Annotated in this window: 53 protein-coding genes and 2 pseudogenes (2 of these 55 only partly in view); 28 read left to right on the top strand and 27 right to left on the bottom strand. The window is 72.2% G+C overall.

Annotation, left to right across the window (positions count from 1 at the left end; translation table 11 throughout):
* Positions 1–704 carry the 3' portion of a DMT family transporter gene (locus ACIBMZ_RS14480; RefSeq protein WP_396693734.1) on the top strand. 370 nt of this gene lie to the left of the window's left edge, so 704 of the gene's 1074 nt are visible here — the last part of the coding sequence; its start codon lies beyond the left edge, outside the window; its stop codon occupies positions 702–704.
* On the opposite strand, the gene ACIBMZ_RS14475 is transcribed toward ACIBMZ_RS14480, so the two are convergent.
* The 4 genes and pseudogenes from ACIBMZ_RS14475 to ACIBMZ_RS14460 all read right to left on the bottom strand — a co-directional run bounded on the left by ACIBMZ_RS14475 (position 613) and on the right by ACIBMZ_RS14460 (position 6372).
* Positions 613–1053, bottom strand: coding sequence for a zinc-binding dehydrogenase (locus tag ACIBMZ_RS14475; protein ID WP_396693732.1), 441 nt, complete (start codon positions 1051–1053; stop codon positions 613–615). The genes ACIBMZ_RS14480 and ACIBMZ_RS14475 overlap by 92 nt on opposite strands.
* A gap of 34 nt (positions 1054–1087) precedes the next feature.
* Positions 1088–1243 (bottom strand): annotated as a pseudogene (locus ACIBMZ_RS14470) (alcohol dehydrogenase); the annotation flags it as partial.
* A gap of 78 nt (positions 1244–1321) precedes the next feature.
* The gene (locus ACIBMZ_RS14465) at positions 1322–2956 is read right to left on the bottom strand and encodes a bifunctional 3-(3-hydroxy-phenyl)propionate/3-hydroxycinnamic acid hydroxylase (RefSeq protein ID WP_396693730.1); all 1635 of its coding nucleotides are present in this window, start codon (positions 2954–2956) and stop codon (positions 1322–1324) included.
* A gap of 275 nt (positions 2957–3231) precedes the next feature.
* Complete coding sequence (locus ACIBMZ_RS14460; protein WP_396693728.1) at positions 3232–6372, bottom strand: BTAD domain-containing putative transcriptional regulator; 3141 nt, start codon at positions 6370–6372, stop codon at positions 3232–3234.
* Positions 6373–6470: 98 nt separating this feature from the next.
* On the opposite strand from ACIBMZ_RS14460, the gene ACIBMZ_RS14455 reads away from it, so the two are divergent.
* A complete protein-coding gene (locus ACIBMZ_RS14455) occupies positions 6471–6947 on the top strand; it encodes an SRPBCC family protein (RefSeq protein WP_396693726.1) in 477 nt (158 codons plus the stop codon).
* A 47-nt stretch (positions 6948–6994) separates the two neighbouring features.
* Here the strand turns inward: ACIBMZ_RS14455 and ACIBMZ_RS14450 are convergent, their stop codons facing one another.
* The 7 genes and pseudogenes from ACIBMZ_RS14450 to ACIBMZ_RS14420 form a co-directional block, all read right to left on the bottom strand.
* Complete coding sequence (locus ACIBMZ_RS14450) at positions 6995–7864, bottom strand: STM4011 family radical SAM protein (RefSeq protein WP_396693724.1); 870 nt, start codon at positions 7862–7864, stop codon at positions 6995–6997.
* Positions 7861–9186, bottom strand: coding sequence for an STM4012 family radical SAM protein (locus ACIBMZ_RS14445; RefSeq protein ID WP_396693722.1), 1326 nt, complete (start codon positions 9184–9186; stop codon positions 7861–7863). Before ACIBMZ_RS14445 ends, ACIBMZ_RS14450 begins: the two co-directional genes overlap by 4 nt.
* Complete coding sequence (locus ACIBMZ_RS14440) at positions 9183–9986, bottom strand: STM4013/SEN3800 family hydrolase (protein ID WP_396693720.1); 804 nt, start codon at positions 9984–9986, stop codon at positions 9183–9185. The genes ACIBMZ_RS14445 and ACIBMZ_RS14440 overlap by 4 nt, the downstream gene beginning before the upstream one ends.
* Complete coding sequence (locus ACIBMZ_RS14435; RefSeq protein ID WP_396693718.1) at positions 9974–11068, bottom strand: STM4014 family protein; 1095 nt, start codon at positions 11066–11068, stop codon at positions 9974–9976. Before ACIBMZ_RS14435 ends, ACIBMZ_RS14440 begins: the two co-directional genes overlap by 13 nt.
* A gap of 1 nt (position 11069) precedes the next feature.
* Entirely contained in the window at positions 11070–12017 is a 948-nt protein-coding gene (locus ACIBMZ_RS14430; protein ID WP_396693716.1) for an STM4015 family protein, read from the bottom strand.
* A 6-nt stretch (positions 12018–12023) separates the two neighbouring features.
* Positions 12024–12962, bottom strand: a complete 939-nt coding sequence (locus tag ACIBMZ_RS14425) for an STM4015 family protein (RefSeq protein WP_396693714.1) — start codon at positions 12960–12962, stop codon at positions 12024–12026.
* A gap of 439 nt (positions 12963–13401) precedes the next feature.
* Positions 13402–14793 (bottom strand): annotated as a pseudogene (locus ACIBMZ_RS14420) (LVIVD repeat-containing protein); the annotation flags it as partial.
* A gap of 235 nt (positions 14794–15028) precedes the next feature.
* On the opposite strand from ACIBMZ_RS14420, the gene ACIBMZ_RS14415 reads away from it, so the two are divergent.
* Both ACIBMZ_RS14415 and ACIBMZ_RS14410 read left to right on the top strand, forming a co-directional pair.
* Positions 15029–15748, top strand: a complete 720-nt coding sequence (locus ACIBMZ_RS14415) for a DUF305 domain-containing protein (protein WP_396693712.1) — start codon at positions 15029–15031, stop codon at positions 15746–15748.
* A gap of 72 nt (positions 15749–15820) precedes the next feature.
* Positions 15821–16357: a DinB family protein gene (locus tag ACIBMZ_RS14410; protein WP_396693710.1), complete on the top strand. Its 537-nt coding sequence runs from the start codon at positions 15821–15823 to the stop codon at positions 16355–16357.
* On the opposite strand, the gene ACIBMZ_RS14405 is transcribed toward ACIBMZ_RS14410, so the two are convergent.
* From ACIBMZ_RS14405 to ACIBMZ_RS14395, 3 genes are all read right to left on the bottom strand, one after another.
* Positions 16317–17099 (bottom strand): DUF2306 domain-containing protein, encoded by a 783-nt coding sequence (locus ACIBMZ_RS14405; RefSeq protein ID WP_396693708.1) that lies wholly within the window; start codon positions 17097–17099, stop codon positions 16317–16319. The genes ACIBMZ_RS14410 and ACIBMZ_RS14405 overlap by 41 nt on opposite strands.
* 115 nt (positions 17100–17214) lie before the next feature.
* On the bottom strand, positions 17215–17817 hold the full coding sequence (locus tag ACIBMZ_RS14400; RefSeq protein WP_396694171.1) for a response regulator: 603 nt from the start codon (positions 17815–17817) through the stop codon (positions 17215–17217).
* 104 nt (positions 17818–17921) lie between these two features.
* Positions 17922–19058, bottom strand: a complete 1137-nt coding sequence (locus tag ACIBMZ_RS14395; protein ID WP_396693706.1) for a sensor histidine kinase — start codon at positions 19056–19058, stop codon at positions 17922–17924.
* A 241-nt stretch (positions 19059–19299) separates the two neighbouring features.
* Here ACIBMZ_RS14395 and ACIBMZ_RS14390 point away from each other — a divergent pair, with 241 nt between their 5' ends.
* The 3 genes from ACIBMZ_RS14390 (at position 19300) to ACIBMZ_RS14380 (ending at position 22052) form a co-directional block, all read left to right on the top strand.
* On the top strand, positions 19300–20397 hold the full coding sequence (locus ACIBMZ_RS14390; protein WP_396693704.1) for a calcium:proton antiporter: 1098 nt from the start codon (positions 19300–19302) through the stop codon (positions 20395–20397).
* A 129-nt stretch (positions 20398–20526) separates the two neighbouring features.
* Positions 20527–21294 carry a neutral zinc metallopeptidase gene (locus tag ACIBMZ_RS14385; RefSeq protein ID WP_396694169.1) on the top strand — a complete coding sequence of 256 codons (768 nt, stop codon included), beginning with the start codon at positions 20527–20529 and terminating at the stop codon, positions 21292–21294.
* 110 nt (positions 21295–21404) lie between these two features.
* Positions 21405–22052, top strand: a complete 648-nt coding sequence (locus ACIBMZ_RS14380; protein WP_396694167.1) for an HAD family hydrolase — start codon at positions 21405–21407, stop codon at positions 22050–22052.
* Positions 22053–22176: 124 nt separating this feature from the next.
* On the opposite strand, the gene ACIBMZ_RS14375 is transcribed toward ACIBMZ_RS14380, so the two are convergent.
* The 5 genes from ACIBMZ_RS14375 to ACIBMZ_RS14355 all read right to left on the bottom strand — a co-directional run bounded on the left by ACIBMZ_RS14375 (position 22177) and on the right by ACIBMZ_RS14355 (position 28682).
* Positions 22177–24732 carry an ABC transporter permease gene (locus ACIBMZ_RS14375; protein ID WP_396693702.1) on the bottom strand — a complete coding sequence of 852 codons (2556 nt, stop codon included), beginning with the start codon at positions 24730–24732 and terminating at the stop codon, positions 22177–22179.
* The gene (locus tag ACIBMZ_RS14370; RefSeq protein ID WP_396693700.1) at positions 24732–25499 is read right to left on the bottom strand and encodes an ABC transporter ATP-binding protein; all 768 of its coding nucleotides are present in this window, start codon (positions 25497–25499) and stop codon (positions 24732–24734) included. The genes ACIBMZ_RS14375 and ACIBMZ_RS14370 overlap by 1 nt, the downstream gene beginning before the upstream one ends.
* A 282-nt stretch (positions 25500–25781) precedes the next feature.
* Complete coding sequence (locus tag ACIBMZ_RS14365; protein WP_396694165.1) at positions 25782–26468, bottom strand: response regulator; 687 nt, start codon at positions 26466–26468, stop codon at positions 25782–25784.
* A 20-nt stretch (positions 26469–26488) separates the two neighbouring features.
* The gene (locus ACIBMZ_RS14360; RefSeq protein ID WP_396693698.1) at positions 26489–27688 is read right to left on the bottom strand and encodes a sensor histidine kinase; all 1200 of its coding nucleotides are present in this window, start codon (positions 27686–27688) and stop codon (positions 26489–26491) included.
* Between the two features lie 79 nt (positions 27689–27767).
* On the bottom strand, positions 27768–28682 hold the full coding sequence (locus ACIBMZ_RS14355; protein ID WP_396693696.1) for a RecB family exonuclease: 915 nt from the start codon (positions 28680–28682) through the stop codon (positions 27768–27770).
* Positions 28683–28806: 124 nt separating this feature from the next.
* Here ACIBMZ_RS14355 and ACIBMZ_RS14350 point away from each other — a divergent pair, with 124 nt between their 5' ends.
* The 3 genes from ACIBMZ_RS14350 (at position 28807) to ACIBMZ_RS14340 (ending at position 31594) form a co-directional block, all read left to right on the top strand.
* A complete protein-coding gene (locus ACIBMZ_RS14350) occupies positions 28807–29916 on the top strand; it encodes a site-2 protease family protein (protein ID WP_396694163.1) in 1110 nt (369 codons plus the stop codon).
* 56 nt (positions 29917–29972) lie between these two features.
* Entirely contained in the window at positions 29973–30923 is a 951-nt protein-coding gene (locus ACIBMZ_RS14345) for a tRNA (adenine-N1)-methyltransferase (RefSeq protein WP_396694161.1), read from the top strand.
* A 98-nt stretch (positions 30924–31021) separates the two neighbouring features.
* The gene (locus ACIBMZ_RS14340) at positions 31022–31594 is read left to right on the top strand and encodes a hypothetical protein (protein ID WP_117227855.1); all 573 of its coding nucleotides are present in this window, start codon (positions 31022–31024) and stop codon (positions 31592–31594) included.
* 11 nt (positions 31595–31605) lie between these two features.
* On the opposite strand, the gene ACIBMZ_RS14335 is transcribed toward ACIBMZ_RS14340, so the two are convergent.
* Positions 31606–31899, bottom strand: a complete 294-nt coding sequence (locus ACIBMZ_RS14335; protein ID WP_396694159.1) for a ferredoxin — start codon at positions 31897–31899, stop codon at positions 31606–31608.
* Between the two features lie 178 nt (positions 31900–32077).
* Here ACIBMZ_RS14335 and arc point away from each other — a divergent pair, with 178 nt between their 5' ends.
* The 7 genes from arc to prcA all read left to right on the top strand — a co-directional run bounded on the left by arc (position 32078) and on the right by prcA (position 39870).
* Positions 32078–33859 (top strand): proteasome ATPase, encoded by a 1782-nt coding sequence (arc, locus tag ACIBMZ_RS14330; protein ID WP_396693694.1) that lies wholly within the window; start codon positions 32078–32080, stop codon positions 33857–33859.
* A 158-nt stretch (positions 33860–34017) separates the two neighbouring features.
* Complete coding sequence (locus tag ACIBMZ_RS14325; RefSeq protein ID WP_396693692.1) at positions 34018–35985, top strand: hypothetical protein; 1968 nt, start codon at positions 34018–34020, stop codon at positions 35983–35985.
* A 110-nt stretch (positions 35986–36095) separates the two neighbouring features.
* On the top strand, positions 36096–37613 hold the full coding sequence (gene dop / locus ACIBMZ_RS14320; protein ID WP_396693690.1) for a depupylase/deamidase Dop: 1518 nt from the start codon (positions 36096–36098) through the stop codon (positions 37611–37613).
* A gap of 107 nt (positions 37614–37720) precedes the next feature.
* The gene (locus ACIBMZ_RS14315) at positions 37721–37936 is read left to right on the top strand and encodes a ubiquitin-like protein Pup (protein ID WP_396693688.1); all 216 of its coding nucleotides are present in this window, start codon (positions 37721–37723) and stop codon (positions 37934–37936) included.
* Positions 37937–38005: 69 nt separating this feature from the next.
* Positions 38006–38215 (top strand): endonuclease domain-containing protein, encoded by a 210-nt coding sequence (locus tag ACIBMZ_RS14310; protein ID WP_350694810.1) that lies wholly within the window; start codon positions 38006–38008, stop codon positions 38213–38215.
* Positions 38134–38973, top strand: a complete 840-nt coding sequence (gene prcB, locus ACIBMZ_RS14305) for a proteasome subunit beta (protein ID WP_396693686.1) — start codon at positions 38134–38136, stop codon at positions 38971–38973. Before ACIBMZ_RS14310 ends, prcB begins: the two co-directional genes overlap by 82 nt.
* Positions 38974–39036: 63 nt before the next feature.
* Positions 39037–39870: a proteasome subunit alpha gene (prcA, locus tag ACIBMZ_RS14300; protein ID WP_396693684.1), complete on the top strand. Its 834-nt coding sequence runs from the start codon at positions 39037–39039 to the stop codon at positions 39868–39870.
* 102 nt (positions 39871–39972) lie between these two features.
* On the opposite strand, the gene ACIBMZ_RS14295 is transcribed toward prcA, so the two are convergent.
* Genes ACIBMZ_RS14295 through rfbB form a run of 5 tightly spaced genes read right to left on the bottom strand, consistent with a single transcriptional unit; the run spans position 39973 to position 45235 of the window.
* A complete protein-coding gene (locus ACIBMZ_RS14295; RefSeq protein ID WP_396693682.1) occupies positions 39973–42300 on the bottom strand; it encodes a glycosyltransferase in 2328 nt (775 codons plus the stop codon).
* Positions 42297–42998, bottom strand: coding sequence for a glycosyltransferase family 2 protein (locus ACIBMZ_RS14290; protein ID WP_396693680.1), 702 nt, complete (start codon positions 42996–42998; stop codon positions 42297–42299). Before ACIBMZ_RS14290 ends, ACIBMZ_RS14295 begins: the two co-directional genes overlap by 4 nt.
* Positions 42991–43362, bottom strand: coding sequence for a DUF2304 domain-containing protein (locus ACIBMZ_RS14285; RefSeq protein ID WP_396693679.1), 372 nt, complete (start codon positions 43360–43362; stop codon positions 42991–42993). The genes ACIBMZ_RS14290 and ACIBMZ_RS14285 overlap by 8 nt, the downstream gene beginning before the upstream one ends.
* Positions 43359–44237 carry a dTDP-4-dehydrorhamnose reductase gene (gene rfbD, locus ACIBMZ_RS14280; protein WP_396693677.1) on the bottom strand — a complete coding sequence of 293 codons (879 nt, stop codon included), beginning with the start codon at positions 44235–44237 and terminating at the stop codon, positions 43359–43361. Before rfbD ends, ACIBMZ_RS14285 begins: the two co-directional genes overlap by 4 nt.
* Positions 44234–45235: a dTDP-glucose 4,6-dehydratase gene (rfbB, locus tag ACIBMZ_RS14275; RefSeq protein ID WP_396693675.1), complete on the bottom strand. Its 1002-nt coding sequence runs from the start codon at positions 45233–45235 to the stop codon at positions 44234–44236. Before rfbB ends, rfbD begins: the two co-directional genes overlap by 4 nt.
* A gap of 84 nt (positions 45236–45319) precedes the next feature.
* On the opposite strand from rfbB, the gene rfbA reads away from it, so the two are divergent.
* The 4 genes from rfbA to ACIBMZ_RS14255 all read left to right on the top strand — a co-directional run bounded on the left by rfbA (position 45320) and on the right by ACIBMZ_RS14255 (position 48517).
* Positions 45320–46231, top strand: a complete 912-nt coding sequence (gene rfbA / locus ACIBMZ_RS14270) for a glucose-1-phosphate thymidylyltransferase RfbA (protein WP_396693673.1) — start codon at positions 45320–45322, stop codon at positions 46229–46231.
* Entirely contained in the window at positions 46228–46845 is a 618-nt protein-coding gene (locus ACIBMZ_RS14265; protein WP_396693671.1) for a dTDP-4-dehydrorhamnose 3,5-epimerase family protein, read from the top strand. Before rfbA ends, ACIBMZ_RS14265 begins: the two co-directional genes overlap by 4 nt.
* A 69-nt stretch (positions 46846–46914) precedes the next feature.
* On the top strand, positions 46915–48273 hold the full coding sequence (gene pafA, locus ACIBMZ_RS14260; RefSeq protein ID WP_396693669.1) for a Pup--protein ligase: 1359 nt from the start codon (positions 46915–46917) through the stop codon (positions 48271–48273).
* A gap of 58 nt (positions 48274–48331) precedes the next feature.
* The gene (locus ACIBMZ_RS14255; protein WP_396693668.1) at positions 48332–48517 is read left to right on the top strand and encodes a hypothetical protein; all 186 of its coding nucleotides are present in this window, start codon (positions 48332–48334) and stop codon (positions 48515–48517) included.
* A 143-nt stretch (positions 48518–48660) separates the two neighbouring features.
* On the opposite strand, the gene ACIBMZ_RS14250 is transcribed toward ACIBMZ_RS14255, so the two are convergent.
* Positions 48661–49773 (bottom strand): DUF3866 family protein, encoded by a 1113-nt coding sequence (locus tag ACIBMZ_RS14250; protein ID WP_396693666.1) that lies wholly within the window; start codon positions 49771–49773, stop codon positions 48661–48663.
* A gap of 170 nt (positions 49774–49943) precedes the next feature.
* Between ACIBMZ_RS14250 and ACIBMZ_RS14245 the strand changes: the two genes are divergently transcribed.
* From ACIBMZ_RS14245 to ACIBMZ_RS14220, 6 genes are all read left to right on the top strand, one after another.
* Positions 49944–50933 carry a helix-turn-helix transcriptional regulator gene (locus ACIBMZ_RS14245; protein ID WP_396693664.1) on the top strand — a complete coding sequence of 330 codons (990 nt, stop codon included), beginning with the start codon at positions 49944–49946 and terminating at the stop codon, positions 50931–50933.
* 108 nt (positions 50934–51041) lie between these two features.
* On the top strand, positions 51042–52046 hold the full coding sequence (locus ACIBMZ_RS14240; protein ID WP_396693662.1) for a helix-turn-helix transcriptional regulator: 1005 nt from the start codon (positions 51042–51044) through the stop codon (positions 52044–52046).
* A gap of 10 nt (positions 52047–52056) precedes the next feature.
* Positions 52057–52305, top strand: a complete 249-nt coding sequence (locus ACIBMZ_RS14235) for a hypothetical protein (RefSeq protein ID WP_396693660.1) — start codon at positions 52057–52059, stop codon at positions 52303–52305.
* 179 nt (positions 52306–52484) lie between these two features.
* Positions 52485–52805: a Sec-independent protein translocase subunit TatA gene (gene tatA / locus ACIBMZ_RS14230; RefSeq protein ID WP_131052329.1), complete on the top strand. Its 321-nt coding sequence runs from the start codon at positions 52485–52487 to the stop codon at positions 52803–52805.
* A gap of 18 nt (positions 52806–52823) precedes the next feature.
* Positions 52824–53774 carry a twin-arginine translocase subunit TatC gene (tatC, locus tag ACIBMZ_RS14225; RefSeq protein ID WP_396693658.1) on the top strand — a complete coding sequence of 317 codons (951 nt, stop codon included), beginning with the start codon at positions 52824–52826 and terminating at the stop codon, positions 53772–53774.
* Between the two features lie 99 nt (positions 53775–53873).
* Positions 53874–54818 carry a diacylglycerol kinase gene (locus tag ACIBMZ_RS14220; protein ID WP_396693656.1) on the top strand — a complete coding sequence of 315 codons (945 nt, stop codon included), beginning with the start codon at positions 53874–53876 and terminating at the stop codon, positions 54816–54818.
* Positions 54819–55168: 350 nt separating this feature from the next.
* Here ACIBMZ_RS14220 and ACIBMZ_RS14215 read toward each other — a convergent pair whose 3' ends face one another.
* Positions 55169–55939 carry an HAD family hydrolase gene (locus ACIBMZ_RS14215; RefSeq protein ID WP_396693654.1) on the bottom strand — a complete coding sequence of 257 codons (771 nt, stop codon included), beginning with the start codon at positions 55937–55939 and terminating at the stop codon, positions 55169–55171.
* 77 nt (positions 55940–56016) lie between these two features.
* Between ACIBMZ_RS14215 and ACIBMZ_RS14210 the strand changes: the two genes are divergently transcribed.
* On the top strand, positions 56017–57282 hold the 5' portion of the coding sequence (locus ACIBMZ_RS14210; protein WP_396693652.1) for a DEAD/DEAH box helicase. 1515 nt of this gene lie beyond the right edge of the window; the window shows 1266 of its 2781 coding nt (coding positions 1–1266); its start codon is at positions 56017–56019; its stop codon lies off the right edge, out of view.

Raw genomic sequence — 57282 nt, 5'->3', positions numbered from 1 at the left:
CCCGGCTGACGATGGGGGAGCGACTGGGGCGTACCGGCCTGCTCACCGTGGCCTCGGCGTTGGTCGGGCTGCTCCTGCTCGTCGGTGGCGGCAGCGCGGGCGAGGGGTCCGCGCCGCTGCTCGGCCTGGCCTGCGCGCTGCTCTCCGCCGCCGGGTACGCCCTCGTCACCCTGCTGCACCGCAAGCGCGGCCGGGACGGCGACGGCGGAGCCGCGAGCACCACCGCACTCGGCGGTTTCGCGGTGGGGATGATCTTCCTGCTGCCGCTGGCCCTGCTGGAAGGGATCCTGCCCACGGCGGACGACCTCGGCCGGGTGCTGGGCCTGCTCGCCTACCTCGGGGCGGTGCCCACCGCGCTGGCCTACGCGCTGTTCTTCGCCGGCCTGGTCTCGGTCCGGGCGACCACCGCATCGGTGATCGCCCTGGTCGAACCGGTCACCGCAGCCGTCATCGCGGTGCTGTTCCTCGACGAACGGCTCACGGCAGCGGCCACCGTCGGCTCGGCGGTGCTGCTCGGCGCCGTGGTCGTGCTGACCCTCGGCGAGCGGCGGGCCGTCGTCGTCGCCACCGCACCGGTGACCGCCCGCGCCGGTGCTTCGGAACCGGCTGGGATCAGGGCCGGATCAGGCACATCCCGCCACCGGTCGGACCGTCCATGGTGGCCAGCGCGCGCGGCGCGTCGGCGAGGCCGATGGTGCGGGTGACCAGTGCCGCCGGGCGCAGCACCCCGGCGGTGACGAGTCGGAGCAACTCCGGATAGGCGTGCGCCGGCATGCCGTGACTTCCGCGCAGCTCCAACTCGTACGCGATCACGAGGTCCATCGGCACCGCCGGGTGTCCCTGGGCGGCGGGCAGGAGCCCGACCTGCACGTGTCGTCCCCGGCGATGCAGGCTCCGGATCGAGGCGGTGCAGGTGGCGTGGCTGCCGAGCGCGTCCAAGGACAGGTGCGCGCCGCCGCCGGTCGCCTCCCGGACCGCCTCGGCCACGGCCTCCGGGCCGTCCAGGGCGCGTCCGTCCAGCCAGGCCGCCGCCGCCGACGGTGGTGACGACACCGGCGAACTCGTGCCCGGGCACGTGCGGCACGACGACGTCCGGATCGTGTCCCTGCCAGCCGTGCCAGTCGCTGCGGCACAATCCGGTCGCCGCCACCCGGACGACCGCGCCACCGGCCGGTGGCGTCGGGTCCGGAACATCGCGGACCTGCGGCGGGACACCGAACTCGTCGAAGATCACGGCACGCATTGCCGCATCCTGGCACGCCACCGGTGGGTCGCGGAACACCATCCACGTCGCTCAGGCCCGAGACCGTCGCGCGGACCGCTAGCCGGCGGGTTGGCGGGCGGCGGTCGTACCCAGCTCGGCCGCGAGCGTGCGGGCCGCCTCGTCGAGCCCGTCGTTCCCGGCGACGGCGAAGACGAACCGGTCCGGTCGCAGCACGACCGCGTCCGCCCGGTGCCGTCGTAGCCAGGCGTGGACGGTCCCGTCCAGGTCGACGACGTGGACCCGGTCGACGTCGCTCGTCGGCAGGCGCGCCGGGTCGGTGCCGGCCGGATGCGCCACGACGGACCGCGCCGAACCCGGCAACCCGGGCGTTCCCGCCGGGAGGGTACGCCCGATCAGCGCGAAGCCGTCGCCGAGCACCTCGTCGAGCAGGCGCGGCGTCGGGTCACCGGCGACCGCCACCCGGGGCTGCGGGAACATCGTCCCGACGGCACCCGCACGTCGGCCACCGGCGAACAGGCCCCGCTCGTACGCGGGCAGCGGCTTGAACTCGAAGTGCCGCACGAACCGGCGGACCCGGGGCACGGTCTGCACCGCCCGCAGCACGCTGTCGCGTACCCACGCGGCCCGTCGACTGCGGGCCAGGAACACCCGCCCCAACCGGACACTCGTCTGCGCCATCGCCGCCGTGTGCGGCCGACGTTCCGTCTCGTACGTGTCGAGCAGCGCCGAGTCGGCCTCGCCGGCCAGCACCAGCGCCAGTTTCCAGGTCAGGTTCGCCGCGTCCCGCAGGCCGCTGCACAGCCCCTGCCCGAGGAACGGGGGCATCTGGTGGGCGGCGTCGCCCAGCAGGAACACCCGTTCGTCCCGCCATCGGGCGGCGATGAGGTGGTGGAACGTGTAGACCACCGCGCGGGTGACGGTGAAGCGGTCCGGGTCCACGTACGGCGCCACCAACTCGGCGATCTTCGCCGGTTGCCGCATGTCGGCCTCGGTCTCGCCCGGCTGGAGCATGAACTCCGCCCGGTAGCTGCCCCGCGACCCCGGAGACACGAACGCCGGCCGCCGCCAGTCGCAGACGAAGGTGGTGTGCGGCGACCGGATCCCGTCCGGGGCCACGTCCCCGGAGACCGCCAACCACGGCTCGGCGTAACTCGCGCCCGCCAGCGGGATCCGCACCGCCGTACGGGTGGTGCTGCGGGCACCGTCGCAACCGAGCACGAACCGGGCCCGGACCGGGTACGACCGGTCGGCGACCACGTCCCGCACCACCACCTCCGCACCGGCCCCGTCCTGCCGCAGGTCGACCAGCTCCGTGCCCAGTCGCAACGTCACGTGGTCGAACCGGTCCAGACCGGCACGCAGCGCCTGCTCCAGCAACGGCTGGTCGAAGAAGTTCAACGGCGCGTGCCCGAACCCGAAGTCGACCTCGTCGAAGGCGATGGTGGCGAACCGCCGTCCGGCGGCGTTGACGTAGTCGGCGCGTACCGGCTGGTGCAGGTCACCGACGATCCGGTCCAGCAGACCGGCCTGCTGGTAGATGCGCAGCGCCTCGTCGTCGCAGGAGAACGCGCGCGGCTGGCCGTGCGGTTCCGTACTCCGCTCCACGACGAGCGTGCGCACGCCCCGCATCCCGAGCAGGTTCGCGGCCAACGCGCCGACCGGACCACACCCGACGATGACCACGTCGACCTCCTGGACCTCGCCGGGCGACGACGACTGGGCCGGGTTCATCTCGTTCCTCCACCACCTGGCCGCCCGGGGTGGCCGGGCGGGGACTGTTGACCGGCTCAGCACAGCGGGCGGGTGTGGAGGTTTCGTAGATTTCCGGTTGGGGTTCTGGTTTTTCGCGTGGGTGGGGTTTCCGGCAGGCCCGACCCGCTCCGGGCGGTCAGGCTTGATCCCTGCGCGGGTCGGGACTGCCGGAAACCCGACCTGGTCGGCCTGACCGGGTCGGCTCGGCCTGGTGGGATCTGGCTTGGTCGGGCTGGGTGGGTGGGTGGGGTGGGTCAGGGGTGGGGGAAGCGGGAGCGGAGCAGGGTGTTGGCCTGGGCGGAGGCCAGGCGGGCGCCGGTGGCGAGGGCCGCGGGGTCGCGGCGGGCGATGCCGCGGATGCGGTGCAGCTCGGGCGCGAGAACCGACTCGCCCAGCCGCTCCACCACCGACAGACCCTCGTCGGCCAACTCGGCGGCCGTCGACGCGTCGCCCGCCGCCAGGTACGCCTCGGCCATCGCGCTGTACGTGACCGTGCGGGTGGCACGCAACCCGGGGCGGTAGATGCCCTCCACCGCCGCCCGCATCGCCGGGAGCCGGTCGTGCTCGCCACCGCGCGCCGCCGCCCACTCCAGGAAGAAGCCGCCCGTGGTCACGAAGTGCGGCATGCCGTTGGCCGCCCCGATCTCGCGGCACCGCTGGGCTGCCGCGCGTACCGCCGCCACGTCGCGTTCCTGCATCCCCATCCAGGCCGCGAAGAGTGCCGCATTCGCCCGTCCGTACGGGTCGGCGAGCCGCTCGGCCAGCCGTTCCGCCTCGGCGATGTCCCGCCGGGCGTCCTCGCCGGCACCCCGCAGCGACCGGACCAGGGCCCGGAAGTTGTACGCGGCCAACACCGGCAGCCGACCGACCTGGCGGCCCAGCAGATCCGGGTCGACCGTGCGCAGCCGATCGACGGCGGCGGTGAGTCGCCGATCCGCCTCCACGAGTGCGCCGGTGAAGTAGCCGACCACACCCCGCAGGTACTCGCCGGCCGCCGCGATCAGCCCGGTGCCGTCGTCGGCCCGGACCAACCGTTCGGCCAGTTCGGCGCAGCCGGCGTAGTCGGCCTGGTTGGCGGCCAACTCGCCGAGCGCCCACAACGCGGGCCGTACGTCGGTCTCCGCACCGACCAGCGCCAGCAGCTCCCGGGCACGGGCACAGACCTCGTCGACGGCGTCGGCGCCGACGCCGACCGTCATCTGCAACAGGGCGGCCCGGTGCAACTGGACGCCGAGTTCGGTGGCCGCCGCCGACGGTGTGGTGCCGGCGAGCGGCGACAGCCGCCGGGCCGCCCGGTCCAGGTGGCCGAGCGCGTCCTCGTACGCGAACCGCCGCGTCGCGTCGTCGGCCGCCGCCAGTGACCAGCGCAGATGGTCCTCGCCGTGCCCGAGTCCGATCGCCTGCCCGAAGTGGTGGGCCAACTCGGCCGGGGCGACACCCCCGACCCGCTGGTACGCCAGTGCCAGCCGGGCGTGCAGCGCGGCGCGGCGCGGCGGCGGCAGGTGCGCGTACGTCACCTCCGCGAACAGCGGATGACGGAACCGCACCGTGCCCGGTCCGGCCTCGGCGACCAACGCCGCCGCGTACGCCGCCGTCAACCCCTCGGCGATCCGCGTCGCGGGGACCTGAAGGACCGTCGCCATCGTCTGCGCGTCCAGGTCGTGTCCGGCCACGCCGAGCAGTTCCAGACAGTCGCGGGCCGAGTCGGGCAGGTCACCGAGGCGTAGCCGGACGGTGTCCCGGACACTCGGCGGCAGGTCCGCGTCCGCCGGGTCGGTGCCGGCCCGCAGCAACTCGGTGATGAAGAACGGGTTGCCTCCGGTCCGGGTGGCCAGACGCGCCGCCACCTGCCGGTGCGGGGGCGTGCCGGTGCGGCGGCGGACCAGGTCGGCCACGTCGGTGTCGGTCAGCCCAGTCAGCCGCAGGTGGCGGAAGCCCGCACCACGAGCGAGGTCGGCCACCGTCGCCACCAGCACCGGATGGTGCTCGTAGGGGCGCGTCGTGGCCAGCACGAGGACCCGGGCGTCGGCCAGGGGCGTGGCGAGGAACCGCAACAGCAGCAGCGAGTCCGGGTCGGCGGCGTGCAGGTCGTCCAGCACCACCAGCAGACCGGCCGCCTCGGCGACCGTACGCACCAGGTCCGCCACCGCCTCGTACGCGCGGAACCGGGCCGTCGGGTCGGGCGCCGCGTCGCCGGCCGACCCGTCCGCCGGTCCGGCCGCGAAGCCGTCCAGCGGGCTCGCCGACCCGGTCTCGCCCGCCGCCGGCATCGCCGCGAGCGTCCGCACCACCTGGTTCCACAGCCAGAACGGCGGCGTCTGTCCGACGTCGGGGCAGCGACCCCACACCACCGGTACGCCCCGCGCCCCGGCGTGCGCGTCGAGCGCGGCGGCCAGGCTGGTCTTGCCGATCCCCGGTTCGCCCTCCACGACGGCGACCCGGCCACCGCCGCCGGTGGCCGCCATCAGCGCCGCCATCAGCCCGGCCAGCTCGGCGTCCCGGCCGACCAGGGAATCCGTCGGCAGCGCCGGAGCCGATGCGCCGGTCACCCCGTGCCTCGGTCCGGGCCGGGGGGCCGGAGTGCCCGTGGCCGGGCCGGTCAGCATGGTCGACGAGTGGTCCTGCGCGATCCCGGTGCCGGACGCGGCCGATGGCACGGACTGGGCCAGGATCCGGCGGTGCACCTCGCGGAGCTGCTCGCCGGGGTCGATCCCGTACTCGTCGGTCAGGATCCGGCGGCCCTCGTCGAAGGCGGCGAGCGCCTCGGTCTGTCGCCCGGACCGGTAGAGCGCGAGCATCAACTGGGCGCGGGCGGTCTCGCGTACCGGGTTCGCGGCCACGAAGTGGCGCAGTTCGGCGAGTACGGCGGCGTGCCGTCCGGCTGCCACGGCGGCCGTGAACCGTCCCTCCTCGGCACCGAGGCGTGCCTCGGTCAGTCGGGCGGCCTCGGGACGCACCGCACTCAGCTCGGCGGCCCCGGTCAGCGGCTCACCCCGCCACAGGGCCAGCGCCTCGGCGTAGCCCCGCTCGGCCGAGTCGGCGTCGCCGGCCGTGAGCGTGTGCGCCGCGTGCGCTGCCAGACGCTGGAACCGGACCGCGTCGACGTCCTCCGGCGCGACGCGCAACTCGTACCCCCGGGGGTGGCTGCGCAGGACGCGGGCCGGCTCGCGGCGGCTGCGCTGCGGCTCGACCGCGCGACGCAGCCCGGCCACGTAGGTGCGCAGCGTGATCTCGGCGCTGGCCGGCGGGCGGCCGTCCCAGAGCGCGTCGACCAGCCAGTCGGCGGCGACGAAGCGGTTCGGGCGCAGCAGGAAGAGCGCGAGCAGCGCCCGCTGCTTCGGCCCACCGAGCGGCACGGCGTGCCCGTCCCGGACGGCCTCCAGCGGTCCCAACATGCGGAACTGCACCTGACCACCACATTGTCCGGTCCCCACCTGGTCGGGGTCGAGTATGCCAGTCGACCGCACCCGGTGAGGGCGTGGCAGGATGAGGCGTGCCCGATGATCGGAAATCGTCGATCGTGTTCGAGACGAGCAGTGTCGTCGCGGCGTCGCCGGACGAGGTCTACCGCCACCTGACCGATCCGCACAGCTACATCGGCCTGTCGCCGCTGATCGTGGCGGTCTGCGACGTACGCACCGGCCGGGACGCCGACGGCCGCGCGGTCACCGACTACGTCGCCGTCGAACGGTTCCGGCTGGCCGGCCCGCTGCGCTGGGACAACCACATCCGGGTGCGGATGGTGGCGACCCGTCCCGGCAGCCAGATCGTCAGCGACGTCCGGAGCCCGGGGTGGGTGTGGCTGCGCGCGGTGGTCGACCTGACGACCGAGACCGGCGGTACGCGGATCCGGGAGTCGGTCACCGCCGGTGCCCCGCTGCTGCTGCGGCGCTTCGTGGCGGGACAGGCGCGTCAGGTCGCGGCGTACCGGGCGGCCGAACTGACCCGCCGGATGGCGACCCGACCCTGACCGCAGCGGCGCACCGGAGGGTCCACCCTCGGCGGTGACGTTCCTGGTCAGACCGGCCCGGCCGGTCTTCCCGGCCATCCGGCCGGAATGCGTTCCAGCAGCCCGCCCGCGAAGACGTCCCGCAGGCCGAGCGGCTTGAGATGCACGTAGCCGATGTGACAGTCGCAGATCGCGTTGCTGCACACCCGGGGCGTCAACGCGGCCCGCCACGACCCGTCGTACAGGTTGCCGATCGGGGTGTCGATGAAGTGGCAGCGGCGTACGGTGCCGTCACCGCGCACGGAGATGGCGGTCTCCCCGGCGTGGCAGGGCCGGTCCAGGGACAGGTGCGGGCGCACGCTGTAGCCGAAGTGCGGGTCCACCTCCGTCCAGATCGTCTCCTCGGCGGCGTCGTAGCGCCGACCCTCGGCCGCGTTGACCCACAGGTAGACCTCGTCGGGCAGCAGGGCCCGCAGCGCCCGGGCCTCGGCCAGGTGCTCGGGCAGCCCGACCACCCCGACGGAGTACCGGACACCCAACTCGGACAGGCGGGCGCAGCGTCGCAGGAACCGTTCCCGGGTGACCTGCCCCGGATGGTAGGTCGTCCAGAGCGCGGCGGCGCTCGGGTCGGCCTCGGCCAGCCAGTCCACCCGGGCCGCCAGGTTGGTCTGGATGACCACCCGTTCCACGTGCGGCAGGTGGGACAGCGACACCATCGCCTCCCGGTACCAGCGTCGGGTCAACCCCTCGCCCCAGGGCGTGAACAGCACCGACAACCGGACGTCGGTGGTCGCGGCCACCCAGTCGGTGAACCGCGTCAACGCCTCCCGGTCGGCGCGGAGCAGCTCCGGCGGGTCGCGGCGTTTGGCGAACGGGCAGTACGGACAGTCGTAGTTGCAGCTCGCCAGCGGGCCGCGGTAGAGGATCGCCAGGTTCATCGCGGCACGTACCCGGCCATCGCGTGCTGCACCTCGGCGGAGGTCAACCAGGGGCCGACGGCGTCCGACCGGGCCAGCCCCGAGGGCGTGAGCCGCAGCCCGCCGTCGGTGGCCCAACCCCGCGCGACCAGCCGGTCGAGCTGCGGGAAGTCCTCGCCCGGCGGGCGACCGAACCGGGCCAGGTAGGCGTCCGGGGCGACCCCGTCGACACGCAGCAGCGACTTCAGCAGCCACCGACGGCGCTGCTCGGTGCCGTCGAGGTGGTACCCGAACTCGGCGTACCGGAAGTCGTCGGCCGGTCGGGCCAGGTAGTCGTCGAGCACCGCGCGTACCTGCGAGACGCTGACCGCGTAGTCGAACGAGTAGTGCAGCGCGGTGGTGTACGAGCGGGCACCGCAACCCAGACCGACCATCCCGTCGTCCTGGCAGCAGTAGTCGGGGCCGTCCGGGGCGGGCACGTCGGCCCGGCGGAACTGGCGCATCGACTCCTGCCGGTAGCCGGCCGCGCCGAGCGTCTCCACGGCCTGCCGGTAGAGCGCGAGACGCTGCGCGTCCCAGTCCGCGCGGGCGTGCGCCCGCCGCCCCAGGCCGGTGAGCGGCCGGACGTAGAGCGGATAGAGGTACAGCTCCTCGGGACGCCAGGCCAGCGCCGCGTCGAGGCTCTGCCGCCAGGTGTCGGCCGTCTGCCCGTCGATGCCGTAGATCAGGTCGATGTTGAGCACCGGGACGCGGGCGTCGCGGATCGCCGCCAGTGCCGCGTCCACCTCGTCGCGCCGCTGCGGTCGACCGGCGGCGCGGGCCTCGACGTCGAGAAAGCTCTGCACCCCGATGCTGACCCGGGTGGTGCCGTACGCGGCCAGCACCGCGAGCCGGTCCGGGGTCGCGGTGGCCGGTGACGTCTCCACCGACAGCGGTACGCCCGGCAGCCGCGCCCCGAGGGTCGTGGTGGCGATGGCGAACAACTCGGTCAGCTCGTCGGCGGTCAGATGGGTGGGGGTGCCGCCGCCGAAGGCCGCACGGGCGTACCCGGTCGAGCCGCCGAGCGCCTCGGCGACCTGCTCGGCCTGCCGACGAAGCTGCCGCAGGTAGGCGGTGACCTGCTCGGCGGGCGCGTTGGCCCGGGTGAACAGGTTGCAGAAGCCGCAGCGCATCTCGCAGAACGGCACGTGCAGATAGAGGAAGAGGGCCTCGCGTGACTGCTCCCGCCACACGTCGTGCAACGGCGGGCGGGGGCGCAACGCCCGGTACGAGGTCTTGTGCGGGTAGGCGTAGAGGTACTGCTGGTACGGCGAACCGTCCAGGCCCGCGTCGGTGCTGGTCACCATTCTCCAGGGTGCAGGGTGAAGTGCGCGTACGGGACGGTCCACACCACGTCGTGGCCGATCCGGTGGCCGGTGTGCCCGTCCTCGCCGTACGCGGTGCCGTGGTCGGAGCAGATGATCGTGAACACCGGCCGCCCCCGGCCGCTGACCAGGCCGAACAAGCGCGCCATCCGGCCGTCCACGTACTCGAGGGCGGCGGCGTGGCTGGCCAGGTCGTCGTCGGAGGCGCCGGGCAGGTGGTGCCGGTTCGGCTGGTGCAGGGCGGCCACGTTGAGGAAGGTGAACAACGGCCGGGTCGGTGGCACGTCGGCCACCACCTTCGCCAGCCGGTCGAGTTGGGCGTCCACGCAGGTGGGCGACGTGACGCCGAACTCCGGCTCCCAGTGCGCCTCGCGGAACAACCCCGGCAGGACCGCCCCGAGCGGAGTTCGCCGGTTGAAGAAGCCGACCCCGCCCAGGCACAGCGTGTGGTAGCCGACGTCGGCGAGCGCGGTCGGCAGGTCCGGCGCGTCGAACACCCACGTGTCGGCACCGGAGGTCTCGCTGCCCGGGAAAGCCGCCGCGTACAGCCGGTCGTGGCGACCCGGGGGCACCGGCGTGGGCAGGAACCCGGCGAAGAAGGCGTGGTGCGCGGCGTAGGTGAAGCTGGCCGGGGAGTGTCGGCGTTCCCACCGACCGCCCGGCAGCACCCGCGTCAGGTGCGGGGTCCGGCCCGCCGCCGCCAACTCGGCCGCCACGTCGTAGCGCAGCGTGTCGAGGGTGACCAGCAGCAGGTCGTGGCTCCCGATCAGGCTCCGCATCCGACCACCTCCGGCGGGACCGTACGCGCCCGCCCGGGACGCCATCCGCCCTCGGTCAGGGCGTGCACCTGGGCGGCGTAGCTGTCCCGGCCGTCGGCCAGCACCCCGGGCAGCAGGTCACCGAACGCGTTGACCTCGGCCACCGCGTGCCGCCGCCAGCCCAGCAGGAACATCAGGTCCACGCCGACGTGCAGCGAGTCGGGGAAGCAGGCGGCGACCCGCTCGCAGGTCTCCATCGCCGCCGACCACTGTCGGGCTCCGGCGGTCCGCCGCACCTCGTCGAGATCACCGCGGGCGTTGCCCAGATGCAGGTTGGTCAGCGGTCCGCGCGCCGACCGCACCACCACGTGGCCGGGCCGACCGGCGATCACCAGCACCCGCAGGTCGACCACCCGGTCACCGACCCCGGCCTTGGGCAGCCACCGCTCCACGTGCAGACCCTCCGGCGCGAGCCGGTCCACGATGGCCGCGACCTGCGTCTCGTCGGTGTAGCGGCGCAGCCGCAGCGAGTTGAACAACGCCTCGGGCGTCTGCTCGATCGTGGTCACCGCCTGTACCCGGCCGGTGCCGACCGCCAACGCGATGACCCCGGCGGCCGAGGAGCCGTGCGCGGGCTTGACGAACACCCGGCCCCAACCGGCCTGCGCCATCGCCGACCGCAGCTCGGCGTAGCCGCCGACCTGCGGCAACGCGTCCGGCACCGGTACCCCGGCCGCCGCCAGCCGCGCGTGGCAGCGCCGCTTGTCGCAGAGCACCGCGACGTCCTCCGGCGGGTTGAGCAGCGTCGCGCCACCGGCGGCCACCCGGGCCATACCGTCCACCAGACCGGCGTACGCGTCGGCGAGGCCGACCAGTTCGCCGTGCCGGGCGATGGTGGCCGACCGGCGCAGCAACCGGTCGACCCGGGCATCCTCCCCGGGCGAGTCCACCCTCACGATCGTGCCCGCCGGTGGCGGTGCGGCCCCGGTCAGCACGTCGCACCAGGGCAGCACCTCGGGCCGGGGCAGGCCGGCGGCCCGCACCGCGTCGCTGAACATCGACACCCGACGGTTGCCGGGATTGCCGACCACGGTCAACCGCATGTCACTCCGACACCGCGGTGTAGCGGTAGCTCTCGCCGTCGTACTCCTCCGCCTCCTGCGGGTCGGAGACGTTCACCCGGACGTCCGGCAGGGCGGCCACCACGGAATCGGCGACCTCCTCGGACATGAAGTGGTGGTGCAGGTCCAGCACCGTCAGGTGGGTCAGCGCCTGACCGGCGAGCAGCGCCTGCGCCCCCTCGTCGCTCAGCGTGCCGTCGGACAGGTCCAGCACCTCCAGGCGGCGCACCACGGGCGCGGTCGCCAGGGCCTCCGCGATGTCGTCGGTGATCATCGCGTTGCGCAGGCCCAGCCGGCGCAGTGCCGGGAAGAGCTCGTCGGCCAGCAGCGGGGCGAGGTCCGCCACCTCGGTGGTGCCGCCGTAGTCGTCGGTGCCGAGCCACAGTTCGAGGTCGGCCAGCTCGGGCAGGTCGGAGTCGAGCACCGCGCCGACGAACTCGCGGGACAGCCCGCCGCTCTGCACCACCAGCTCGCGCAGGTTGTCGTGCTGGACGGGGGAGAAGTCGAACTCCTCGCCCCCGCGCACCCAGAGCACCTCCAGCTCCGGGTACGCCGTCAGCAGCGGACTGACGTCACCGACCTTCATCCAGGAGACCTCGCACTCCTCGAAGGTCATGTCACCGAGGAACAGGGAACGCAGGGCCGGCAGTCGATCGGCTGCCGCGCAGATCTGTGCGATCGGCGCGGGGTTGAAGGCCGCGTACCCCCAGGCGCCGATGACCAGGGACTCGACCGTGGGACCGACCTGCGCGACGAACCGCTCGAAGGTGGCGGCGAAGGCCTCGGAGAATTTCTCCTCGCTCTTGCCGTCGAACTCCGGATAGGTGACGCGCCACGAGACCGGGCCGGTCACCGTCGGCAGCGGCCCCTCCAACGGGAACTCGACCACCGGACGGCCGGCGAACTCGGTGAGGTGCGAGGAGAACGTCATGCCCGCTCACTCCCCGGCCGCGGTGAAGCGGTAGGTCCGACCGTCGTACACGTGCGGGGCACGTCCGCCGGACACGTCCACGCGTACGCCCGGCAGGGCCGCGACGACGCGCTGCTGTGCCGGCTCGGACAGGTAGTGGTGGTGCAGGTCCAACTCGGCCAGGTGGGTCAGTGGCTGCCCGGCCAGCAGCGCCGTGAGCCCCTTGTCGGTGAGGTTGCCCATCGACAGGTCGAGCACCGAGAGCCGGGACACCACCGGTGCGGTGGCGACCACCCGGGCGACCACGTCGGCGATCGCGGCGTTGCGCAGCCCGAGCCGCCGCAGTGCCGGCAGCCCGGCGCCGGCGAGCAGCGGGGCGAGGTCGTGGATGGTGGCGTCGCCGCCGTAGTCCGATCGCCCCAGCCACATCTCCAGCCGCTCCAGGTTCGGCAGGTCACACTCGCCGACCGACCGCACCACCGCGCCGGGCAGACCGCCGGACTCGAACCGCAGCTCCCGCAGGCCGACGTGTCGGACGGCGTCCAGCCGCAGGTCCTGGCCGCCGCGCACCCACAGCGTCTCCAACTGCGGACAGGCGGTCACCAGTCCGGTGATGTCGTCGTGGGTCAGCCAGGAGAGTTCGCACTGCTCGGAGACCAGGTCGGCGAGGAAGAGCGCCCGGAGCCCGGTCCACCGGGACACGGCGTTCACCAGGAGTTCCACCGGCAGCGGCCGTTCGTACGCCATCCCCCACTCGCCGATCACGACGGCGCGGACCGACTCGGCCGGGACCTCCTTGATCATCGTCTCGACCAGCGCGACGAACTCTTCGGGCTCCGGCTCGTCGCCGAGATCCCCCACCTCGAGCCGCCAGGCCACCGCAGACGGATCCGCCGGCACCTCCATCCCCGGTGTGAACGGGCGCACCGGAAGACCGGCGAACGACGACACGTGCGTTCTGAACACTCTCAACCTCCGACCTGACCGCGATGGCGGCGAGACCGTAACAGGCCGCCCCGACAGTCACGTTGCGGCAGGTCACCCGCAGTCCTCGGGCTGGGACGGGCTCCGGCCCGGCGGAGACCGCCGGGCCGGAGGTGGTGCTGTGCACGGGGTGTGCGGATCAGCTCGTCCGCACCGACCCGTTCACCTTGGTGTCACGGATGGTCGCGCCGATCGCGTTCACCGAACCGTTGACCCGGCTCTCCACGATCGAGACCACCGAGGCGTTGTGCGCGTGGATCGCGCCGTTCAGGTTCGAGTTGAACACGATCAGACCGGCACCCGGGTTCACCTTGATCGCGCCGTTCTGCGTGACCCCGTCCATGCAGGTGATGCCGGAGGAGATGGTCATGCTGCCGTTGTGCCGGCCACGCAGGACGGTGGTGCACTCCGGGTAGCTGGGCTGGGTCTGCACGTTCAGCTCGTCGAAGGCCACGACCGCGCGGGCGTTGTTCGTACGCGGGTCGTCCAGCTTGAGGACGTCGAGTCCCTTCTGGATGTCGTTGGAGTAGATGTAACCGTTGTGGTAGTACGTCGACCAGGCGCCGCCGAGGATCCGGCGGGTGTCCGACAGCGGGCCCCGCTCCCAGAACGCGATCTCGACCGGGTTGGCCGAGTCGGTGAAGTCGATGACCGAGACGCCACCCTGGTACCACGCCTGGACCATGATGTCGCGGCCCATCGCCGGGATCAGCGAGCCGTTGTGCGCCACGCAGTTCTCGAGGGCGGTGTTCTCCCGCGGGATCTTGAAGTAGCTCTTGAAGACCAGGCGACGGTCCGCGCCGGAGCCGACGATGTCGTACAACGCGTTCGCGCCCTGGTTGGCCCGGTAGGCCGGGGTGCAGATCGCGCCGCTGCCGCCGCCCAGCTCGTCGGTGAAGACGACCTTGGTGCCGGCGTTGTTGAACGTGGCCGAGTGCCAGAACGCGAAGTTGGTGTCGCGCACCTGGCTCAGGACCACCGGGTTCACCGGGTCGGAGATGTCCATCAGGACGCCGTCACCCATGCAGGCGCCGGCGGCCAGGTCCAGCTCCGGGTAGGCGGTGATGTCGTGGCAACCGCTGGTGTTGGTGTTGCCGCCGTCCGGGAAGAGGACCGGGGTGGCGACCACGGCGGCGCTGGTGGGGTTGTCCAGCGGCACGTCGATGATGGAGATCTTGTCGTGCGGCGGCTTGCAGTAGAACGCGTTGTTCGACGGGCTGTACGACTGGACGTACACGTAGACGCTCTTGTCGTCCTTGCTCGGCACCAGCGTCAGGGTGTGCGATCCGCAGTCGGTGCGGACCGACTTGATGTAGCGCGGGTTCGCCTTGTCGCTGATGTCGAAGATCCGGACGCCCTCCCAGGAGCTCTGCTGGGCCACCGAACCGGCGCTGCTGCTGCACGAGTCGTCGCTGCGGGGCGAGTCGACCGCGAGGAACAGCAGGTTCCCGTAGACCGACGGGTCACCCTGCGCTCCGACGCAGACGACCTGGCTGACCACCTGCGGTGAGGCCGGGTTGCTGACGTCGAAGATGCTGAACCCGTTGTAGTTGCCGGCGATGACGTGGTTGTCCTGGAACGCCAGGTCCGAGTTGTACGCGGCCTCGCTGGCGAACCCGCCGAACTTCGGGACGTTGGCGATCTGGGTCAGGTTGGGGCTGCTGACGATCTCGTCGACGGCCGGGATGGTGTTCGCGGCGGTCTCGGCGGCGCTGCTCGACGGCGCGACCGCGACACCCGCGACGAGAAGGGCGCCTGTGGCGGCGAGGCTGATTCCCAGCCTTCGGCTCCCTCGTGGGGTCGGTTTGAACATGTAGGAACACCCTTCGACAGGGATGAGCAGGGTTAGCGGAGGTTAACCCTGCCGTGGGTGCTCGATCGTCGGCCATGTGGTCACGGTTTAGCAACACGGCCACCGATGTCTCGGCGCAAACTGCCGCAGGTGGGGCTAAACGATCGTTCTGCCGGTCGCGGCCCTCCCGTCGCAGCTCAGGCCCGCGCTACGATCCCGGCCAACTGTGAACGGCGGGAGTCGAGTTGTGCTAGGTGTGCGGATCCGCGGGCTGCTGCGGCAGTCCCGGAAGCTTGTGCTGATCGAGTTGGCCGTGCTCGCGGTGTTGGCCGTCGGGATCGCGGTGGCGGTGTCGTGGCCGGACGGTGAGCCCGCGCCGACGGCGCAGACGAACGAGCCCGCGCCGCTCGACCTGCCCGGTATCCCGGACGCCACCGCTCCGGTGCTGATGCCGGGCGTCCCCGGTGAACCGGCGAAGACCCTGTCGGCCAACGAGATGTCGCCGATGGCCCGGCCGCCGCACAACAACGCCGACACCCGCTTCGTCACCATGATGATCCCGCACCACGAGCAGGCCCTGGTGATGGCCAAGCTGGTCGGTGAGCGGGCCGAGAACCCGAACCTGAAGATCATCGCGGACCGCATCCTGGCCGCGCAGGACCCGGAGATCAAGACCCTGGAGACCTGGTTGACCGACCGTGGGCTCACCCGCGACTCCGGCGACGGGCACCGGCACGAGATGGCCGGCATGCAGACGGCGGAGGCGCTCAACCGTCTGACCGCCGCCCGGGGCGCCGAGTTCGACCGGATGTTCGTCACGATGATGACCGCGCACCACCAGGGCGCCATCACGATGGCGAACGAGGTGCTGACGCTGGGCACCGACATCATCATCAACGAGTTCGCCAGCAGCGTCGTGGTGGAGCAGGGCGTCGAGATCAACCGGATGCGGGAGGTGCTGACCGGCGGCCGGTAGCCCGGCGTCGTCCGCCGGAATCTGTCGGTGGTCACCGCTAGCGTCGGGTGGACGCCGACGAAGGGACCAGCCATGGCGGGGAGCAGCCCACAGTCCGAGAGCAGCCTGCCGCCCGAGCGCGCGGACCTGCTGCAGGCCCTGCGGCAGCAACGATTCTTCCTGCGCAACACCGCCCGGGAGTTGACCGACGAGCAGGCGGCGACGTGCAGCACGGTCAGCGAGCTGTGCATCGGCGGCCTGATCAAGCACGTCGCGGACGTCGAACGGGGCTGGGCCGACTTCGTCGTCGACGGCCCGGCCTCGGCACCGGACCACAACGACCCCGCCGTCCACGAGCGCCACGCACAGTCGTTCCGGCTACTGCCGGGTGAGACCCTGGCCGGCGTGCTCGCCGCGTACGACGAGGTCGCGGCCCGCACCGACGGCCTGGTCCGGAGCCTGCCCGACCTGGACGTCAGCCAGCCGCTGCCCGCCGCACCCTGGTTCGAGCCGGGTGCCCGCTGGACGGCCCGACGGGTGCTGCTGCACGTCATCGCCGAGACGTCGCAGCACGCCGGGCACGCCGACATCATCCGAGAGGCGATCGACGGCGCGAAGTCCATGGGCTGAATCGGCCGGCCGATCTCAGCGGCGTTTTCGGCCCGCCACCGTCCGCGTCGGTCGCCGCCCCGGAGTCCACCGGCACCGGCACCGACGGGCGGCCGGGACCGGCAGGCGTCGCCGACCCGTGGCGGATGATCCACTCGGCCACCGCCAGGTTGATCAGCCAGCCGGCGGCGTGGAGGAACGCCCGGGTCCACTCGCCCGGAGGTTCGGCGGCCACGAGCCACGGCAGGTGCGTCAGGAACTGGGTCCCGGCACCCTGGCCGATGGCGTAGCCACGGATCATCCACGCGCGGTGCCGGCTGACGTCGCGCCGCACGATGGCGCGCAGACCGAGCACGATGCAGCCGGCCATCGCACCGCCGAAGAAGAGCCGTAGCCCGATGAGGAACGCACCGTCGATGGGCATGAGGGGATAGAACGCGGCCATCCACATGCCGGAGAGCGCGGCGAGGATCCCGGTCGGCACCAGCAGCCGCCCCGCGACCCGGTGCCACCCCGGTCGCCGACGCCGGAAGCCGGGCATGAACTGGAAGGCACCCAGCAGGCAGTACACGCTCGCCGTGACGATGTGGACCAGCACCGGCCCGGGATCGGCGACGAAGCGCGCGTTGCCCGGCGTCACCGTCGGATCGCCCGACAGCTCGACGGTCCGGACGACCCCGGCGACCACCGGGACGAGGGCGAGCAGGATCAGGCCGGTGGGTATCGCCCACTCGTGTCGGCCCAGGAAGCGGCTCGTGGACATGGATCGATGTTCGGCTCACGGCGGCGCGGACTCATCGGTGGATGGGCTCGGGCGCCGTCGGTCCCTGGAGTGAGCCGACGCTCGTACCATCGGCGTCCGCGCCGACCGGACGTCGCTACCGGCCGCGTACCCGGTGTGTCTCGTACGCCCAGATGGCGATCTCGACCCGGTTCCGCGCGCCGAGCTTGGCCATCAGGCTCGCCACGTGCGTCTTCACCGTGCTGAGACTGACGTGGAACTCGTCCCCGATCTCGCTGTTGGTCCGTCCCCGGGCCACCGCCGCGAGGATCTGCTCCTCGCGTTCGGTGAGCGGGTCGACGGGTTGCCGGGGCGGTGCGGCCGGCCCGGCGTCGGCGAAGGCGTGCAGCAGGCGGGTGGTGACGCTGGGCGCGATGAGCGCGTCACCGTCGGCCGCGGCACGTACCGCCTGGGTCAGCAGCGCCGTACCGGCGTCCTTGAGCAGGAAGCCCCGGGCTCCGGCACGCAGCGCGGCGTAGACGTACTCGTCGAGGTCGAAGGTGGTGATGACGACGACGGCGAGCGGGTCGGCGACCCGGGGCCCGGCGAGCCGTCGGGTCGCCTCGATGCCGTCCACACCCGGCATCCGGATGTCGAACAGGCACACGTCGGGCCGCAGCCGCCGGGCCAGCTCCACGGCGTGGTGACCGTCGGCGGCCGTACCGACGACCTCGATGCCCGGCTGGGCGTCGAGGATCATCGTGAGCCCACTGCGAATGATCTCCTGGTCGTCCGCGACGACCACCCGGATCCGCCGGGTGCCGTCGCCGACCGACGGGTACGGCCCGCCGGTCGCAGGTCGGGTCACGCGGGCACTCCGGCCCGGGGCAGCACCGCGTCGACGATCCAGCCCTGCTCGGGGCCGGGTCCGGCGGCACAACTGCCGCCGAGCAGCGCCGCGCGTTCGGCCATCCCGGCGAGCCCGTACCCGGAGCCGGGAAGCGGTCCGGCCGGGCTCTCGCCGTCGTCGCTGACGCGTACCCGGACCGAGGCGTCGTCCACCTCGACGCGTACCCGGATGTGGGTCGCGTGCCGCGCGTGCCGGCGGGCGTTGGTGACCGACTCCTGCACGAGCCGGTAGACCGCGCGGTCCACGGACGGTGTGAGGCCGTCGATGTCGCCGACGACCCGCACCTCCACGGCCGGGCCGTCCGGTGCGTGCGCCGCGAACCCGGCCAGGTCCGCGATGCGCGGCGCGGGCGTCAGCACGGCGGGTTCGTCGGTCCGCAGTACCCGGACGAGGCCGCGCATCTCGGCCAGCGCCCGCGACGCCTCGGCCTCGATGAGCTGCAACGCCTCGATCGCCGCCTGCGGGTGGGTGGCCGCCACGGCGAGTCCGGCCTGGGCCCGGATCGCCATCGCCGACACGTGGTGCGCGACGGTGTCGTGCAGGTCGCGGGCGAGCCGTTCCCGTTCGAGCAGGGTGACCTGGTCCAGCTCGCGCTGGCGGGCCCGCGCCCGGTACCGCACGCTGCTGCCCAGCGTGGCGGCGGCGAACAGCACGACGAAGGCGGCGACCGTGTCCGCGAGACCGACCTGACCGGCGGCGGCCCACAGGCCCAGCTTGCCGAGCACGATCACTGCGCCGAGCACGACCGCCTGCCCGGAGCCCCATCGGAACAGGGCGTACACCAGCAGCAGGACGAAGGCCAGGACGTCCTGCTGGAGAGCGTCCCGGTCGGTCAGCAGGGGCACCAGCCCGCAGATGCCGAAGGCGAGCGCGACCATCGACAGCGGCCGGGTCCGCCGCCACAGCACGGTGGCCGTCAGCGCCACCGCCACCGCCACCGACAGCGGTCGCCAGGCCAGGTCGGGCCGGACGAGCCCCTCCACGAGCGCGACCGGCGCGAGGACCGCGAGCAGCAGCCAGTCCCGCCACACCCGCCGCGGCGCGCCGGTCGGAGCGGGCTCCCCCCACACCGAGCGCAACAGAGCCGACACGAGTCCATCGTAGGAACGGGACGGCGCCGCCGGATCGGCCCAAAGTACGAGCGACCGAATCGTTCACGTCCCGATCAGCCCGTACGACGCGGCGGGCTGCGCGCGGCGGGCTGTGTGAAAGGAAGGGCACCCTCCTAACGCCTCCGGTATAGGAAGGGTCCCCTCCTTACCGCCAGGCGCGGTCGGGGGAGTCTTCGCCGGTTCGCCGCTCATGATCATTATTGCTGGCAGGATCCAGATCATGCCCGCGTTGCGTCGCGCCATGACCACCTGGACCGTCTCCGTGCCCGTCGCCGCCCTCCTGGTGCTGGGGCTGACGTGGGACCGCAAGCTCACCGGCGTGATGGTCATCGTGGTGGCGTTCTTCCTGGCCGGCGCGGTGCTGGCGGCCGTGCACCACGCCGAGGTGGTCGCGCACAAGGTCGGCGAGCCGTACGGGTCGCTGGTGCTGGCGGTGGCGGTCACCGTCATCGAGGTCGCGCTGATCGTCACGCTGATGATCAGTGGCGGGGAGAAGACCGAGTCGTTGGCCCGGGACACCGTCTTCGCCGCCGTCATGATCACGTGCAACGGCATCCTCGGCCTGTCGCTGCTCATCGGCGCGCTGCGCCGACGACTGGCCGTGTTCAACCCGGAGGGGACCGGCGGTGCGCTGGCCACCGTGGCCACCCTTGCGACGCTGTGCCTGGTGGTGCCGACGTTCACCATCGGCCGCCCCGGCCCGCAGTTCAGTCCGGCCCAGCTCACCTTCGCCGCCGTCGTGTCGCTCGCGCTCTACGCGCTGTTCGTGATGGTGCAGACCGGCCGGCACCGGGACTACTTCCTGCCCGTCGGCAGTGCGGGGGAGGTGCTGCCGGAGGAGGCGCACGCCGATCCGCCGTCGACCCGGCAGGCCATGGCGAGCCTCGGGCTGCTGCTGGTCGCCCTGGTGGCCGTGGTCGGCGACGCCAAGTCGGTCTCCCCGGCGATCGAGGCGGGCGTGGCCGCGGTGAACCTTCCTCCGGCGTTCGTCGGCGTCATCATCGCGTTGCTCGTACTGCTGCCGGAGACGCTGGCCGCCGCCCGCGCGGCCCGCCGGGACCGGGTGCAGATCAGCCTGAACCTCGCGCTCGGCTCGGCGATGGCCAGCATCGGGCTGACCATCCCGGCGATCGCGATCGCCTCGATCTGGCTGGAGGGTCCGCTGCTGCTCGGCCTGGGCGGCACCCAGGTGACCCTGCTCGCGTTGACCGTGGTCACCGGCGTGCTGACCGTGGTGCCGGGCCGGGCCACCCTGCTCCAGGGCGGGGTGCACCTGGTGCTGCTGGCCGCCTTCGTGTTTCTCGCCGCCAGCCCCTGAGAGCAGGCCGCCAGTGCTGAGGTCATACCGCGCCCGGCGTAAAGGATCACGTGGACGGTGCCGGTGAACCGGACCGGCCGGTACGGCGTACCAGACGGTGACGGGCGTGACGGTTCTACCGTCGGGGTACTGGTCCGGCGTCGAGGCGGGAGGCACAGGGTGCGGGTAGGTGCGGGGCAGCGGAGCCGGGGGAGGCTCGCCGGGCTGGCGGTGGCGCTGGTGGCGGCCACCGCCTGCATGGTGGAGCCGGTGGGCGCACCGACCGGGCCCGCCGAGTCACCCGCACCGGCGTCGCCCAGCACCGAGGTGACCCGGGCCGACGGCACCGACACCGTCGAGGAGTTCGAGCAGGACATGGCCGACGCCACGCGCCTCGCCGAACGGTACTGGGCCGAGTACTTCCGCGCCTCCGGCCTGTCCTTCCAGCCGATCCGCCGGATCATCCCGTACGAGCGGGACGGCGAGGTCTCCTGCGGCGGGCAGGAGGTGCCGCGCAACAACGCGGTCTACTGCACCGTCAGCGACTACGTCGCCTACGACGTCAACTGGTCGTTCCGGGCGTTTCGGCAGATCGGCGACGCGTTCGTGTTCTATCTGCTCGGCCACGAGTACGCGCACGGCGTCCAGACCCGGCTCGGCATCCGCTACGACTTCACCATCCAGCAGGAGTTGCAGGCCGACTGCATGGCCGGGGCGTACCTCGGCGACTCGGTACGCGCCGGCACGCTGACTCTCGACGAGGGGGACCTCGACGAGTTCAACGAGGGTCTGCTGGCCGTCGGCGACGATCCTGGGCAGCCGTGGTTCGCCGAGGGCTCGCACGGCACCCCGGAGCAGCGCGCCGCGATGTTCTTCCGGGGCTATGAGCGCTCCCTGGCCGCCTGCGATCTCGGTTGACGAACGTCACCGTGTCGGGCGTCGCCCGACCGGCGGCTCCGGCGGGCTGGAAGGATCGACCGGGTACCCGACCCGAGGAGGATCCGGTGAGCAGCGCCCGACCGGCCGCAGTGCTCTTCGACATGGACGGCACGCTGGTGGACAGCGAGCGGTTGTGGGACGTCGCCCTTCAGGAGCTCGCGGAGAGCTACGGAGGTGTCCTCTCCGCCGAGGCCCGCCGCGCGATCGTCGGCACCGGGATGGCCGACTCGATGCGGATCCTGCACGACGACCTGGGCCAGCCGCACCGCGATCCGCAGCTCAGCGCCGAGTGGATCAACGCCCGCATCCTGGAGCTGTTCCGCACCGGCCTACAGTGGCGTCCCGGCGCGCTGGCGCTGCTCGGCGCCGTCCGGCAGGCCCGGATCCCGACCGCGCTGGTCACCTCCAGTGGCCGGGCCCTGGTCGAGATCGCCCTGGACACCCTGGGCCGGGACAGTTTCGACGTGGTGGTCTGCGGTGACGAGGTCGACTCCACCAAGCCGCATCCGGAGCCGTACCTGACGGCGGCGCGGCTGCTCGGCGTACCGATCGACGAGTGTGTGGCGATCGAGGACTCGGCGACCGGGGTGGCCAGCGCGGTCGCCGCCGGTGCGGCGGTGCTGGCCGTACCGGCGGAGGTGCCGCTGGACCCTCGCGACGGCGTACACCAACTGGAGAGTCTGCTCGCCGCGGACCTGGACCTGCTCGCCGCGCTGCTGGTGCGGTCGCGGGCCTGACGCCCGCAAAGCGGCCGAGCCTGACGCCCGCACCCCGTAGGCGGCCGAGCCTGACGCCCGCGCGCTGGAGACGACCGGGTCCCGACACCACGTCGCCGTGGTGTCGGGACCCGTGACGTGCCGCTCAGTCGTGGGCGATCGCACCCAGGACGTTGATCCGGGCGGCCCGGATCGCCGGCAGGACGGCGGCGATCACACCGATGATCGCGGCCAGACCGAGGAAGAGTCCCATCTGGCCCCAGGGCAGCACCAGCTTGTTGATCCCCTCGCTGCGCAGCGCCTCGACCACCGCGGCGCCGAGGCCGGTGCCGACGACCACCCCGAGCAGCGCGCCGAAGACGGAGATCACCACCGCCTCCACGGTGATCATGCCCATGGTCTGCGAGCGTCGCAGGCCGATGGCGCGTAGCAGGCCCAGTTCGCGGGTCCGCTCCAGCACCGACAGGGCCAGGGTGTTGATGATGCCGAGTACGGCGATCACGATGGCCAGCGCCAGCAGGATCTGGATCATCGTGAGCAACGTGTCGAGCTGACCGGCCTGCTGCTCCACGAAGGCGTTCAGGTCGACCACCGACACCTCGGGGCTGTCCGCCAGCAGCGTCTCGATGCGCGGCTGGACGTCGGCGACCGACGTGCCCGGTTCGAGCTGGATGAAGCCCTGGCTCGGCTGCGGCACGGTGAAGTTGCGGGCCACCTCCGTCGGCAGCACCATCTGTACGCCGGTGAACAGGGGAGTGTCCTCGAAGATGCCGGTCACCGTGTACGTGCCCGGCTCGCCCCGGGCCAACTGCACCGACGTCGTCGACCCGACCGACAGCCCCCGCTCCTTCGCGGTCTCCTCGCTGACCAGCATCTGCCCCGCACCGATCCGGTCGATGTCCCCGGCGGCGGCGTTGAGGCTGTAGACCTGGCGCAGCGCGGCCGGCTCGGTCACCGCGCCGACGAAGGTGCGCTCGTCGTCGACCATGGCCAGGTCGCCGTAGAGACCGTCGGCGACGCGGACCCCCGGGATCTCCTTCGCCTCCGCCAGCACCGCCGGGTCGAAGGTGGGCGGACGGGGACCGCTCTGCGCCCCGGCGATCACCAACTCGGCCTTGATGCTGTCCCGGGCCAGGCCGCTGATGCTGCTCTTGGCCGAGTCCAGGATCACCGTGATGCCGGTGACCAGCGCGATGCCGACCATCAGCGCGGCGGCGGTGATCGCGGTGCGGCGCGGGTTGCGGCCCGAGTTGAGCCGGCCCAGCCTGCCCGGCACCCAGCCGGCGAAGACCGAGCCGAGCGCCGCCACCACCGGCTTGCTGATCAGCGGCGTCAGCAGGGCCACCCCGATGAACGCGAACAGCACGCCGCCGAGGATGGTGGCCAGGGTGTTGCCGCCCGCATGACCGTTCAGTCCGAGGAAGAGCAGGACGGCACCGATCCCGGTCACCAGCGTCCCGGCGATGGTGATCTTGGTGAGCGGGCGGTCCGGGGTGGCCACGTCCTGCATCGCCGCGATCGGCGGGATCCGGGCGGCCCGCAGCGCCGGCAACAACGCCGCCAGCACCGTGATGACCAGACCGACCGAGAACGCGCCGATCACCGCCGAGGCGGGCATGCTCAACCCGGTCAGTTCCAGCCCACCGGCGACGGAGCTGAACAGGTACGCCAGCAGCGCGCCGACGCCGAAGCCGGCCGCCAGACCGAGCACCGAGGCGATCAGGCCGACCGCGATCGCCTCCAGCACCACCGAGCCGATGATCTGCTTGCCGCTGGCGCCGACCGCCCGCAGCAACGCCAACTCGCGGGTCCGCTGCGCCACGATGATTGAGAACGTGTTCAGGATGAGGAACGTGCCGACCAGCAGCGCCACGGCGGCGAAGCCGAGCAGGATCCGGTTGAAGAAGGTCAGCCCCTCCTTCAGCCCGGCGGCGGCGTCGGCGGATAGCTCCTCGCCGGTCTTGACCACGTAGTCGTCGCCGAGCGCGCCGGCCACGCTGTCGCGCAGCGCGTCGTCGGTGACACCGGACGCGGCGGTGACGGTGATGCTGTTGAACACGTCCGGCTCGCCGAGCATCAGCCGTTGGGCGGCCGGCGTGGTGAACATGACCTCGTTGACGCCACCGAGGGAGTCCCGGTCACCGCTGTAGCCGAAGATCCCGACGATGGTGAAGTCCTGCCGAGGACTCAGCGTGAGCACGCCCACCCGGTCGCCGACGGCGACCTTGCCCGCGTTCGCCAACGACTGGTTGATCACGATCTCGTCGTCGGCCTGTGGCCCACGCCCGTCGCGCAACCGCACCAGGTCGCTCTCGCCGAGCCAGTTGCCACCGAGCTGCGGCGGCCCGAACGAGGCGACCACCTTGCCGTTGCTGCCGATCATCCGCGCGCCGTCGGACACCACCACACCGGTGGCGTCGGCCACGCCCGGCACTGCCCGGACGGTCTCCACCGTGTCGGCCGGGAACGGCGCCTGGACCTGCTCGCCCTCCATCTCGTTGACCGCGAGCTTCGGTTTGGCCGACACACTGACGTCGACCTCCTCGTACGCCTCGGCGAACAGTTGGTCGAAGGTGCGCCCGAGCGTGTCGGTGAGCACGAAGGCGCCGGAGACGAACATGACGCCGAGCACCACGGCCAGGCCGGACAGGACCAGCCGGACCTTCCGCGCCAGCAGGCTCTTCAGAGTCGCCCGGAACATCAGCCGGCCACCTCGGCGGGCGTGTCCAGCTTCTTCATGGTGTCCAGCACCGTGTCGGCGGTCGGCTCGATCAGCTCGGAGACGATCTGGCCGTCGGCGAGGAACACCACCCGGTCGGCGTACGCGGCGGCGGTCGGGTCGTGGGTCACCATGACGATGGTCTGGCCGTGCTCACGCACCGAGTTGCGCAGGAAGTTGAGCACCTCCGCGCCGGCCCGCGAGTCGAGGTTTCCGGTCGGCTCGTCCGCGAAGATCACCTCGGGGCGGGCCACCAGTGCCCGGGCGCACGCCACCCGCTGCTGCTGGCCGCCGGAGAGCTGCGCCGGCCGGTGGTCCAGCCGGTCCCGCAGCCCGACGGTGTCGATCACCACGTCGTACCAGGCCGGATCGGGCTTGCGGCCGGCGATCGACAGCGGCAGCAGGATGTTCTCCTTGGCGGTCAACGTGGGCAGCAGGTTGAACTGCTGGAAGATGAAGCCGATCTTGTCCCGGCGCAGCTTCGTCAGGCCGGAGTCACCGAGACCGGTGACCGTCGTGTCGCCGACGTGCACCGTCCCCCTGGTCACCGTGTCCAGCCCCGCCAGGCAGTGCATCAGCGTCGACTTGCCGGACCCGGACGGGCCCATGATGGCCGTGAACCGGCCACGCTCGAACTCGGCGCTGACCCCCCGTAGCGCGACGACCTGGGCCTCGCCGCTGCCGTACACCTTCCACACGTCGCTCGCCCGGGCTGCGGCCGGTGCCGACTGGCCTGTCGTAGCGGTCACGTCTCGTACCTCTCCGTCGGTCTCGAATCGCGCCGCCCCCGCTGGTCCGGCACGAGTCCATCTTCTGTGCTGCCCGACGCGGATCCGTCCGACTCCGGGCGGAGACGAGGCGGATTTCCGGGTGCGGGTACCCCCTAAGCGCCGTCAGGGTTGTCCCCGACGCCGGGCCGGCCCGGCCACCCCTCGCGGCCGGGCGAGCTCATCGTGAACGGTGCCGCCGGGTGCAGGTCGACCCCTTTCCGTCACCGGCGGTCACTGTAGGTGACCTATGCGACGCGGACGTTACGCGCCGGGTCGGACCAGGCCCGACTCGTACGCCAGCACCACCGCCTGCACCCGGTCGCGTAGCCCCAGCTTGGTCAGCACGTGCCCGACGTGCGTCTTGACGGTGGTCTCGCTGACCGACAGCGCCCGGGCGATCTCCGCGTTGGACAGCCCCCGGGCGACGTGCACCAGCACCTCCCGTTCCCGCTCGGTCAGCGTGCCGAGGCCCTTCGGCGGCGTCGCCGCCGGGTCGGGCAGGGCCTCGGCGAAACGGTCCAGCAGCCGACGCAGGATGCGCGGGGCCACCACCGCGTCGCCCGCGGCCACCGTGCGGATCGCGGTGACCAGGTCCTCGGCCGGCACGTCCTTGGCCAGGAAGCCGCTCGCCCCGGCCCGCAGCGAGCCCACCACGTACTCGTCGAGGTCGAAGGTGGTCAGGATCAGCACCCGGACCGGCAGCCGCGCGTCGACGATGGCCCGGGTCGCGGTGACCCCGTCCATACGGGGCATCCGGATGTCCATCAGCACCACGTCCGGCAGCAGCCGGCGGGACAGGTCCACGGCCTCCGCGCCGTCGCCGGCCTCGGCCACGATGTCCAGGTCGGTCTCCGCGCCGAGCACCATCCGGAAGCCGGTACGCAGCAGCGGCTGGTCGTCGGCGAGCAGGATCCGGATCGGGCGTCGCGACGGCGTCGCCTCGGTCATGTCGTCCTCCACGTTCGCCGTCACCGGGACGTCCCGGCATCCAGCATGGTCTCCACCGGGATCCTCGCGTGCACCCGGTAACCGCCGCCGGGCCGCGCGCCGGTGCGCAGGACACCACCGTAGAGGGCGACCCGCTCCCGCATCCCGACCAGTCCGTGTCCGACCCGGTCGGTGTCCGGCATCGGGCCCCGACCGGTGTCGGTGACCTCGACCTCCACCGCGTCGTCGGCGAAGCTCACCCGCACCTGCGCGGTCGCCGTGCCGGCGTGCTTGAGCGCGTTCGTCAGCGCCTCCTGCACGATCCGGTAGACGGTCAGCGCCTCGCCCTCCGCCAGCGCGGCGGGCGCGCCCCGCACCGTCAACGTCACCGGCAGCCCCGCCTCACGAACCTGCTCGGCCAGGGCCTCGATGCCGGCGATCCCCGGCTGCGGGGACAACTCGGCCGCCGTCTCCGCCTCGGTACGCAGCACGTCCAGGAGGCGGCGCAGCTCCCGCAGGGTGGCCCGGCTGGTCTCCTCGATGGTGCCGATCGCCTCCTCGGCGGCGTCCGGGTCACGCCGCAGCACCCGGCGTACCCCGGTGGCCAGCACCCCCATCACGCTCACGTGATGGGCCACCACGTCGTGCAGTTCCCGGGCGATGCGCCGCCGCTCGTCGGTGACCGCCTGCTCGGCCAGGGCGCGCTGGGTGGCCTCGGCGATCCGGGCCCGCTCCCGCAGCGCCTGGGTGCTGGCCCGCCGGGCGTGCACCGTCCGCCCCACCGAGAACGACACGATGCCGATCAGAAGGTTGTTCGCCACCAGGTAGGCCGAGTTGACCTGCGGCATGGCCTCGAAGGGCGTCAGCGTGGCCACCAGCGACACCGGTAGCCAGAGCACCGCCGCCGCGACCGCCGCCGGGCGCACCGGCCGGTACGCGGCCATCGTGTAGGTGAGCACGACGAAGGTGAAGCTCTGCGTCGCCGGGGAGATCTCCAGCGTGAGCGGCAGGGCCAGGGTCGCCAGTGCGGCCAGCACCGCCGGCCACGGTGCTCTCCGGCGCACCAGCACCGGCGCGGCGCACACCAGGCTCCAGCCCAGCGCGGCGAACAGCGGCCGGGGCCAGAAGTCCCGGGGCGTCAGCAGGGTGAGCACGACCTCCGCCACCGCCAGCCCGACGACCAGCAGCCCGTCGGCGGCCAGCGGGTGGCGACGCAGCCATTCCCTCGGATCCGTACCCACGCTCCGACGCTATCCGCCCGTTCGGGCGAAAGATCGTCTCCTGCGGTGACCTGCCCTCCTCCCTGGGGAGGAGGGGCACCTACTCGTCGGCGCCCGGAGACGCCGGACCGGACCGGGCGTCGCGCAGCGGATCCGCCGTCGCCGCCTGCTCGGGGAAGGGCGGCGGGGTGCCGCCGAAGGTGGGGCACAGCGCCTGGTGGCTGCACCAGTCGCAGAGCCGGCTCGGCCGGGGACGGAAGTCCCGGTTGGCGGTGGCCTGCTCGATCGCCCGCCACAACGCCACCACGGTGCGCTCGAAGCGGACCAACTCCTCGGCGTCGGGCGCGTAGTCGCACACCTCGGCGTCCTTGAGATAGAGCAGCCGCAGCACCCGGGGCACCACGCCCCGGGTGCGCCAGAGCACCAGGGCGTAGAACTTGAGCTGGAACAGGGCGCGGGCCTCGAACGCCTCCCTCGGCGCGCCGCCGGTCTTGTAGTCGACCACCCGCAGCGCGCCGTCCGGCGCGACGTCGAGCCGGTCCAGGTAACCCCGGATCAGCAGCTCGTCGTCGACCACCGCGGAGATCAGACTCTCCCGCTCGGCGGGCTCCAGGCGGCGTGGATCCTCCACCGTGAAGTAGCCCTCCAGCAGCGCCGCCGCCGAGGTCAGGAACTGCGTCACGGCGGCCGGATCGTCACCCTCGAAGATCCCGGACAGCTCCGGCTGCTCGGTGACCAGCCGGTCCCACTGCGGCGACACGAGATCGCCGGCCGCCTCCGGGGTACGACCGGCCGACGGCAGGTCGAACAGCCGCTCCAGCACCGCGTGCACCAGCGTGCCCCGGGCCTGCTCGACGGTGGTCCGCTCGGGCAGGCGGTCGATGCTGCGGAACCGGTAGAGCAGTGGGCAGGTCTTGAAGTCGGCCGCCCGCGACGGTGAGAGCGAGGCGCGCACCGTCGCCGGCAGTTGCGTCGGAGTCGGGGCCTGTCGAGTGATCACCGGATCCGCCGTCATGTCCGGAAGGTTAGGGCACGAGTGTGACAGGACCACCGGCACCGCACCGGGAGGTGATCTCCCGCCGCGTAGCATCGGGCCGGTGGAACAGAGGAGTCGACCGCGCGCCGGCCGGCGTCCCGGCATGCGGGTGGGCCGGGTCTTCGGGGTGCCGCTGTACCTGAACGCCTCGATCCTGCTGCTCGCCGTGCTGATCATCGTGCTCTACGGGGAGCTGGCCGGCCAGCGCCTGCAACTCTCCCCGATCGGCGGTTACCTGGTCGGCGCCGGGTTCGTCGTGTCGCTGCTCGGCTCGGTGCTCCTCCACGAACTCGGGCACGCCCTCACCGCCCGACGGTTCGGCATCGGGGTGCGCGGGATCACCCTGGAACTGCTCGGCGGGTACACCGAGATGGACCGGGACGCCCCGTCCCCCCGGGTGGACCTCTACGTCTCGCTGGCCGGCCCGGCGGTCTCCGCGGTGCTCGGCGTGATCGCCGTCGCCGCCATGCTGGCCCTGCCCGACCGCACCGTGGCCGACCAACTGGCGTTCCAACTGGCGGCGAGCAACATCATCGTCGCGGTCTTCAACATCCTGCCCGGCCTGCCGCTGGACGGCGGGCGGGCGCTGCGGGCGGTGATCTGGGCGGTCACCCGCAACAAGCACGCCGCCACCGAGGTCGCCGGCTGGGTCGGGCGGGTCCTCGCCGTGGGCACCGCGCTGCTGGTGGCGGTGCTCTACGCGGTGGACATGCTGAGCCTGCTCGCCCTGCCGCTGACGGCACTGGTCGCGCTCACCCTCTGGCACGGCGCCGGACAGTCGATCCGGATGTCCCGGATCGGCCGCCGGCTGCCCCTGGTCGACCTGGCCCGGCTGGCCCGACCGACCTTCGCCGTACCCACCGGCACGCCGCTCGCCGAGGCACAGCGCCGCGCCGCCGAGGCGGTGCGGGAGGCGAGCGTGGCGCTGCTGGTCACCGACTCGGCGGGTCGGCCGGTGGCGGTGGTGGACCCGGCCGCGGCGGCGGCCGTGCCGGAGGCCCGCCGCCCCTGGATCGCCGTCGACGCGGTGGCGCGTTCCCTCGTCGACCTGCCCACCCTGCCGGTCGACACGGACGGGGAACAGGTGCTGGAGGGGGTGCAGGCCCACCCGGCCGCGCAGTACCTCGTGACGGCAGGCGAAGATGTCGTCGGCATTCTGCACATCGCGGATCTGGCGCGACTGCTCGAACCTCACCGGAAGATGAACACGTGACCGTGACCCACTCCGCCGGCCCGGCCACCCCGGGCACCGAATCGCCCGCCGAGACAGTGGAGCCGCCCGCCGTGCACCGCGGGCCGTTCCGTCCCGGTGACCGGGTGCAGTTGACCGACCCGAAGGGCCGGATGCACACCATCACCCTGGAGCCGGGCAAGGAGTTCCACACCCACCGGGGCATCCTCGCGCACGACGCGCTGATCGGCCTGCCCGACGGCAGCGTGGTCACCACCTCCGGCGGCGGCACCGCCTTCCTGGCGCTGCGTCCGCTGCTGTCGGACTACGTGCTGTCGATGCCGCGTGGCGCCCAGGTGATCTACCCCAAGGACTCGGCGCAGATCGTCGCCATGGGCGACGTCTTCCCGGGCGCGAAGGTCCTGGAGGCCGGCGCCGGCTCCGGCGCGCTGAGCTGCTCGCTGCTGCGGGCCGTGGGCGCCTCCGGCGAGCTGCACTCGTACGAGGTGCGCGACGACTTCGCCCAGATCGCCCGGCGCAACGTCGAGGCGTTCTTCAACGGCCCGCACCCCGCCTGGCACCTGCACACCGGTGACGTGGCCGGGTGCCCGGAGACCGGCTTCGACCGGATCATCCTGGACATGCTGGCCCCGTGGGAGAACCTGGACATGGTCGAGCGGGCGCTGCTGCCCGGCGGTGTGTTCATCGGCTACGTGGCCACCACCCCGCAGCTCTCCGAGCTGGTCGAGGCGTTGCGCGAGCGGGGTGGCTGGACCGAGCCGCGTGCCTGGGAGTCGCTGGTGCGGGACTGGCACGCCGAGGGGCTGGCGGTCCGGCCCGACCACCGGATGATCGCCCACACCGCCTTCCTCGTCTCCGCGCGTAAGCTCGCCCCCGGAGTCACCGCCCCGCCCCGCCGTCGCAAGCCCAGCAAGGGCAGCGAGGCGTACGCGCAACGGCGCCAGGCGCTGCGCGCGGCGGAGGCGGCCCGGCAGGCACCGCCCGACGGTGCCGAACCCGACACGACGCAGGAGACGGACAGGCCGTGACGGCGGATTGGGGCGGCGCGGAGTGAACGGGCTGATCCTCGACGCGGGTCGACGCGGGCCGGTGCCGCCGGTCCGGGCCGGCGGGGTGGGGTGACGGCATGAGCCGTCCCGGTTTCGGCGGTGGCGACCTGCCGGCGGTCTTCCCGGACTGGTCCCCCTACACCGACCTCGAGTCGGCGGCCCGCGCCTACCTGCGGGACCCCGACGTCGCCCTGGAGGCGCTCGGCGGCGTGCTGCGCGGTGCCTCGGTGCTCGGCTTCACGCTGGAACGCTTCGTCAACGAGGTGAACGGGGTGTGGCAGGAGGTCGTCGTCTGCGACGGCAGTCGGCTGGTGCTCTGGCACGGCGAGGACGTGCCGCCGGGGGAGGGCCCGCCCGGCTCGATGACCTCGTCGCTGCGGGTCGTGCCGGTCTCCTCGGTCACCGAGGTGGGGTGCCGACGTCGGCTGTTCCGCCACGACAACGGTGAGATCCGGGTCGACAGCATCGACGTCTACCTGCTGTTGACCTCGCTGGACGAGTCACCGCCCAGCGAGGAGGCCGCCGGTGGGCCCCGGCACGACGCGCTGCGGTTCGGCAAGACGCTCGACGACGGCGGCGCCGGGCAGATCGCCCGGCTGGAGGAGTTCGCCCGGCTGGTCGCCTCGGTGGTCGGTCGTCCGCTGCTCTAGCGGCCGGCCGGTCAGTCCTCGGCGTCCGGGCCGGCCACCTCGACGCCGTCGCTTCCGCGTACGACGTGGATGCACTCGCCGGGGCACTCCTTCGCCGAGTCGATCACCTCGAGGCGGAGATGCTCCGGCACGTCCACCCGGGCGCCCGGGGCCTGCTGGAGCTCGCCGTCGGGGCCCTTGACGTACGCCAGGCCGTCGACGTCGAACTCGAAGACCTCCGGCGCGTACTGCACGCACAACCCGTCACCCGTGCACAGGTCCTGGTCCACCCAGACCTGCAGTTGGTCGGTCGCGACCTCGACCACCGGTGCACCCCCCATGTTCTCCCGTCCCACCCCACGACGGTACCCGAATGCCCGTACCCGCCCCGCCACCCACCCTTGGCGATCAAGCTTCGGTGACGGGCGCGTTGCGGAGGACCGAATCGGGCTCATAGCGGCTAGTGTTAGGGCAGAACGTTCGAGCCCCCCGGGGAGGTGGGACGTGGCACGCAGCGACGACGCGGACTCGCGCGCCGCACGGTGGGAGAAGGAGGCCCACGATCTCTCCACGCAGGTCGCGTTCCTGCAAGAGGAACTCGCTCTCGTGCGGCGCAAGTTGACCGAAAGCCCCCGACACGTCCGGCAGCTCGAAGAGCGGCTGGCGGCCACCCAGGCGCAGTTGGCGCGGCTGACCGAGAACAACGAACGGCTCGTGAGCACTCTGAAAGAGGCTCGCGCGCAGATCGTGACGCTCAAAGAGGAGATCGACCGTCTCGCCCAGCCCCCCAGTGGCTACGGCATCTTCCTGGCCCGGCACGAGGACGGCACGGTCGACGTCTTCACCGGCGGGCGCAAACTGCGCGTGGCCGTCTCACCCTCGCTGGACGTGGGTGAGTTGCGGCGCGGCCAGGAGGTCCTGCTCAACGACGCACTCAACATCGTCGACGCGTTCGGTTTCGAGCGGGTCGGCGAGGTGGTGATGCTCAAGGAGGTGCTGGCGGGCCCCGACGGTGTCCCGGGTGACCGGGCGCTGGTGGTCTCGCACTCCGACGAGGAGCGGATCGTGCACCTGGCCGAGACCCTGATCGGCAGCACGATCCGGGCCGGCGACTCGCTCATGATCGAACCCCGCTCGGCGTACGCGTACGAGCGGATCCCCAAGAGCGAGGTCGAGGAACTGGTCCTGGAGGAGGTGCCGGACGTCGACTACGCCGACATCGGCGGCCTGCAGTCCCAGATCGAGCAGATCCGGGACGCGGTGGAACTCCCGTTCCTGCACGCCGACCTGTTCCGGGAGCACCAACTCCGGCCGCCGAAGGGCATCCTGCTCTACGGTCCGCCCGGCTGCGGCAAGACGCTCATCGCGAAGGCGGTCGCCAACTCGTTGGCGAAGAAGATCGCCGAGCGGCGGGGTGAGGAGAAGCACACCAGCTTCTTCCTCAACATCAAGGGTCCCGAGCTGCTCAACAAGTACGTCGGCGAGACCGAGCGGCACATCCGGCTGATCTTCCAGCGGGCGCGGGAGAAGGCCGGCGAGGGCACTCCGGTGATCGTCTTCTTCGACGAGATGGACTCGATCTTCCGGACCCGGGGCTCCGGCGTCTCCTCCGACGTGGAGAACACCATCGTCCCGCAGCTCCTCAGCGAGATCGACGGTGTCGAGGGCCTGGAGAACGTCATCGTCATCGGTGCCTCCAACCGGGAGGACATGATCGACCCGGCGATCCTGCGGCCGGGTCGGCTCGACGTGAAGATCAAGATCGAGCGCCCGGACGCCGAGGCGGCCAAGGACATCTTCTCCAAGTACATCCTCTCCGGTCTGCCGTTGTCCGCGGACGACCTGGCCGAGCACGGTCAGGACGCCCAGGCCACCGTCGCGGCGATGATCGACGCGGTGGTGCTGCGGATGTACTCGGAGACCGAGGAGAACCGCTTCCTCGAGGTGACCTACGCCAACGGCGACAAGGAGGTCCTGTACTTCAAGGACTTCAACTCGGGCGCGATGATCCAGAACATCGTGGACCGCGGCAAGAAGATGGCCATCAAGGAGTTCCTCACCTCCGGTCGCAAGGGACTTCGCCTGCAACACCTGCTCGACGCGTGCGTCGACGAGTTCCGCGAGAACGAGGACCTGCCCAACACCACCAACCCCGACGACTGGGCCCGGATCTCCGGCAAGAAGGGCGAGCGGATCGTCTACATCCGCACGCTCGTCTCCGGCGGCAAGGGCGCCGAAGCCGGTCGCTCCATCGAGACCGCGAGCAACACCGGCCAGTACCTCTGACCGGTCGCGCCACCGGGGCCCGTGACGCGACGCGTCGCGGGCCCCGTCGCGTACCGCCGCACGGCGCGGTGGGGACACTCCGGCCCGCCGAGTACGGGCCGGAGGGCGTCGCTAGACTGTGGATCTTTCCCTTCCATCCCTATTGGTGAAGGATGCGCGTGTCCATCGACCAGAGCGCGCTCGCCCCACCGGTCGCACCGACCGCGAGCTCCACGCCGCCGTACCGGCGCAGATTCGTCCTCGGCCCCGTCGCCCTGGCCCTGGCCTGGCTCCTGCCGCTGGCCGCGGTCGCGGTCGACGTCGCCTGGCTGTTGCCCCCACTGGTGCTGCTCACCACCGCGAGCCTGCTGCGCGGCGGACGTACCCTGCTCGACCGGCTGGTCCTCGCCACCGTCCTGCTGGTCTGCCTCACCACCGTGGCCGGTCTGTTCCTCACCGCCTGGCCCTGGGGGATGGCGCCGGTGCCGGTGACCGGCACCGCCCTGACCGTCCTGGTGCTGGCCGCGCTGGCCAGCGGCCGGCGTCCCACCCTGCCGCGTCCCGCCTGGGCCGACCTGTTCCCGGTCGTCGGCACCGCCGCGATCGTCTGGTACCTCGCCCAGCCCCTGCTGCGCGCCGGTGACCTCGTCGGCCGGCTCACCATCTTCAGCCGGGGCGAGGACTACCTGCGTCACCTCACCCTCGTCGACGTCCTCGGTCGGCACGGCGGGTACGCCTTCACCGACGCGGACGCGGTCCGCGAACACCTGGTCGGGCTGCTGGTCTACTACCCGCAGGGCTGGCACCTGACCGTCGCGCTGCTCAACGGCTTCCTCGTGCCGCCCGGCAGCGCCCCCGCAGCCGCCGGGTTGGCCGAGCCGTTCCTGTGGTGGAACGTCGCCGGATTCGGCCTGCTGGTGCTCACCATGCTCTGGGCGGCCCAGCGGCTGCCCGGTCCGCTGCACCCGCTGAGCCGGGGCGTGCTCACCGTCGTCGTCGGCGCCCTCGTCCTCGGCAGCCAACTGCCCCGGATGCTGTGGTCCGGCTACCCCACCGAGACGCTCGGGCTGACCCTCGCCGTCGTCCTCGCCGTCCTCGTCGCCCGACCGATCACCGCCTCCCGCGAGCACCTGCTGCTGCTCGGCGCCCTGGTGGTCGGCATCGGATACGTCTACTACCTGTTCCTGCCCCCGGCCGTGCTCCTCGTGCTCGGCTCGCTGCTGGTCCGCCGCAGCGAGGTGCTCCGGGTCCGCCACACCGCCCGGGTGGTGGGCCTGGCCACCTTCGTGCTGGCCCCGGTGCCGATCCTGCTCGGCGTGCTCCGGGCGAACCAGACCGAGGCGCTCAGCGCCACGGTCGGCCCGGACCTCACCGAGACCTGGCTGGCGTTCGGGGGACTCGGCGTCTTCGTCGTACCGGCCCTGCTGGTCTTCGCGGTCCGCCTCGGGCGCACCGACCCCACCTGGCGACGCTGGCTGTTCGTGCTCCTGGCCAGCACCCTGTTCACCGCGGGCATCGGGCTGGTCAGCCTCGTCCTCGGCGGCGAGATCGGCTACTACTTCAACAAGGCCGCGCACCTCACGACCGTCCTCCTCATCGTCGGCATGGCCGCCGTCGTCCGGCTGCTGCCGGTACCGGAACGGGGCCGGCCGGCGCGTACCGCCGTCGCCGGGGTCACCGCCGTCGCGGTCGCCGCCACCGTCGTGCTGTTCGGCGGCGTCACCGGCTGGCACCGGAGTCTGCTCGTGGTCGAACCGCGGACCTGGGCGCAGCGCTGGGTGCACATGGAGGTCACCCAGCCGTCCCGGGCGGCCGTGGTGTGCGACGAGGTCGCCCGCCGGTTCCCGGCCGTCGAGGGAGTGACCACCCTCGTGCTCGACCGTGGCACGTACGACTCCTATCTGGAGAACATCTGCGTCTCGACCCTGCAGGGCACCACCGCACAGACCGAGGACGCGACCTACAGCCTGCTCTTCATCGAACCGGGTCGGACCTGGCAGATGTTGCACGCGACGCCCGGCCGGATCCGCCTGGTGGCCACCGACACCGGCGCGGAGTCGCGGGCCAGGAGACTGCTCCGTTCGCTGCCCGAGATACGCGAACGGGTCACCATCGAATCCATGATCATCGAGAGGCCCGGGGACTGACCGGTGCGACCCGCGGCGTCCCGAGCGCACCGGCACGCCCCGACGTGCCCGAGCGGCGACTACGCTCGACGTGACGGGGGACCGGTCGGGCAAGCGAAGCGGGTAGGTCGATGAGCGTAAGACGGATCATGGGCACCGAGGTCGAGTACGGCATCTCCGTGCCCGGTCAGGCCGGGGCCAACCCGATGGTCACCTCGTCCCAGGTGGTGAACGCCTACGGCGCCCGCCCGGAACTCAACCGGGGCGGCCGGGCGCGGTGGGACTACGAGGAGGAGTCACCACTGCGGGACGCACGTGGCTTCACCTACTCCGGGGCGGCGTACGACCCCGCCGAGGCGCTCGCCGACGAGGACCTCGGGCTGGCCAACGTCATCCTCACCAACGGGGCCCGGCTCTACGTCGACCACGCGCACCCGGAGTACTCCACCCCGGAGGTGACCAACCCCCGGGACCTGGTGCGCTGGGACAAGGCGGGGGAGCGGGTGATGGCCGAGGCGGCTCGCCGCGCGGCCACCATCCCGGGCAGCGCGCCGATCCACCTCTACAAGAACAACACCGACAACAAGGGCGCCAGCTACGGCGCGCACGAGAACTACCTCATGCGCCGGCAGACCCCCTTCGCCGACATCGTGGCGTACCTGACCCCGTTCTTCGTGACCCGGCAGATCGTCTGCGGCGCCGGTCGCGTCGGCATCGGGCAGGACGGCGGCCAGAGCGGCTTCCAGATCTCGCAGCGGGCCGACTTCTTCGAGGTCGAGGTGGGGCTGGAGACCACGCTCAAGCGGCCGATCATCAACACCCGGGACGAGCCGCACGCCGACGCCGACAAGTACCGCCGCCTGCACGTCATCATCGGTGACGCGAACCTGTCCGAGATCTCCACCTACCTCAAGGTGGGCACCACCGCGCTGATCCTCGCCATGATCGAGGAGAAGGCGCTCGGCCCTGACCTCGGCATCGCCGACCCGGTCGGTGAGCTGCGCGCGGTCAGCCACGACCCGTCGCTGACGCATCGGATGCGGCTGCGCGACGGTCGTCGGTTGACCGCCCTGGACATCCAGTGGGCCTACCTGGAGCGGGTCCGGGCATTCGTGGAGGACCGGTACGGCAGCGACGTCGACGAGCAGACCACCGACGTGCTGGACCGGTGGGAGAACGTCCTCGACCGGCTCGGCCGCGACGTCATGCTCTGTGCCGACGAGTTGGACTGGGTGGCCAAGCTGCGGCTGTTGGAGGGCTACCGGGAACGGGAGAAGCTCGGCTGGGGCTCGCACAAGCTCCAACTGGTCGACCTGCAGTACTCCGACGTCCGGCCGGAGAAGGGGCTCTACCACCGCCTGGTCTCCCGGGGGGCGATGAAGACGCTGCTGCCCGACGCCGAGACGCAGGCCGCGATGACCGAGCCGCCGGAGGACACCCGGGCCTACTTCCGGGGCCGCTGCCTGGCGCAGTACGCCTCCGAGGTGGTCGCCGCGAGCTGGGACTCGGTGATCTTCGACGTCGGACGGGAGTCCCTGGTCCGGGTGCCGATGATGGAGCCGGAGCGGGGCACCCGGCGGCACGTGGGTGCGCTGTTCGACAGGTGCGCCAGCGCCAAGGACCTGCTGGAGACGCTGACCGGCGGCTGAGTCGCTCTCGTGCGGTGCCCGCGCGCTGGTGCCGTACCGGCGCGCGACGGGCGTTTCGTCGTTCCCGCGAGGTAAGTTCATCGCAGGCGATCGTGGAGGAGGCAACAGTGGCCACTCATGACAGCGGCGGTCAGTCGCAGACGGGCAAGTCCCGTCAGGGTGAGGAGATCGAGGACGTCACCGTCGAGGCGAACCCGGAGGTCGCCGAGCGGCACGCCGAGATCACCGAGGACGTGGACGACCTGCTCGACGAGATCGACTCCGTGTTGGAGGAGAACGCCGAGGAGTTCGTGAGGGGGTACGTCCAGAAGGGCGGAGAATAGGGCTCATGTCCATTTCTCGCCGGGCGTGGTGGGGTCGGCGCGGCCTGTGGTGAACCCGATCCGGAACTTGTGGACCACGATCATCGCACCGGGTGGGTGCGCGGGATAATCTGCTTCAACTGCACCGGTGGTCTTGGCCAGTTCCGTGACAGTCCTACGAGGCTGGCCAGGGCCATCACGTACCTGAGAGGAACCACGTGGCAGCGGGTTTTGATCCATCCGGGCGTCTACCAGATGTGTTCACCAACGCGGGGACGTCCTCCTTCACCACGTTCCTGAGCAAGGTGGCCCCCGAGTTGCTGCCCGGCCGCCGGCCGCTGCCGCCGGGCATGGCCGCCGACCTGGCCCCGCACGCCACCACGATCGTCGCCATCGTCGCCGACGGCGGTGTGGTGATGGCCGGCGACCGGCGGGCCACCATGGGCAACCTGATCGCGCAGCGCGACATCGAGAAGGTCCACCCCGCCGACGCGTACTCGCTGGTGGGGATCGCCGGGACCGCCGGGATCGGCATCGAGCTGATGCGGCTGTTCCAGGTGGAGCTGGAGCACTACGAGAAGATCGAGGGCGCCATGCTCTCGCTCGACGGCAAGGCCAACCGGCTCGCCGCGATGATCCGGGGCAACCTCGGGGCGGCGATGCAGGGGCTGGCCGTGATCCCCTTGTTCGCCGGCTTCGACCTGGCCGCCAAGGACCCGGCGCGGGCCGGGCGCATCTTCAGCTTCGACGTGACCGGCGGCCCCTACGAGGAGACCGGCTACGACGCGATCGGCTCGGGTTCGCTGTTCGCCCGGTCGGCGCTGAAGAAGCGGTTCCGGCCCGGGCTCTCCGTCGACGACGCGACGCGGCTGGCGGTGGAGGCGCTCTACGACGCCGCCGACGACGACACCGCGACCGGCGGCCCCGACCTGACCCGGCGGATCTTCCCGGTGGTGATGACCGCGACGGCGGAGGGGACGTACCGGCTGACCGACGCGGAGACGGCGGCGCTCGGCGAGAGCGTGGTCGCCGGCCGGATGGAGAATCCGGGCGGCTGAGCCCGTCCCCACCCCACCTGAACGCAGTTCCCCCAGCACAGCGCCCGAAGGAGAGCCGCCGCCGTGGCCATGCAGTTCTACGCCTCGCCCGAACAGATCATGCGCGACCGTTCCGAGCTGGCCCGCAAGGGCATCGCCCGGGGGCGCAGCGCGGTGGTCCTGAGCTACGCCGGTGGGGTGCTCTTCGTCGCGGAGAACCTCTCCAGCACCCTGCACAAGGTCGGCGAGATCTACGACCGGATCGGCTTCGCGGCCGTCGGTCGCTACAACGAGTTCGAGAACCTGCGCCGGGCCGGGGTGCGGATGGCCGACCTCAACGGGTTGAGCTACGACCGGCGCGACGTCACCGGCCTGGCGCTGGCCAACACGTTCGCGCAGATCCTCGGCACGATCTTCACCGAGCAGTCCAAGCCGTTCGAGGTGGAGATCTGCGTCGCCGAGGTGGGTGCCACCTCGGAGGACGACTCGCTCTACCGACTCACCTACGACGGGTCGGTGACCGACGAGCCGGGCCGGATGGCGATGGGCGGCCAGGCCGACGCGATCTCCGGGGTGCTCAAGTCGAACCACCGGCCGGACATGTCGCTGGGCGAGGCGGTGAAGGTGGCGGTGCAGGCGCTGGGCAGTGTCGGTGGCGAGGGCGGCGCCGCCCGGACGATCGCCGCCGACCAACTGGAGGTCGCGGTCCTGGACCGCAACCGGGTGGGGCGTACCTTCCGGCGGATCACCGGCGCGGCGCTGACCGGGCTGCTCGACGGCGGCGCGGAAGGCGAGGCGGCGGCGGAGGGGGACCGGGCGGAGACCCCGACCACTCCGACCGAGGAGGCGCACAAGCCGACCACCTCGGCCGGTTCGGCGGACCTGGAGGACAAGCCGGCCGACAAGCCGGACGCCTGACGCCCTGCCGAGCTGGAGTTCCCCGGCGCCCGACAGTTCGCAACCGTCGGGCGCCGCGTCGTTTCCGCAAGTCCCCGATCGCGACCGTCGTCGGGCGGTGAATCAGCGACGCGCGAGCAGCGGTCGCACCAGCGCCCACCAGGCGGCGGCGAGGGCGTTGAAGACACCCATCCCCGGCGGCGCGGCCACGTTGGAGGGGGCCACCCGGGCGGTCATCAGGTCGGCGATCGCGCCGTCGCCGACGGTGCGCTCCGACTGCAACCGACGGCGGCGGGCGCGTACCCAGTCGCGGTGACGCCACAGCCAGCCCCAGCCGCGCGTCTTCTGCCGGGACCAACCGCCGGCGAGCGCGGCGGCCAGCATCGCGACCTCGGTGAGCAGCAGCATCGGCGCCAGCAGCGCCAGGGTACGGCCCTGGTAGGCGGTGAGCAGGGTCAGCAGCCGGTTGCGTTCGACCAGGTAGAGCTTGAGGTCGTTGCGGGAGAACTCGTAGTGGTGCCGCACCACGGCGTCCGGCACGTACTCCACCCGTAGGCCGCGTTGCCACAGCCGCAGGCTGAGCTCGGTGTCCTCGTGGTAGGCGAAGTACTCGGTGGGGAAACCGCCCAGCTCGGTCCAGCGGGACCGGCCGATCACGAAACAGCAGCCGCTCAGCGACGGTACGACGGTCCGTCGGGCGTGCGCGCTCGCGGGTTCGCCGTTGCCGCCCGCCCACGACAGACCGGTGAAGTGCAGCGGGTTGCCGGAGGTGTTGATCAGGTCGGGGTCGTGGGCGAGCCGGATGGAGGCCATCGCCGCGCCGACGCCCGGTTCGGCGGCCACCGCGACCACCTTCGCGAGCGCGTCGGGGGCGACCACGGCATCGGAGTTGACGAAGGCGAGCCAGTCGCCGGTGGCCTCGGCCGCGCCGACGTTGCAGCCGCCGGAGTAGCCGGTGTTCTCGTCCGGCCGGATCACCCGGACCCCGGGCAGGCCCTTGACCACGTCGATGCCGTCGCCGGTGCAGCCGTTGTCCACCACCACCAGGTCGAGGTCGACGCCGGTGCTGGCCAGGACCGCCTCGGCGGCGTCGACCAGCCAGGGCTCGGGGCCGTAGGCGAGCATCACCGCGGTCACGCTGGGGTGGCTCATCGGATGCCTCCGGGGGTGCTCGCGGACACCGGGACCGCGACGGGCGGGGTGGGGGGTGGCGGTGTCCCGGCGCAGCCGGGTGAGCATCACCGCGACGACCACCAGGGATCCCACCGTGTAGCCGAGCTCGACGCGCAGCGCGACGCTGAGCGGGGCGAGGGTGGCGGCGACCAGCGCGGCGACCCCGGCGACCCACGCCACGGCTTGCGCCTGGTGCTGGTCGCGGGCGAGCAGCGCCTGCCCGAGGACCATCGCCCACAGATAGGCCAGGGTGGCCAGGCCGAGCCAGGCGAAGTCGCCGTGACCGAGGACGTCCGGGGCGTCGAAGAGGATCCGGACCAGCCACGGACCGAGCAGCGCGCCCAGCACGCCGCCGACCAGCCCGAGCGCGGTGACCACGGCCAGGGCCCGGCGCAGCAGCGTGCCGAAGGCCGCTTGGTCGCCGGTGGCGGCGGCGGTGGAGAGGCCGGGCAGCAGCGCGGCCTGCATCGAGCCGAACACGAACAACGGGATGCGGACCAGCACCAGCGCGGAGAGCAGCGCACCGGCGGTCGCCACGTCGGCCGGGGCGAGCAGCCGTACGTTGATCACGCCGACGTTGACCACGACCTGCGCAAGCAGGCTGGAGACGGTGAGCAGGGCCAGCCCGCGCAGCAGGGCCGGCCAGGGCAGGGCCGTGCCCCCACCGGCCGCCCGGATCACCGGCGGCACGGTCGACGCGACGCCCACCAGCGGAGCCACGACCAGCACCAGCGCGTACGCCATCGGGGAGTCGACCCCGGCCAGGCCGAGGAGGGCCACCAACCCGATGCGCAGCCCGCCGTCGATCCCGAGTTGGCTGCCGTACCAGCCGAACTGCCGCAGCCCGGAGAGCACGCCCCGGGTGGTGTGTGCCACCGCCAGCGCGGCGAGCGCGCCGCAGAGCGCCCACACCAGCCGGGTGTCACCGGCGAAGAGACGGTCGGCGAGCAGGTCGGCGGCGGCGACGCAGACCAGCACCAGCAGGCCCAGCGTGACGGCGGCGACGGCGGCGCCCCGGACCAGCACCGGACCGGGCGGCAACCCACGGGTACGTCGGGCCGCGACCAGCCGGGCCACCTCCTGCTCGACCGGCAGGAACACGCCGAGGCCCACGGTGAACACGAAGGACCAGAGCACCGACAGCGACGAGTAGTCCCCGGCGGTGAGGTTGTGCCCGGCCACCGCCAGGTGCACGTACGAGGCCAGGCCGACGATGGCCAGACCGGCGCCGACCGGGACGGTGCCGGGCGGGACGAGACGGATCAGGCGATCGATCACCGGCGGATGAGGGCCAGCGTGAGCACGGCCAGCGCCCGGCCGAGGTAGATCATCGCCTTGGCGGGGGAGTGGCTCGGGGTGCCGGCCATCCGCCGCCGCATCGCCACCGGCACCTGCTGGATGCGGTAACCCCGGCGGGCGGTGTGCACCAGCGTCTCGACGGTGTCGCCGAGGTACTCGGCCGGATACCACTGGGCGAACATCTCGATCATCCGCCGGTTGGCGGCGCGGAAACCCGAGGTGGTGTCGGTCAGCGTGGTGCCGGACAGGCCGGAGAGCACCGTCGACAGCATCCCCATCGCCCAGCGTCGGGGCCCCCGCACGCGGTACTCGCCCTCACCGGCGAACCGGGCACCGATCACCAGGTCGTACTCGTCGAGCAGGTCGACCAGCTTCGGCACGTACCGGGGGTCGTGCTGACCGTCGGCGTCGATCTGGACCGCCACGTCGTAGTCGTGGTCGTGGGCGTACCGGTAGCCGAGGCGCATGGCGCCGCCGACACCGAGGTTGTACGGCAGCCGGGCGACCCGGGCACCGGCGGCGGCGGCCACCGCGGCGGTGCGGTCGGTGGAGCCGTCGTCCACCACGAGCACGTCGACGCCGGGCAACTCGCCGCGGACCTCGCGGACCACGTCGGCGATCGACCCGGCCTCGTTCAGCGCCGGGATGATGACCAGGAGGCGCTTGCCGTTAACCATCGCGGGACACCAGCTCTTCCCGTACCGCCCGGTCGGCCTCGAACTCGGCGCGGATCAGCGCGACCTCCTCGGCCAGCGTGCGGGTCTCCTCCTCCAGCGCACTGACCTCCCAGCTCAGGTGGATGCAGACGAGCAGGAGGAAGACGATGCCGAGGAAGAGCACGAGGCTGACGCCGGAGGCCACGCCGAGCAGGTCGGCGACGCCGTCGAGCAGCCGGGGGAACAGCGACAGGGGGATGACCACGAACAGCAGCCCGAGCCAGAGCATGCCGTACTTCTCGCGTAGCTGTCGGCGGCGCAGCAACTCGACGATCGTGGCCAACAGGACCAGACCGGTCAAGCCGGTGACCAGGGTGAGCTTCATGCGACCTTCCACGGGGAGGGTGGAGCGGCGGGGGCGAGCGCGTCGCTCAGTGTGGCGTGCCAGTCCGGTAGGGGTGACAGCCCGGCGGCGGCCCATCGGTCGTGCCCTAGCACACTGTACGCCGGTCGCGCGGCGGGACGCGGGAAGCGGTCGCTGGTGATCGGCCGGATCCGGTCCGGATCGAGCCCGTGCAGGGCGAACGCGGCCCGGGCCAGCCCGTACCAGGTGGTCTCGCCGGCACAGGTGCCGTGATAGACCCCGGGGGCCGCGCGACCGGCCAGGGCCGCCCCGGCCAGCGCCACCACCTGCCGTGCCAACGCGCGGGACCAGGTGGGCTGGCCCCGCTGGTCGTCCACCACGTCGAGGAACTCGCGCTGGTCCGCCAGGCCGAGCATGGTGCTGACGAAGTTGCGCCCGTGGGTGCCGTACAACCAGGCGGTGCGGACCACGTAGCCGGCGTCGGGCAGCAACCGGGTCACGGCCAGTTCCCCGGCGAGCTTGCTCCGGCCGTACGCGTTGATCGGCGCGGTGGGCGTGTCCTCCCGGTACGGGGTGTCCGCGTGGCCGGGGAAGACGTAGTCGGTGGAGATCTGGATCAGGCGGGCGCCGTGCGCGGCGCAGGCCCGGGCGAGGTGCGCCACCGCCTCGCCGTTGACACGGGTGGCCGCCGTCTCGTCCGACTCGGCACCGTCGACGTCGGTCCACGCGGCGGCGTTGACCACCACGTCGTGTCCGGTCACCGCGGCGTGCACGGCGGCGGCGTCGGTGACGTCGAGCTCGGCCCGGGTGGCGGGGGTCACCGTGTGCTCGGCGGCGAGGACCGCCACCAGGTCCCGGCCGAGCATCCCACCGGCACCCGTCACCAGCGCCCTCACGCGGACTGCGCCCGGGTCAGCGGTTCCCACCAGGACCGGTTGTCCCGGTACCAGCCGACGGTGTCGGCGAGGCCGGCCTCCAGCGGGATGCTGGGGGTGTACCCCAGCTCCTTGTTGATCTTCGAGATGTCCAGCGAGTAGCGGCGGTCGTGGCCCTTGCGGTCGGGCACCGCCACCACCCGGTCCCAGTCGGCGCCGCACGCGTCGAGCAGCAGCGCGGTCAGCTCCTTGTTGGTCAGCTCGGTGCCGCCGCCGATGTGGTAGACCTCGCCGGCGCGACCCTTCTGCTGCACCAGCGCGATGCCCCGGCAGTGGTCGTGCACGTGCAGCCAGTCCCGCACGTTGCCGCCGTCGCCGTAGAGCGGCACGGTCCGCCCGTCGAGCAGGTTGGTCACGAACAGTGGGATGACCTTCTCCGGGAACTGGTACGGCCCGTAGTTGTTGGAGCAGCGGGTCACCACCACGTCCAGACCGTGCGTGCGGTGGTACGCCAACGCCAGCAGGTCCGAGCCGGCCTTCGACGCCGAGTACGGCGAGTTGGGCGCCAGCGGCCAGTCCTCGGTCCACGAGCCGTCCGCGATCGAGCCGTACACCTCGTCGGTCGAGACGTGCACGAACCGACCCGTGCCGTGCCGCAGCGCGGCGTCGAGCAGCGTCTGGGTGCCCAGCACGTTGGTGGTGACGAACGGCGCGGCCCCGGCGATCGAGCGGTCGACGTGCGACTCGGCGGCGAAGTGCACGATGACGTCGTGTCCGGGGACGACCTCGTCCACGACCTCGGCGTGGCGGATGTCACCCGACACGAAACGTAGTCGCGGGTCGTCGCGGACCGGGTCGAGGTTCGCCAGATTGCCGGAGTACGTCAGAGCGTCCAGCACGGTGACGACGATGGGCTCCACCGGGGGCACCCCCTGCGCGCTGCCGCCGGGTGCCCCGAGCAGCATTCGGACGTATTCCGAACCGATGAAGCCGGCGCCGCCGGTGACCAGGATCCTCACGGATCCGGAAGTCTACGCGAATCCCCCGCAATGCAGCGGTTGCGCCGCGTGGCCTGCGCCGGTTACTCCCGGTACGCTCCCCGGGTGCGTGGAATCCTGCTCGCCGGCGGCACCGGTAGCCGACTGTGGCCGATCACTCGGGCGGTGTCGAAGCAGCTCATGCCGGTCTTCGACAAACCGATGATCTACTATCCGCTCTCCACCCTGGTGATGGCCGGGGTGCGGGAGATCCTGGTGATCACCACCCCCGAGGAACAGGGCCAGTTCCAGCGCCTGCTCGGCGACGGCAGCCAGTTCGGGCTGCGCCTGGAGTACGTCGCCCAACCGCGCCCGGAGGGCATCGCCCAGGCGTTCGTGCTCGGCGCGGACTTCATCGGTGACGAGGCCGTCGCGTTGATCCTGGGCGACAACATCTTCCACGGCGTCGGACTGGGCGGCCAGCTCGCTGCCGCGGGCGACCCGGTCGGCGGGCGGATCTTCGCCTACCCGGTGGCCAACCCGCAGGCGTACGGCGTCGTGCACTTCGACGACGACGGTCGGGTGTTGTCGATCGAGGAGAAGCCTGCCCGGCCCAAGTCCCGGTACGCCGTGCCCGGGCTGTACTTCTACGACAACCGGGTGGTGCAGATCGCCCGTGGCCTCACCCCGAGCGCCCGGGGCGAGCTGGAGATCACCGCGGTCAACGAGGCGTACCGGTTGGCCGGGGAGCTGTCGGTGACCGTGCTGGACCGGGGCACCGCCTGGCTGGACACCGGCACCTTCACCTCGCTGATGCAGGCCGCCGAGTTCGTCCGGGTCATCGAGGAACGGCAGGGCATGAAGATCGGCTGTGTCGAGGAGGTGGCCTGGCGGGCCGGCCTGATCGACGACGCGCAGTTGCGCACGCTGGCCGAGCCGCTGACCAAGAGCGGGTACGGCGACTACCTGCTCGACCTGCTCGCCCGCGAACGCGGCGACCAGGCCGACCGGACCGTGCCGGTGCAGGTGACCCCGTGAAGATCCGGCCGTTGAGCATCGAGGGCGCCTGGGAGATCGTCCCGCAGAAGCACGGCGACGCGCGCGGGCTGTTCCTGGAGTGGTACCGCTTCGACCGGCTCGCCGAGGCGGTCGGGCACCCGCTGCGGCTGGCGCAGGGCAACCTCTCCGTGTCGGCCCGCGACGTGGTGCGGGGCATCCACTTCGCCGACGTACCGCCCGGCCAGGCCAAGTACGTCACCTGTGTCCGGGGCGCGGTGCTCGACGTGGTGGTGGACCTGCGGGTCGGCTCGCCGACCTTCGGCCGCTGGGAGGGCGTACGCCTGGACGACGTCGACCGGCGCGCGGTCTACCTGGCCGAGGGGCTCGGTCACGGCTTCTGCGCGTTGACCGACGACGCCACGCTCAGCTACGTCTGCTCGACCACCTACAACCCCACCGGCGAGCACGCGGTGCACCCCCTCGACGAGGAGTTGGGCATCGACTGGCCGACCGGATCACCGCAGCTCTCCGACCGCGACGCCGCCGCGCCGAGCCTCGCCGAGGCGCGGCAGCGGGGGCTGCTGCCGGACTACGACACGTGTCGGGCGTACACGGCGGGCCTGGCCGGCGCGGGGCTTCCCGGGGGGTCCTGACCGACCCGGACCGACACGTACGGGCCGCGACAGTGACGAAGTGGGCCTCGGTACGGCTAATGTCTCATCATGGAGCGGCGAATCTTCGGTCTGGAGACCGAGTACGGCGTCACCTGCACCTACCGTGGGCAGCGGCGGCTGTCCCCTGACGAGGTAGCCAGATACCTGTTCCGCCGAGTGGTGTCCTGGGGCCGGTCGAGCAACGTCTTCCTCCGCAACGGCGCACGCCTCTATCTCGACGTCGGCTCGCACCCCGAGTACGCCACCCCCGAGTGCGACTCCGTGGTCGACCTGGTCGCCCACGACCGGGCCGGTGAGCGGATCCTGGAGGGGCTGCTCATCGACGCGGAGAAGCGGCTGCACGACGAGGGCATCGCCGGTGAGATCTACCTGTTCAAGAACAACACCGACTCGGCCGGCAACTCCTACGGCTGCCACGAGAACTACCTGGTGTCCCGGCACGGGGAGTTCGGCCGGCTGGCCGACGTCCTGATCCCCTTCCTGGTCACCCGGCAGTTGATCTGCGGCGCCGGCAAGGTGTTGCAGACGCCGCGCGGTGCCGTCTACTGCCTGTCCCAGCGGGCCGAGCACATCTGGGAGGGCGTCTCGTCGGCGACCACCCGCAGCCGCCCGATCATCAACACCCGGGACGAGCCGCACGCCGACGCGGAGCGGTACCGCCGCCTGCACGTCATCGTCGGCGACTCCAACATGAACGAGGTCACCACGCTGCTCAAGGTCGGCACCGCCGACATCGTGCTGCGGATGATCGAGGCCGGGGTGGTGATGCGCGACCTCACCCTGGAGAACCCGATCCGGGCCATCCGCGAGGTGTCGCACGACATCACCGGTCGCCGCAAGGTGCGGCTGGCCTCCGGCAAGGAGATCAGCGCCCTGGAGATCCAGCAGGAGTACCTCTCCAAGGCGATCGAGTTCGTCGAGCGGCGCGGCGGCGACCAGACCGCCAAGCGGGTGGTCGAGCTGTGGGGCCGGGTACTGAACGCGGTGGAGAGCGGTGACCTGGAGCCGGTCTCCCGTGAGATCGACTGGGTGACCAAGCTCCGGCTGATCGAGCGCTACCAGCGCAAGCACGACCTGCCCCTGTCGCACCCCCGGGTGGCGCAGATGGACCTCGCCTACCACGACCTGCGTCGCGGGCGCGGCCTCTACGCCCTGCTGGAGCGGCGCGGCGACGTGGACCGGGTCGCCACCGACCCGGAGATCTTCGAGGCGAAGGAGACGCCGCCGCAGACCACCCGGGCCCGGCTGCGGGGCGAGTTCATCCGGCACGCCCAGGAGAAGCGGCGGGACTTCACCGTCGACTGGGTGCACCTCAAGCTCAACGACCAGGCGCAACGCACCGTGCTGTGCAAGGACCCGTTCCGGGCGTACGACGAGCGGGTGGAGCGGTTGATCGCCAGCATGTGACCCGGTCCTGCCCGGGTCCGTCCGCGCGCCGGACGGGCCCGGGTACGCTGGTCGGGCCATGCTTCCTCCCGAACCCCCCACCCCCGGCACCGAGCGGCAGAGTTGGCTCGAACGCCGCCGCGAGAAGGTGCGCGCCGAGGTCGAGCGCAACCGTCGAGGCGAGTACACCGTCCCCACCTGGGTGCTCGCGCTGGCCCTGGCCGCGATGGTCGGCGGCTGGCTAGCCCTGATCATCTTCGCCTGAGCTGTGTGCTGAGTTGTAAGGAAGGGCCCCCTTCCAACGCCTGCGGTATAGCAGGGGACCCCTGCTAACACGCTCCGCGAATCCCTGCTCACGGCGTTGTCCGCGTGGGGTGCCAGCACGATGCACTGGCGGCGTCGGGTGCCTCAGGAAACGGTGGGCGGTGGGGACGTCGTCGAGGTGAGGCCGGCCGCGTGCCGTCCGGCTGCCGCAGCGGCCAGGAAGTAGGCGTGGTCGGCGTCCAGACCGCGCCCCATCGTCGACAGCGGCACCGGGCTGCGCCGCAACGCCGCGTCCAGGCCCGCGTCGTCGACCCGTACCAGCGTGTGCCGGTCGGCCAGCGGCGCGAGCGCGGCGTCGACCTCGGCCGCCAGCGTCGGGTCCAGGCCCTCGGGCACCACCAGATCCGCACGGGCCAGCGCCACCCGCCCGTACGAGGTCAGGCTGTGGTGTGAGACGCCCCGGTGCCGGGGCCGGGGGTCGGCGTCGGAGATCCGGAGCGAGCCGATCGGCCGCCCGCCCAGCGCGGCGACGGCGTTGACCGCCTCGCCCACGGCGACCCCGGAGAAACCCCACCGGGTGCCGGTGCCCAGGTTGCCCGGGCCCTGCGCCACCACGGCGACGTCGGCGTGCAGGACGTGCCGGGCGGCGAGCAGCCCGCTGTGCAGGGTCGACGCCTCCAGGTCACCGCCGAACGCCTGCCCGACGCTGATCGTGCCGACCAACTCGTCGCGCAGCCCGGCCAGCGTCCGGGAGAACCAGGCGGGCAGCGCCCCACCGTCGGTGAGCAGGTACGCCACCCGGGCGTGCGACGCGTCGGCCCGGATGCCGGCCAGGATCGCCGGCAGCGCCGAGTGCAGGTCGGCGGTCACCACCGGCAGACCACCCAGGTCCTCGGCGGCGGCCAGCACCTCCCGGTGCGGCGACGCCTCCTCGTCCACCCCGAGCAGGATCGGCTGCAACGGGGTGTAGCGCGCCTTGACCAGGTGCCCCGCGTCGCGGGAGTCGAGGGCCTGCGGCGGGTCCGGCGGCAGCCGGTCGGGCACCGCCACCACCAGGGCGTACCCGCCGGTGCCCAGACCCATCAGCAGCGCTCCGGCGTTGAGCAGCACCCGGTCGCCGGGCTCGGGCTCACCGACCAGTTCCGGGTACGCCAACGCGCGCATCGATGTGCCGTCGGCCAGCTCGACGTCGAGTTCCACGGCACCGGTCCACCGTCGCCGCAGCGCCGCCACCACGCCTGCCCGCCATCGCACCATGCCCGCACGCTAACCCGCACCCTGCCGCCCGCTCACGCCCGGGTACGGATGTAAGGAAGGGACCCTTCCTATACACGAGGCGTTAGCAGGGGGCCCTTCCTTACATCCGGAGGCATCCGGGGGCGGCGCGGGTGCGTGGCGGGAGCGGCGCGGCTGCTAGCGTCTACGCCGTGTCGCGAAGTCGCACCGAACGCCTGGTCAACCTGGTGATCTGCCTGCTGTCCACGCGGCGGTTCCTGACCGCTGCGCAGATCGCCGCGACCGTGCCCGGCTACGAGCACCACCCCGACGACGCCCGGGAACACGAGGCGTTCCAGCGCAAGTTCGAGCGTGACAAGGCCGAACTGCGGGAGTTGGGCGTACCGCTGGAAACCGGGACGGCGAGCGCCTTCGATACCGAGCCGGGTTACCGGATCGCCCAGCGTGAGTACGCCCTTCCCGACATTCCCCTGAAACCGGACGAGGCCGCCGCGGTCGGCATCGCCGCACGGTTGTGGCAGCACGCCGGCCTGGCCGCCGCCGCCTCCTCCGGGTTGGCGAAGCTGCGCGCCGCCGGGGTGGACGTGGACCCACAGGCCACCCTCGGCCTGGAGCCCATGGTGACGGTCGACCCGGCGTTCGCCCCGCTGACCGCCGCCGCGCGGGACCGGCGCGAGGTCCGGTTCGACTACCGGGTACCGGACCAGGACGCCCCCACCCGCCGCCGGCTGCAACCGTGGGGGGTGGTCTGCTGGCGTGGCCGGTGGTACGTGGTCGGCCACGACCTGGACCGCGACGCCACCCGCTGCTTCCGGCTGTCCCGGGTCGCCGGTCCGGTCCGGGCGACCGGCGCGTCGGGCGCCTACCAGCCACCGGCCGACGTCGACCTGATCAGCCACGTGGCCCGCTGGTTCGGGCCGACCGAACGGCCCGGCCGGGCCACCGTGCTGGTGGCCCCGGGGCGGGCCGCCGGGCTGCGCCGCTGGGCGGTGGAGGCGACCGCCGGACCGGAGGGCGACCGGCTGGTCCTGCCCTACGCCGACGCCGAGTCCCTGGCCGGGCACCTGGTCGGCTACGGGCCCGACGTGCGCGTGCTCGACCCGCCGGAGGTACGTGAGGCGGTCATCCAGCGCCTCAAGGAGATCGCCGTCCGGCACGACGACATGGCGGTGTCGCGGTGAGCGCGAGGAGTGAGCTTGCGAGCCCCGCAGTCGCGAACGAAAGGCCGGCTCGGTGAGCGCGAGGAGTGAGCTTGCGAGGCCCGCAGTCGCGAACGGAAGGCCAATTCGGTGAGTGCGAAGACCTCCTCCCGTACCTCCGCCGACCGGTTGGCGCGGCTGCTCAACCTGGTGCCGTACCTGCTCGCCCGGCCCGGCATCGAGATCGCCGAGGCCGCCGGTGACCTGGGCGTCACCGAGCGCCAGCTCCGCGAGGACCTGGAGCTGCTGTGGGTCTGCGGGCTGCCCGGGTACGGCCCGGGTGACCTGATCGACATGGCCTTCGACGGCGACCGGGTGACGATCACCTACGACGCCGGGATCGACCGGCCGCTGCGGCTCACGCCCGACGAGGCGCTGGCCCTGGTGGTGGCGCTGCGGATGCTGGCCGAGACGCCGGGCGTGGCCAACCGGGACGCGGTGGAACGGGCCCTCGCCAAGATCGAGGACGCCGCCGGTGACCAGGTGGCGGCCCCGGTGGAGGTACGGCTGCCCGGCGACACCGGCCGGGTGGAGCAGCTCCGTGCCGCCGTGGAGGGTGGCCGAGCGCTGCGCATCACGTACTACACGGCGGCGCGGGACGAGACCACCGAACGCGTCATCGACCCGCTACGGGTGCTGATGGTCAGCGGTCGGACGTACGTCGAGGCGTGGTGCCGCCGGGCCGAGGCGGTCCGGTTGTTCCGGGCCGACCGGATCGACGCGGTCACCGAGCTGGCCGAGGCGGCCGTGGTGCCGCCGCAGGCCCGCCCGCAGGACCTCAGCGAGGGCGTGTTCCGGCCCTCGTCGGAGCTGCCGCTGATCACGCTGCGCATCGGCCGGGGGGAGCGGTGGATCACCGAGTACTACCCCTGTGAGCGGATCGAGTCCGACGGCGAACGCTGGGTGGTCTCGCTGCGGGTCACCGACCTGGGCTGGGCCCGCCGGTTCGTGCTCGGCCTCGGGCCGGACGTCGCCGTCGTCGCCCCGACCGAGCTGGCCGAGCAGGTCCGGGACGCGGCAGTGGCAGCGCTGGAGGCGTACGCGACGCCGGTGTCGCCGGGTGCGGACCCGGCGGCGCAGGCGGTCAGGCAGTAGGCTGACGCCCGTGCTGAAGTGGATCGTGCTCGCGCTGGTGCTGGTGCCGTTGGTCGTCCTCGCGCTGGTGGTTCGTCCGGTGCTGGCCCGGTTGCCGCATCTGCGTCGTGCGGTCGGCCGGTTGCAGCGGCGGGCCGACGAGGCCGCCGCGCTGAGTTCCGCCGCGGAGAGCCTCCAACAGCGCGCCGAGAGCCTCCAGAGCCGGTTGGAGACGACCGAACAGCGGCTGACCCTGATCCGCGCGCGCCGGGGCGACTGAGCGCCGACCTGCCCCGATTCCGCCGCACATGATCGATTCGGTGGTTGACGGGATGCTCGTACGTGGTCGAGACTTCACCCACCGGGACGCCCCTTCGCCCGGCGGGTGGCAACAGCCGATGACGCACGTACGATGGGCTGCGGTACACCCTCATCGACACAGAGCGACTGGAGTTTCCCATGGGTGCCCTCAGGCCCTGGCACATCGCCGTACTCGTGGTCGTGATGATCCTGCTCTTCGGTGCGAAGCGGCTTCCCGACGCGGCGCGCTCCCTGGGCCGCTCGCTGCGGATCATCAAGGCGGAGACCAAGAGCCTCGCCGACGACGACCGCGACCTTGCCGGCAAGGCTGACGCGCAGGCCGGCTACCAGCCGTACCCGCCGCAGCAGCCCCAGCAGGCCCCCCAGCAGCCGCCGTACCAGGGCACTGTGCAACCGCCGTACCAGGGTTCCGTGCAGCAGCCGGTCGCCGACCCGGTGCAGCGCGTCCGCGAGAACTGATTCCGGAGGCCGATCACCGTGGCCTTCGGACTCCGCAAACGCGGGCCGAGCAACTTCGAGCGGGCCGCCGACGGCTCGATGACCCTGATCGAGCACTTCCGTGAGCTGCGTAGCCGGCTGTTCAAGGCGTCGCTGGCCATCCTGGTCGGCTTCGGCCTCGGCCTCTGGCTCGCCCGGCCGGTGCTCGACCTGTTGTCCCAGCCGTACTGCCAGTTGCCCGGGAGTACCCTTCCCGACGGTCGATGCAACTTCGTCCAGCTCGGCCCGGCAGACGTCTTCCTGCTCAACCTGAAGATCAGTCTCTGGGTCGGGCTGATCGTCGCCGCGCCGATCTGGCTGTACCAGCTCTGGGCGTTCATTGCTCCGGGCCTGCACCGCAACGAGCGGCGGTACGCGTACGCCTTCACCGCCCTGGCGGCACCGCTGTTCGCGGCCGGCGCGGTGCTGGCGTACTTCGTCACCTCCAAGGGCCTGGAGTTCCTGCTCCAGGTCTCCGGCGACGACATCAACACGACGCTGGACATCACCCGCTACATATCGTTCGTCACCAACCTGATCCTGCTGTTCGGGGTGGCGTTCGAGTTCCCGCTGATCGTGCTGATGCTCAACTTCGTCGGTATCGCCAGCGCGAAGAAGCTGCTCGGCTGGTGGCGGATCGCCGTCTTCCTGTTCTTCGCCTTCGCCGCGGTGGTCACCCCGACGCCGGACCCGTTCGGCATGACCGCGCTGGCACTGTGCCTGTGCGCGCTCTACTTCGCCGCCGTCGGGGTCGCGTTCCTCAACGACAAGCGGCGTGGGCGCGGCAAGGAGGTCTACGCCGGTCTCGACGACGACGAGGTCTCCCCGCTGGAGACCGACCCGGAGCCGGTGCAGGCGGGCGCGCGGGTGGAGGCGTCCAGCCCGATCGACGCCCCCGAGCCGGTCACCGCGCCCCGGCCGATCGAGCGTCGCTTCGACGACGTGACCTGACCCGGACGATCACCACGAACGCCGCTCCCGCCGAGGGGCGGCGTTCGTGCTGTGCGGACCCGGGGAATTCCGCCTCTTCCCCGCTGACCCCTGGACCGGATGGCGGGTACGGTGCACGCCGTGACCGCAGACGATCACCTCCCGAACCCCGAGGGACCTGTCGCCGTACTGGCGAATCCGACCGCCGGGCGTGGCCGGCACCGGGGTCTGCTGCCGGACCTGGTGGACCGGCTCTCGACCGCCGGGCGCCCGGTGCGGCTGCTGCACGCGGGCAGCGCACTCGAGGCGGAGGCGGCCTGCCGGGCGGCGGTCGCCGAGGGCGTGTCCGCGCTGGTCGCGGTGGGTGGCGACGGCACGGTACACCGGGCGGTGCAGGCGGTGGCCGGCACCACGGTGCCGTTCGCCCCGGTGCCCGCCGGCACCGGCAACGACTTCGCGATCGAGACCGGATTCCCGAGCGACCCGCGCGCGGCGGCGGCCACCATCGCGGCGGCGCTGCGCGAGGGCCGCAGCCGACCGGTCGACCTGGCCAGGATGACCGGGTACGACGACACGGTGCGCTGGTACGGCGCGGTGCTCGCGGCCGGCTTCGACGCGATCGTCAACGAGCGGGCCAACCGGATGCGCCGGCCGAAGGGCGCCCGCCGGTACGACCTGGCGATCCTGGTGGAGTTGGCCCGACTGCGCCCACGCCGGTACACCCTCACCCTCGACGGCGAGCGGGTCGACGTGGACGCGGTGCTGGTGGCGGTCGGCAACAGCGCCAGCTACGGCGGCGGGATGCGGATCTGCCCGGACGCTGACCCGACCGACGGGCTGCTCGACGTGGTGGTCGGCGGCCGGTTCGACCGCCGTACCCTGATCCGGGTGAAGCCGCGCATCTACGCCGGCACGCACGTGGACCACCCGCTGGTACGCACCTACCGCGCCCGCACGGTGACCGTGGCCGCCGAGGGCATCACCACGTACGCCGACGGCGAGCGCTCGCTACCCCTCCCGGTCACCGTCACCGCCGTCCCCGCCGCCCTGAACCTCCTCCGCTGACACCTCTCCCCACCCACCCTCGCAAGCCACCGCCCCGTCCCCGTCGTCCCCGTGATCATGGACTTGTGGTCGCCATTTCGCCACCTCTGTCCGCAATTCAGCTCGCCACAACTCCATGATCGGCAACGACGGGGCGAGGCGCGGCTAAGTGGTGGCAGCCCGGCCGAGGCGGGGGGCGACCCAGGCGAGACATCACGCGTCAGGGCAGCGTGCGTGGAGAGCGCCACGCACCAGGAAGCACCGGACCCCAGGCGTTCAGGCACCGACGTGGTTGATCAAGGAGTTTTGGTCGCGACGAGAGCAAATCAGTGGCGCAAACCTCTTGATCAACTAGGGGAGTGGCGGGGGCGTTAGGGGTGGGGGAGGAGGTCTAGGACGGAGCCGAGGCCGTTGGGGCGGCCGGGGTCGGCGGGGGGTAGGACCAGGACGGCGCAGCCGGCGGCCACGGCTCCGGCGTCGGCGGGGGTGTCGCCGACCATCAGCGACTCCTCGGGGTCGACGCCGAGCATCCCGCAGGCGCGCCAGAAGATCGCCGGGTCCGGCTTGCAGCGGCCCACCTCGTAGGAGAGGACGAATGCGTCGACCAGGTCGGCGAGGCCCCAGGCGTCGAAGATGGGCCGCAGGTCGAAGCCGATGTTGCTGACCACGCCCACGCGTACGCCGGCCGCCCGTAGTCCGGCCAGCGTCGGGGCGGTGTCCGGGTACGGCACCCAGCCCTCCGGCACCAGCACGCGCTCGTAGAGGGCGTCGGCGAACCCGTCGATCCCGGCGTCGACCGTCTCGGCCAGCCCGGTGTACGCGCCCCGGTGGGCGTGCGGGTAGAGGTCACGGTCGGCCCACAGTTCGGCCAGTCGGGGCGGTACCCGGCCCGGCAGCGGTCCACCGGCCCGGCCGGCGGTGAGCAGCCGGTCGGCCAGCGAGGTGGCGCGAATCCGGTCCAGCGTGACACCGCACGTCGCGGCGGCGGCCCGCACCCACTCGGTGGGCTCCTCCACCTGTGCGAGCGTGCCGTGGAAGTCGAGCAGCACCGCCCGCACGGGGCGGCGGGACGGCCCTCGGCGGGCGTCTGCGGCACCGGGTACGGCGTCGCTCGGTTCGGGATGATCCGGCACGACGTGCACCCTACCGACCCACCCGGACCACCCTGCCGGACGGCCTTGCCGGGTGGCCGTCGGGGGCACGCACTAATCTTGGTGACATGTCGAGCCCCGCCGAGCGGTACGCCGCGGCGCGTCGCCGGGCCGCCCAGGCCTCACAGTTCCCGGCTCTGGAAGAGTTCACCGCCGATCTCGGGTTCGACCTCGACGACTTCCAGCGCGAGTCGTGTCAGGCGCTGGAGCGGGGCAGCGGGGTGCTGGTGTGCGCTCCGACCGGGGCCGGCAAGACCGTGGTCGGCGAGTTCGCCGTACACCTGGCGTTGCGGGGTGCGCCCGGGCAGCCGGCACCGGCCGACGGCGCCCGGCGCAAGTGCTTCTACACCACGCCGATCAAGGCGCTGTCCAACCAGAAGTACCATGACCTGGTCGACCGCTACGGTGCCGAGCAGGTCGGGCTGCTCACCGGCGACAACGCCATCAACGGCGACGCGCCCGTGGTGGTGATGACCACCGAGGTGCTGCGCAACATGCTCTACGCCGGGTCGACCACCCTCCAGGGCCTGGCGTACGTGGTGATGGACGAGGTCCACTACCTGGCCGACCGGTTCCGGGGCGGGGTGTGGGAGGAGGTCATCATCCACCTACCCGCCTCGGTCACGCTGGTGTCGCTGTCGGCGACCGTGTCCAACGCCGAGGAGTTCGCCGACTGGCTGATCACCGTGCGTGGCGAGACCACGGTGGTGGTCAGCGAGCACCGCCCGGTGCCGTTGTGGCAGCACATGCTGGTCGGCAAGCGGATGTTCGACCTGTTCCACGACGCCGACGCGGCCCGTAAGCACGACGTGCACCCGGAGTTGCTGCGCTACACCCGGGACACGGTGCGCCGCCTCGACCTGGGCGAGGGCCGGTCCGCCGGGCCGGGTGCCGGGCGTCGGGGTCCGCGCTGGCGCGGGCCGCTGCGGCCGGACATCGTGGATCGGCTGGACCGCGAGGGCCTGTTGCCGGCGATCCTGTTCATCTTCAGCCGGGCCGGCTGCGACGCGGCGGTGCAGCAGTGCCTGGCGGCCGGGCTGCGGCTCACCTCGCCCGAGGAGCGTTCGGAGATCCGCCGGGTGGTGGAGTCCCGGATCACCGCCATCCCGGGCGAGGACCTGTCGGTGCTGGGCTACTGGGAGTGGCTCGACGGCCTGGAGCGTGGGCTGGCCGCCCACCACGCGGGCATGCTCCCGGCGTTCAAGGAGGTCGTCGAGGAGCTGTTCGTCCGGGGGCTGGTGAAGGCGGTCTTCGCCACCGAGACGCTCGCCCTGGGCATCAACATGCCGGCCCGCTGCGTGGTGCTGGAGCGCCTGGTCAAGTACAACGGCGAG

The organism is Micromonospora sp. NPDC049900 (genome assembly GCF_044461025.1).
Taxonomy (GTDB): Bacteria; Actinomycetota; Actinomycetes; order Mycobacteriales; family Micromonosporaceae; genus Micromonospora.
The sequence above is the reverse complement of the archived record's forward strand: the minus strand, read 5'-3'. Positions and strand labels throughout refer to the sequence as shown.

What these genes read in the sequence shown, in the direction of transcription:
- ACIBMZ_RS14465 (WP_396693730.1), bottom strand. Translation starts at nt 2,956, where the DNA reads ATGAACCCGGCCCAGTCGTCGTCGCCCGGCGAGGTCCAGGAGGTCGAC.
- ACIBMZ_RS14460 (WP_396693728.1), bottom strand. Translation starts at nt 6,372, where the DNA reads ATGTTGGGACCGCTGGAGGCCGTCCGGGACGGGCACGCCGTGCCGCTC.
- ACIBMZ_RS14450 (WP_396693724.1), bottom strand. Translation starts at nt 7,864, where the DNA reads ATGAACCTGGCGATCCTCTACCGCGGCCCGCTGGCGAGCTGCAACTAC.
- ACIBMZ_RS14440 (WP_396693720.1), bottom strand. Translation starts at nt 9,986, where the DNA reads ATGCGGAGCCTGATCGGGAGCCACGACCTGCTGCTGGTCACCCTCGAC.
- ACIBMZ_RS14435 (WP_396693718.1), bottom strand. Translation starts at nt 11,068, where the DNA reads ATGCGGTTGACCGTGGTCGGCAATCCCGGCAACCGTCGGGTGTCGATG.
- ACIBMZ_RS14430 (WP_396693716.1), bottom strand. Translation starts at nt 12,017, where the DNA reads ATGACGTTCTCCTCGCACCTCACCGAGTTCGCCGGCCGTCCGGTGGTC.
- ACIBMZ_RS14410 (WP_396693710.1), top strand. Translation starts at nt 15,821, where the DNA reads ATGGCGGGGAGCAGCCCACAGTCCGAGAGCAGCCTGCCGCCCGAGCGC.
- ACIBMZ_RS14405 (WP_396693708.1), bottom strand. Translation starts at nt 17,099, where the DNA reads ATGTCCACGAGCCGCTTCCTGGGCCGACACGAGTGGGCGATACCCACC.
- ACIBMZ_RS14400 (WP_396694171.1), bottom strand. Translation starts at nt 17,817, where the DNA reads ATGATCCTCGACGCCCAGCCGGGCATCGAGGTCGTCGGTACGGCCGCC.
- ACIBMZ_RS14390 (WP_396693704.1), top strand. Translation starts at nt 19,300, where the DNA reads ATGCCCGCGTTGCGTCGCGCCATGACCACCTGGACCGTCTCCGTGCCC.
- ACIBMZ_RS14375 (WP_396693702.1), bottom strand. Translation starts at nt 24,732, where the DNA reads ATGTTCCGGGCGACTCTGAAGAGCCTGCTGGCGCGGAAGGTCCGGCTG.
- ACIBMZ_RS14365 (WP_396694165.1), bottom strand. Translation starts at nt 26,468, where the DNA reads ATGACCGAGGCGACGCCGTCGCGACGCCCGATCCGGATCCTGCTCGCC.
- ACIBMZ_RS14355 (WP_396693696.1), bottom strand. Translation starts at nt 28,682, where the DNA reads ATGACGGCGGATCCGGTGATCACTCGACAGGCCCCGACTCCGACGCAA.
- ACIBMZ_RS14350 (WP_396694163.1), top strand. Translation starts at nt 28,807, where the DNA reads ATGCGGGTGGGCCGGGTCTTCGGGGTGCCGCTGTACCTGAACGCCTCG.
- ACIBMZ_RS14340 (WP_117227855.1), top strand. Translation starts at nt 31,022, where the DNA reads ATGAGCCGTCCCGGTTTCGGCGGTGGCGACCTGCCGGCGGTCTTCCCG.
- dop (WP_396693690.1), top strand. Translation starts at nt 36,096, where the DNA reads ATGAGCGTAAGACGGATCATGGGCACCGAGGTCGAGTACGGCATCTCC.
- ACIBMZ_RS14290 (WP_396693680.1), bottom strand. Translation starts at nt 42,998, where the DNA reads ATGGTTAACGGCAAGCGCCTCCTGGTCATCATCCCGGCGCTGAACGAG.
- ACIBMZ_RS14285 (WP_396693679.1), bottom strand. Translation starts at nt 43,362, where the DNA reads ATGAAGCTCACCCTGGTCACCGGCTTGACCGGTCTGGTCCTGTTGGCC.
- pafA (WP_396693669.1), top strand. Translation starts at nt 46,915, where the DNA reads ATGGAGCGGCGAATCTTCGGTCTGGAGACCGAGTACGGCGTCACCTGC.
- ACIBMZ_RS14255 (WP_396693668.1), top strand. Translation starts at nt 48,332, where the DNA reads ATGCTTCCTCCCGAACCCCCCACCCCCGGCACCGAGCGGCAGAGTTGG.
- ACIBMZ_RS14250 (WP_396693666.1), bottom strand. Translation starts at nt 49,773, where the DNA reads ATGGTGCGATGGCGGGCAGGCGTGGTGGCGGCGCTGCGGCGACGGTGG.
- tatA (WP_131052329.1), top strand. Translation starts at nt 52,485, where the DNA reads ATGGGTGCCCTCAGGCCCTGGCACATCGCCGTACTCGTGGTCGTGATG.
- ACIBMZ_RS14220 (WP_396693656.1), top strand. Translation starts at nt 53,874, where the DNA reads ATGGCGGGTACGGTGCACGCCGTGACCGCAGACGATCACCTCCCGAAC.